The sequence below is a fragment of the Agromyces agglutinans genome, from assembly GCF_009647605.1.
Lineage (GTDB): Bacteria > Actinomycetota > Actinomycetes > Actinomycetales > Microbacteriaceae > Agromyces > Agromyces agglutinans.
Map to the genome: position 1 here is coordinate 110,729 of NZ_WJIF01000009.1, position 47,521 is coordinate 158,249.

The 47,521-nt window shown below is 72.9% G+C and carries 40 protein-coding genes (1 of these 40 only partly in view); 11 read left to right on the forward strand and 29 right to left on the reverse strand.

Annotated elements, in window-relative coordinates:
* The 4 genes in view from GE115_RS14550 to nagA are tightly spaced (each overlapping or abutting the next) and all read left to right on the forward strand, a layout consistent with a single transcriptional unit that may run on beyond the window.
* On the forward strand, window positions 1–616 hold the 3' portion of the coding sequence (locus GE115_RS14550) for a 1-phosphofructokinase family hexose kinase (RefSeq protein WP_312855207.1). It extends 344 nt beyond the left edge of the window; the window shows 616 of its 960 coding nt (coding positions 345–960); its start codon lies off the left edge, out of view; its stop codon occupies window positions 614–616.
* Entirely contained in the window at window positions 613–1,467 is an 855-nt protein-coding gene (locus GE115_RS14555) for a class II fructose-bisphosphate aldolase (RefSeq protein ID WP_153685499.1), read from the forward strand. The genes GE115_RS14550 and GE115_RS14555 overlap by 4 nt, the downstream gene beginning before the upstream one ends.
* On the forward strand, window positions 1,464–2,249 hold the full coding sequence (locus GE115_RS14560) for a DeoR/GlpR family DNA-binding transcription regulator (RefSeq protein ID WP_153685500.1): 786 nt from the start codon (window positions 1,464–1,466) through the stop codon (window positions 2,247–2,249). Before GE115_RS14555 ends, GE115_RS14560 begins: the two co-directional genes overlap by 4 nt.
* Window positions 2,250–3,401 (forward strand): N-acetylglucosamine-6-phosphate deacetylase, encoded by a 1,152-nt coding sequence (gene nagA / locus GE115_RS14565; RefSeq protein WP_312855208.1) that lies wholly within the window; start codon window positions 2,250–2,252, stop codon window positions 3,399–3,401.
* 428 nt (window positions 3,402–3,829) lie between these two features.
* Here the strand turns inward: nagA and GE115_RS14570 are convergent, their stop codons facing one another.
* Window positions 3,830–5,038: an MFS transporter gene (locus GE115_RS14570; protein WP_153685501.1), complete on the reverse strand. Its 1,209-nt coding sequence runs from the start codon at window positions 5,036–5,038 to the stop codon at window positions 3,830–3,832.
* A gap of 142 nt (window positions 5,039–5,180) precedes the next feature.
* Here GE115_RS14570 and purU point away from each other — a divergent pair, with 142 nt between their 5' ends.
* The gene (gene purU, locus GE115_RS14575) at window positions 5,181–6,053 is read left to right on the forward strand and encodes a formyltetrahydrofolate deformylase (RefSeq protein ID WP_153685502.1); all 873 of its coding nucleotides are present in this window, start codon (window positions 5,181–5,183) and stop codon (window positions 6,051–6,053) included.
* 37 nt (window positions 6,054–6,090) lie between these two features.
* Complete coding sequence (locus GE115_RS14580) at window positions 6,091–6,456, forward strand: YrdB family protein (protein WP_312855209.1); 366 nt, start codon at window positions 6,091–6,093, stop codon at window positions 6,454–6,456.
* 212 nt (window positions 6,457–6,668) lie between these two features.
* Here GE115_RS14580 and GE115_RS14585 read toward each other — a convergent pair whose 3' ends face one another.
* Entirely contained in the window at window positions 6,669–7,775 is a 1,107-nt protein-coding gene (locus GE115_RS14585; RefSeq protein ID WP_172979944.1) for a VirB8 family type IV secretion system protein, read from the reverse strand.
* Window positions 7,776–7,863: 88 nt separating this feature from the next.
* Between GE115_RS14585 and GE115_RS14590 the strand changes: the two genes are divergently transcribed.
* Entirely contained in the window at window positions 7,864–8,454 is a 591-nt protein-coding gene (locus GE115_RS14590; protein WP_172979946.1) for a TetR/AcrR family transcriptional regulator, read from the forward strand.
* Between the two features lie 96 nt (window positions 8,455–8,550).
* Here GE115_RS14590 and GE115_RS14595 read toward each other — a convergent pair whose 3' ends face one another.
* The 8 genes from GE115_RS14595 to GE115_RS14630 all read right to left on the reverse strand — a co-directional run bounded on the left by GE115_RS14595 (window position 8,551) and on the right by GE115_RS14630 (window position 18,029).
* Entirely contained in the window at window positions 8,551–9,336 is a 786-nt protein-coding gene (locus GE115_RS14595) for a glucosamine-6-phosphate deaminase (RefSeq protein WP_153685505.1), read from the reverse strand.
* Window positions 9,321–10,247: an ROK family protein gene (locus tag GE115_RS14600; RefSeq protein WP_172979931.1), complete on the reverse strand. Its 927-nt coding sequence runs from the start codon at window positions 10,245–10,247 to the stop codon at window positions 9,321–9,323. Before GE115_RS14600 ends, GE115_RS14595 begins: the two co-directional genes overlap by 16 nt.
* Window positions 10,244–11,848: a glycoside hydrolase family 3 protein gene (locus GE115_RS14605; protein WP_153685506.1), complete on the reverse strand. Its 1,605-nt coding sequence runs from the start codon at window positions 11,846–11,848 to the stop codon at window positions 10,244–10,246. The genes GE115_RS14600 and GE115_RS14605 overlap by 4 nt, the downstream gene beginning before the upstream one ends.
* Window positions 11,845–12,774, reverse strand: coding sequence for a carbohydrate ABC transporter permease (locus tag GE115_RS14610; protein ID WP_376765721.1), 930 nt, complete (start codon window positions 12,772–12,774; stop codon window positions 11,845–11,847). The genes GE115_RS14605 and GE115_RS14610 overlap by 4 nt, the downstream gene beginning before the upstream one ends.
* Window positions 12,771–13,772, reverse strand: a complete 1,002-nt coding sequence (locus tag GE115_RS14615; protein ID WP_153685507.1) for a carbohydrate ABC transporter permease — start codon at window positions 13,770–13,772, stop codon at window positions 12,771–12,773. The genes GE115_RS14610 and GE115_RS14615 overlap by 4 nt, the downstream gene beginning before the upstream one ends.
* Before the next feature lie 162 nt (window positions 13,773–13,934).
* Entirely contained in the window at window positions 13,935–15,200 is a 1,266-nt protein-coding gene (locus GE115_RS14620; protein ID WP_153685508.1) for an extracellular solute-binding protein, read from the reverse strand.
* A 72-nt stretch (window positions 15,201–15,272) separates the two neighbouring features.
* Window positions 15,273–16,526: an ROK family transcriptional regulator gene (locus GE115_RS14625; protein ID WP_312855210.1), complete on the reverse strand. Its 1,254-nt coding sequence runs from the start codon at window positions 16,524–16,526 to the stop codon at window positions 15,273–15,275.
* A gap of 285 nt (window positions 16,527–16,811) precedes the next feature.
* A complete protein-coding gene (locus tag GE115_RS14630; protein ID WP_153685509.1) occupies window positions 16,812–18,029 on the reverse strand; it encodes an NADP-dependent isocitrate dehydrogenase in 1,218 nt (405 codons plus the stop codon).
* Between the two features lie 174 nt (window positions 18,030–18,203).
* Between GE115_RS14630 and GE115_RS14635 the strand changes: the two genes are divergently transcribed.
* Window positions 18,204–18,656 carry a GNAT family N-acetyltransferase gene (locus tag GE115_RS14635; protein WP_153685510.1) on the forward strand — a complete coding sequence of 151 codons (453 nt, stop codon included), beginning with the start codon at window positions 18,204–18,206 and terminating at the stop codon, window positions 18,654–18,656.
* Between the two features lie 73 nt (window positions 18,657–18,729).
* Complete coding sequence (locus GE115_RS14640; protein WP_153685511.1) at window positions 18,730–19,041, forward strand: MGMT family protein; 312 nt, start codon at window positions 18,730–18,732, stop codon at window positions 19,039–19,041.
* A gap of 30 nt (window positions 19,042–19,071) precedes the next feature.
* Here GE115_RS14640 and GE115_RS14645 read toward each other — a convergent pair whose 3' ends face one another.
* Both GE115_RS14645 and GE115_RS14650 read right to left on the reverse strand, forming a co-directional pair.
* Window positions 19,072–20,859 (reverse strand): sensor histidine kinase, encoded by a 1,788-nt coding sequence (locus tag GE115_RS14645; RefSeq protein ID WP_246190818.1) that lies wholly within the window; start codon window positions 20,857–20,859, stop codon window positions 19,072–19,074.
* A 16-nt stretch (window positions 20,860–20,875) separates the two neighbouring features.
* Window positions 20,876–21,544: a response regulator transcription factor gene (locus GE115_RS14650; protein WP_153685513.1), complete on the reverse strand. Its 669-nt coding sequence runs from the start codon at window positions 21,542–21,544 to the stop codon at window positions 20,876–20,878.
* A gap of 191 nt (window positions 21,545–21,735) precedes the next feature.
* Here GE115_RS14650 and GE115_RS14655 point away from each other — a divergent pair, with 191 nt between their 5' ends.
* The gene (locus tag GE115_RS14655; RefSeq protein ID WP_172979947.1) at window positions 21,736–25,389 is read left to right on the forward strand and encodes a DUF3376 domain-containing protein; all 3,654 of its coding nucleotides are present in this window, start codon (window positions 21,736–21,738) and stop codon (window positions 25,387–25,389) included.
* Here the strand turns inward: GE115_RS14655 and GE115_RS14660 are convergent.
* The 14 genes from GE115_RS14660 to GE115_RS14725 form a co-directional block, all read right to left on the reverse strand.
* Complete coding sequence (locus GE115_RS14660; RefSeq protein ID WP_153685515.1) at window positions 25,386–27,191, reverse strand: ABC transporter ATP-binding protein; 1,806 nt, start codon at window positions 27,189–27,191, stop codon at window positions 25,386–25,388. The genes GE115_RS14655 and GE115_RS14660 overlap by 4 nt on opposite strands.
* Complete coding sequence (locus tag GE115_RS14665) at window positions 27,188–28,987, reverse strand: ABC transporter ATP-binding protein (protein ID WP_153685548.1); 1,800 nt, start codon at window positions 28,985–28,987, stop codon at window positions 27,188–27,190. Before GE115_RS14665 ends, GE115_RS14660 begins: the two co-directional genes overlap by 4 nt.
* 461 nt (window positions 28,988–29,448) lie before the next feature.
* Window positions 29,449–30,705 (reverse strand): dimethylargininase, encoded by a 1,257-nt coding sequence (gene ddaH, locus GE115_RS19130; RefSeq protein WP_153685516.1) that lies wholly within the window; start codon window positions 30,703–30,705, stop codon window positions 29,449–29,451.
* 49 nt (window positions 30,706–30,754) lie between these two features.
* Window positions 30,755–31,867, reverse strand: a complete 1,113-nt coding sequence (locus tag GE115_RS14675) for a Glu/Leu/Phe/Val dehydrogenase dimerization domain-containing protein (RefSeq protein WP_153685517.1) — start codon at window positions 31,865–31,867, stop codon at window positions 30,755–30,757.
* A gap of 268 nt (window positions 31,868–32,135) precedes the next feature.
* Window positions 32,136–33,749 carry a bifunctional phosphoribosylaminoimidazolecarboxamide formyltransferase/IMP cyclohydrolase gene (gene purH / locus GE115_RS14680; RefSeq protein WP_153685518.1) on the reverse strand — a complete coding sequence of 538 codons (1,614 nt, stop codon included), beginning with the start codon at window positions 33,747–33,749 and terminating at the stop codon, window positions 32,136–32,138.
* Window positions 33,746–34,339 (reverse strand): phosphoribosylglycinamide formyltransferase, encoded by a 594-nt coding sequence (purN, locus tag GE115_RS14685; RefSeq protein ID WP_312855211.1) that lies wholly within the window; start codon window positions 34,337–34,339, stop codon window positions 33,746–33,748. The genes purH and purN overlap by 4 nt, the downstream gene beginning before the upstream one ends.
* A gap of 78 nt (window positions 34,340–34,417) precedes the next feature.
* A complete protein-coding gene (locus tag GE115_RS14690) occupies window positions 34,418–35,713 on the reverse strand; it encodes a cell division protein PerM (protein WP_153685520.1) in 1,296 nt (431 codons plus the stop codon).
* Window positions 35,714–35,790: 77 nt separating this feature from the next.
* A complete protein-coding gene (locus GE115_RS14695; RefSeq protein WP_216648846.1) occupies window positions 35,791–37,191 on the reverse strand; it encodes a hypothetical protein in 1,401 nt (466 codons plus the stop codon).
* 112 nt (window positions 37,192–37,303) lie between these two features.
* Complete coding sequence (locus tag GE115_RS14700; RefSeq protein WP_153685521.1) at window positions 37,304–37,864, reverse strand: hypothetical protein; 561 nt, start codon at window positions 37,862–37,864, stop codon at window positions 37,304–37,306.
* A gap of 80 nt (window positions 37,865–37,944) precedes the next feature.
* Window positions 37,945–38,853, reverse strand: coding sequence for a succinate--CoA ligase subunit alpha (gene sucD / locus GE115_RS14705; protein ID WP_153685522.1), 909 nt, complete (start codon window positions 38,851–38,853; stop codon window positions 37,945–37,947).
* Window positions 38,854–38,870: 17 nt separating this feature from the next.
* The gene (sucC, locus tag GE115_RS14710) at window positions 38,871–40,037 is read right to left on the reverse strand and encodes an ADP-forming succinate--CoA ligase subunit beta (RefSeq protein ID WP_312855212.1); all 1,167 of its coding nucleotides are present in this window, start codon (window positions 40,035–40,037) and stop codon (window positions 38,871–38,873) included.
* A gap of 228 nt (window positions 40,038–40,265) precedes the next feature.
* A complete protein-coding gene (locus GE115_RS14715; protein ID WP_246190810.1) occupies window positions 40,266–40,568 on the reverse strand; it encodes a helix-turn-helix transcriptional regulator in 303 nt (100 codons plus the stop codon).
* Window positions 40,565–41,404 (reverse strand): ABC transporter permease, encoded by an 840-nt coding sequence (locus tag GE115_RS14720; RefSeq protein WP_153685524.1) that lies wholly within the window; start codon window positions 41,402–41,404, stop codon window positions 40,565–40,567. The genes GE115_RS14715 and GE115_RS14720 overlap by 4 nt, the downstream gene beginning before the upstream one ends.
* Window positions 41,401–42,315 carry an ABC transporter ATP-binding protein gene (locus tag GE115_RS14725; RefSeq protein ID WP_216648847.1) on the reverse strand — a complete coding sequence of 305 codons (915 nt, stop codon included), beginning with the start codon at window positions 42,313–42,315 and terminating at the stop codon, window positions 41,401–41,403. Before GE115_RS14725 ends, GE115_RS14720 begins: the two co-directional genes overlap by 4 nt.
* Window positions 42,316–42,451: 136 nt before the next feature.
* Between GE115_RS14725 and GE115_RS14730 the strand changes: the two genes are divergently transcribed.
* Window positions 42,452–43,312: a DUF72 domain-containing protein gene (locus GE115_RS14730; RefSeq protein ID WP_153685526.1), complete on the forward strand. Its 861-nt coding sequence runs from the start codon at window positions 42,452–42,454 to the stop codon at window positions 43,310–43,312.
* Here GE115_RS14730 and GE115_RS14735 read toward each other — a convergent pair.
* Genes GE115_RS14735 through GE115_RS14745 form a run of 3 tightly spaced genes read right to left on the reverse strand, consistent with a single transcriptional unit; the run spans window position 43,275 to window position 47,358 of the window.
* Window positions 43,275–44,348 carry an FUSC family protein gene (locus tag GE115_RS14735; RefSeq protein ID WP_312855213.1) on the reverse strand — a complete coding sequence of 358 codons (1,074 nt, stop codon included), beginning with the start codon at window positions 44,346–44,348 and terminating at the stop codon, window positions 43,275–43,277. The two genes, GE115_RS14730 and GE115_RS14735, sit on opposite strands and share 38 nt — an antisense overlap.
* Complete coding sequence (locus tag GE115_RS14740; protein WP_312855214.1) at window positions 44,345–44,887, reverse strand: NUDIX domain-containing protein; 543 nt, start codon at window positions 44,885–44,887, stop codon at window positions 44,345–44,347. The genes GE115_RS14735 and GE115_RS14740 overlap by 4 nt, the downstream gene beginning before the upstream one ends.
* Complete coding sequence (locus GE115_RS14745) at window positions 44,884–47,358, reverse strand: ATP-dependent helicase (protein WP_153685527.1); 2,475 nt, start codon at window positions 47,356–47,358, stop codon at window positions 44,884–44,886. The genes GE115_RS14740 and GE115_RS14745 overlap by 4 nt, the downstream gene beginning before the upstream one ends.
* Between the last annotated feature and the right edge of the window lie 163 nt (window positions 47,359–47,521).

Here is a 47,521-nt window from a genome sequence, read left to right on the forward strand (position 1 = left end):
GCGCGACGCGCTCGTCAGCGAGGCCGAGCGCCTCGGCCTCGCCGCCGAGGTGGTCGCGATCTCGGGGAGCCTCCCGCCGGGCCTCGACGCCGACGACGTGGGGGGCCTCGTCGGCCGGCTCACGGCGGCGGGCGTCGACGTGGTGGCGGATGTCACGGGCCCGGCGTTGCTCGCCGCGGCCCGGTCGGGCGCCGCGGCGCTGAAGCCGAACCGCGACGAGCTCGTCGAGGCCACGGGTCTCGACGACCCCGTGCGCGCGGCGCGAACGCTCGTCGACCTCGGGGCGCGACTGGTCGTCGCCTCGCTCGGCGGCGACGGCCTGCTCATGGTCGCCGGCGACGGACCGGCGCTCTCGGCCCGACTCCCCTGGCGGCTCAACGGCAACGCGACCGGCGCGGGCGACGCCGCGGTCGCCGCGATCTGCGCGACGCTCGCCGAGCACCGCGCCGACCGCGCGGCCGCGGGCGCGGTCGCGGGACTCGACCACGACCTGCTGTCCGCCCTCGCCCGTCGCGCGACCGCCTGGTCGGCCTCAGCGGTGCTCATGCCGCTCGCGGGCGACCTCCACCCCGACCACCTCGCGCTCGAGCGCGAGGTCATCCTGGAGCCCAGATGACCCTCACTCCCACCGCGACGCTCCTCGCCGAGGCATCCGCCGCGTCACGCGCCGTCGGCGCGTTCAACGTGCTGCACCTCGAGACCGCCGAGGCCCTGGTCGGTGCGGCCGAGCGCACCGGCCTGGCGGTCATCCTGCAGGTCTCCGAGAACTGCGTGCGCTACCACGGGAGCCTCGAGCCCATCGCCGCGGCGACGCTCGCGGTCGCCGAGGCATCTTCGGCGCGCGTGGCCGTGCACCTCGACCACGCCGAGGATCCGGAACTCGCCCTGCGGGCGGTCGAACTCGGCTTCGGCTCGGTGATGTACGACGGCGCGAAGCTGGAGTTCGCCGACAACGTGGCCGTCACCCGGCGCGTCGTCGCGACCGCGCACGCGGCGGGCGTCGCCGTCGAGGCCGAGCTCGGGGAGGTCGGCGGCAAGGACGGTGCGCACGCGCCCGGCGTGCGCACCGACCCAGGTGAAGCCGCCCGGTTCGTCGCCGACACCGGCGTCGACGCGCTCGCGGTCGCGGTCGGCTCCTCGCACGCGATGACCGAGCGCACCGCCCTGATCGACCTCGAGCTCATCGCGCGGCTCCGCGACGCCGTGCCGGTGCCGCTCGTGCTGCACGGGTCCTCGGGCGTGTCCGACGACCTGATCGTGCGGGGCATCCGATCGGGCCTCGTCAAGGTCAACGTGTCGACGCACCTGAACGCCGCGTTCACGGGGGCGATCCGCGGCTTCCTGGCGGAGCATCCGACGACCGTAGACTCGCGGAAGGTCGTCGCCGCCGGTCGCGACGCCCTCGGCCTCGAGGCGGCACGCCTGCTCGAGCTCTTCGCCGGCACCGGAAGGGGAGCCGACGGATGAACCGCGCCGAACGCCTGAGCGCCGTGCTCGACCTGCTCGCCGACGGCGGGCAGATCGAGGTCGACCGGATCGTCGAGCAGCTCGGCGTCTCCCCCGCGACCGCCCGGCGCGACCTCGACGCGCTCGCCCAGCAGCAATTGCTGACGCGCACGCGCGGCGGAGCCGTCGCACACTCGGTCGCGTACGACCTGCCCATCCGCTACAAGCACCAGCAGAACCCCGACGCGAAGGCCGCGATCGCGCGCGCCGCGAGCGCCATCGTGCCGCGCGGCGCCGTGATCGGCCTCTGCGGCGGCACGACCGCGACCGCGATCGCCGACGAGCTGATGTCGCGCGCCGACATCATGGAGCCCGCCGCCGACCCCGGACTCACGATCGTCACGAACGCGATCAACATCGCGATGCAGCTCGCGATGCGCCCGCAGATCAAGACGGTCGTCACGGGCGGCGTCGTGCACGCCCGCTCGTACGAGCTCGTCGGGTCGTACACCGACGGCGTGCTCGGCAACATCAGCCTCGACATCGCGTTCATCGGGGCGAACGGCATCGACGCCGCCGTCGGCCCGACCTCGCACGACGAACGCGAGGCCGCCGTCAACGCGCTCATGGCCGGGCGCGCCGCGCACGCCGTGCTCGTCGTCGACGCGAGCAAGCTCGACAAGCGCGCGTTCGCCGCGATCGGCGGGCCGCGCCTGTTCCAGACGGTCATCACCGACTCGGCCGTGACGACCGACCAGCGCGCTCGCCTGGTCGACGCCGGCTACGACGTTATCGTTGCGTAGGTGAGCACCAGCACCGTCATCCACTCCGCCCGGCTCGTCTCGGGAGGCGACACCGTCAGCGACGCCTGGGTTCGCTTCGACGGCGACACCATCACCGGTCGCGGCATCGGCGACGGATGGCTCGAGCAGGGGCCGGCCGACGCCGTCGAGAGCGCCGCAGGGCGGTGGCTCGTGCCCGGGTTCATCGACCTGCACTGCCACGGCGCCGGAGGCGCGTCGTTCGAGCACGGCGCCGACGGCATCGAGACGGCGCTGGCCGTGCACACGGCGCACGGCACGACCCGCCTGGTCTGCTCGCTCGTGTCGGCCCCCGTCGAGCGGCTCGAGCGACAGCTCGCCGCGATCGCCGACGCCGCTGCCCGCGACCCGCGCGTGCTCGGGGCGCACCTCGAGGGCCCGTTCCTCGACGACGAGTTCCGGGGCGCGCACGATCCCGCGGTGCTGCGCACCGCCGACCCCGAGTCCGTCGACCGCCTTCTCGCCGCCGCGCGCGGCACGCTGCGCCAGGTCACCCTGGCGCCGGAGCATCCGGGCGCCCTCGACGCCATCGCGAAGTTCGCCGACGCCGGCGTGGCCGTGGCCGTCGGCCACACCGGCGCCGACTACGACACCGCCCTCGCCGCGTTCGAGGCGGGCGCGAGCATCCTCACGCACGCGTTCAACGGCATGCGGGGCATCCACCACCGCGCGCCCGGGCCGGTCGTCGCCGCGATGCACGCCGACCACGTGACCCTCGAGATCGTCAACGACGGCGTGCACGTGCACCCCGACGTCGTCCGGCTGGCGTTCCGCGGGGCGCCCGGACGCGTCGCGATGATCACCGACGCGATGGCCGCGACGGGCCACGCCGACGGCGACTACGTGCTCGGCTCGCTCGACGTGGTCGTCCAGGCGGGCGTCGCGCGGCTGCGCGACACGGGCTCGATCGCCGGCTCGACGCTCACGCTCGACGAGGCGCTGCGCCGGGCCGTGGTCGACAGCGGCATCGCGCTCGAGGAGGCCGTCGACGCCCTCACCGTCACGCCCGCGGCCGCGATCGGCCGCGCGGGCGACCTCGGCCGGCTCGAGCGCGGGTACGCCGCCGACGCCGTGCTGCTCTCCGACGACCTCGCGGTCGAGGCGGTCTGGGGCGCCGGGGCGCGGCTGGGCTGAGGCCGCGCGGCCGCTGCGGCGACGACCGCTACTGCGGCTGCGCCTGCTGCGACACCGGGTCGACTCCTCCGGCCGCTTCGGCCGCTCCGGCGGCGCGACCCGGATTCCGGGCCGGGCTCCGGGCGAGTGTTCCCCGTTCCGCCCGGAACCCGACCCGATCCGGTCGAGGAGCGCCCCCACGCCCGTTCGACCGACCGCCGGTCGCCCGGCACTCCAGGCGCGGTTCGGGTCCGGCGTGGAGGGTCTTCACCCTGAGAGATGGCCGGCCGGGCCGATCATGACGCCGGTTCGCGAGAAACTTCGTCGTCCCCGCCGACCGCGGCCCGAGGCATCCGCACCCGTTCGCAATGCAGGTGCGCCCGCGGCGTGTCGACCTGCTCAGGCGGCGCAGCGAGCCACGACACGCCTCCGTACATGAATGGCGAAGGTCACGGAAGGGGAAGTGGGCGCGGGCGGGCAGCCGCGCGCGTCGCGCCGAGCACGACGAGCAGCGCCGCGACGACCAGCACGACGGCGTATCCCCACGGCAGCGCGGCCACACCGAGCGTGCCGAACACCACGGAGCCGACGAGCGCTCCGCCGCCGATGCCGACGTTGAAGGCGGTGGTGTACAGGGCGCTCGCGGCATCCCGGTAGGCGGCCGGTGCCGTGCGCAGGAGGCGCGTCTGCAGCAGCGGCGGAATCGCGCCGAACGCGAGGCCCCAGACGGCGAACGCGACGACCGAGACGACCGGGCTGATCGCGAGCCCGATCACCGTGAGCGCTCCTGCGGCGACGAGCAGGGCGGTGCGCATCGCGGCCGTGGCGTTGCGCGCGATCGGCGACCCCGCGGCGATGAGGCCCGCGGCGCCCGCGAGCCCCGAGACGAACAGCAGCGGCCCGACGGCCGACGCCGGCAGCCCGATCACGTCGGTCACGAGCGGCGCGACGTACGTCGTCACGGCGTACTGGCCCAGCATCGTCACCGCGGTGACCACGCACAGCAGCACCACGGTCGCGAAGCCCGGATCGCGCGGCCGGTAGCGGGCGATGGTGGGTTCGGCGCCCGGCTCGGCGCGCGGCAGCAGCAGGCGCACGGCGACGGCGCCCGCGAGCGTCAGCGCGGCGACGGCGCCGAACGCGACCCGCCAGCCGAAGGCCTGGCCGAGCACCGTGGTCGCGGGCACGCCGGCGATCATCGCGAGCGTGCCGCCGCCGAGCACGACCGCGATCGCCCGGCCGATGTGCCGCTCGGGAACCAGTCGCGACGCGGTGGCCGCGACGATCGCCCAGAACACGCCGTGCGCGAGCCCGCCGAAGACGCGCGCGGCGATGAGCATCCAGTACTCCATCGCGAGCGCCGACAGCGCGGTCGAGACGCCGAGCACGACCAGCACGGTCACGATGAGGCCGCGTCGCGGGATGCGGCTGGTGGCCGCGACGAGCGTCGTCGACGTCAGCACCACGGTGAACGCGAAGACCGAGACGGTCAGGCCGATCAGCGCCTCGGGCACGGCCAGGCCCTCGCCCATCTCGGGGAGCAGGCCCGTGGGCAGCAGTTCGATGGTGATCGAGAGGAAGACGGCGGATGCCAGCGCGATGAGCGCGGCCCACGGCATCTCGGTGGCGCGCTCGCGCCGGGGCTCGGTGATCGACATGCGGATGTCTCTCCGACGGCGTTCCCCGCCGGCGGGTGCGTTCACCGCGGTGGGTCGACTACGCGCTCGTGTGCGCGCCCAGGGCCGTGCGGGGACCGCCGACCGTTCCGAAGTCTACCCTCCCCGCTTGTACGCTGGCTGGATGACCGATGCCCCGAACGACGGCCGTCTGCACCACTGGGTGTTCACCCTCAGTTGCGCCGACGGTCCGGGCATCGTGCACGCCGTGAGCGGGGCGATCGTCGCGGCGCGCGGCAACATCACCGAGAGCCAGCAGTTCGCCTCGGCCGACACCGGGCGCTTCTTCATGCGCGTGCAGGTCGAGTCGCCGGCCGGTCGCGACGAGGTCGAGGCGGCGCTCGCACCCGTGGTCGAGCGCTGGGAGATGACCTGGCACCTCGACGAGGTGGCCCGCCCGCTGCGCACGCTCGTGCTCGCGTCGACGGCGGGGCACTGCGTCAACGACCTGCTGTTCCGCCAGCGCGCCGGCCAGCTCCCGATCGAGATCCCGCTGGTGCTCTCGAACCACGGCACCCTCCGCGACCTCGTCGACTTCTACGGCGTGCCGTTCGAGTCGGCCGCCGTGACGGATGCCGCGTCGAAGGCCGCGTTCGAGCGGCGAGTGCTCGAAGCGGTCGACGAGCACGACATCGAGCTCGTGGTGCTGGCCCGATACATGCAGATCCTCTCGCCCGAACTGTGCGACGCCCTCGCCGGCCGCTGCATCAACATCCACCACTCGTTCCTGCCGGGGTTCAAGGGCGCGAACCCCTACCGGCAGGCCCACGCGCGCGGCGTGAAGCTCATCGGCGCGACCGCGCACTTCGTGACCAGCGACCTCGACGAGGGGCCGATCATCGAGCAGAACGTCGTACGGGTCGACCACTCGCGCGCCGTGGCCGAGCTCGTGGCGATCGGGCAGGACGAGGAGAGCCGCACCCTCAGCCAGGCCGTCAAGTGGTTCGCGGAGCGCCGGGTGCTGCTCGACGGCGCCCGTACGATCATCTTCCGCTGAACGGGGCGCTCGGGCCCCGCGGGTAGGCTTGACGGTCGTGAACGACCGCGCCCCAGAGCCCCTGCAGAAGATCGGCCCGAACGACGTCCTGCGCTTCCTGCTGGAGATCTTCGCGATCGTGACCCTGGCGATCTTCGGCTTCCTGGCGTTCCCGCTGCCGTGGCCCGGCGTCGCCATCGGCATCGGCGCGCCGCTGCTCGCGATCGTGCTGTGGGGGCTGTTCCGGTCGCCGAAGGCGGTGTTCGCCGTCGACCCGTTCGTGAAGGCGATCGTCGAGATCGCCGTGTTCTCGTCGGCGGCGATCTCCTGGTGGATCCTCGGCCAGCCCGTCGTCGCGGTGGTCTTCGCCGTCATCGCCGCGGTGAGCGGCATCATCAACGGCCGCAAGGAGCTCGCGGGCTGAGTCCTGGGCTCGGCCCGGCCCGGCGCAGCTCGGCTCGGCGCCGTGCGGCTCGGCCCGGCGCCGTGCGGCTCGGCCCGGCACCGTGCGGCTCGGCCCGGCGCCGTGCGGCCCGAATGAAGGAGATCCCAGCCGACACGCCGGCGCATGCCGGCGTGTCGCCCGGGACCTCCTACGTTCTGCGCGAGGCACCCCGCCCGACTGCCCGAGGCGCCTCAGACCGCTTCGGCGGCCTCGGCGTCGGGCTCCGCACCGCCCGCGGTGCGGAAGTGGCCGAGGACCGAGAGCAGCGCACCGCCCACCGCCCAGGCCGCGAGCACCAGCCACGGGAACGTCGTGTCGGCCGCCGGGAAGTACGACAGCTCGCGCACGAGCGTCGCCGCGGCACCCGGCGGGAACCACTGGCCGACGGCGCCCCATGGCTCCGGCAGGAACTCCATGGGCATCGCGGCGCCCGAGATCGGGTTCGCGAACAGCAGCATCACGACGGGTCCGAGGGCGATGCCCGCGCGCCCGATGAGCGCGACGAACCCCGTGATCGGGGCGGCGATCGCGGCGAGCGCGAGGGCGATCGCGCCCGCGTTCAGCCAGAAGTCGCCCTGCAGCCCGCCGAACCAGGGCCCGAGGATCGCGGCGAGGGCGAGCCCGCCGACGGCCGAGTAGATCGCGACCGCGGCGAGGCGGCGCATCGCGCCGATCACCGCGATCGAGATCGCGATGCCGCCGAGCATGCCGCCGAGCACGAGCGGGAAGAGCGCGGCCGAGAGGCCCGCGCCGCGCGGGTCGGTGTCGGCGAGCGGCACGACGTCGGTGACGACGACGTCGATGTGCGGCGGCGCGACCGGTGAACCGGCGGCCGAGGCGGCGGCCGCGGCCTGGGCGTTGACGCCCTCCTCGAGCTGTGCGGCGACGCCGCCGAGGAGCTGGCTGACGGGCAGGCTCGCCGCCGAGGAGGTGAGCACCTCGGGCTCGGGGCCGAGCACGATCGCGCCGTAGACCTCGCGGGCCTCGATCGCGTCGACGGCGGCGGCGCGGTCGTCGACCTCGGTGAAGGCGACCGCACCGGGCTGGGCCTCGTCGACGGCCTGCTCGGCTCCGGCGACGGCCTCGGCGGGGCCGGCGATCGCGACCGGCAGGTCGTGGGGTTCGGCGGTCACCGACGGCCAGGCGAACGCCAGCACGATGACCGAGACGACGGCCGCGAGGGCGAGGCCGAGCGCGACGACGCGCGCGATGGGCGTGTGCGGTGCCGGCGCTGGGGCAGGCGCGGGACCCGCGGACTCCGGCGCCGGTGCGGGGCCGGCCTTGGTGCGGCTGGACATGGGAGTCTCGCTTCCTATTCAAAACGAATGTTCGTTCTTTATAATCGTCCTGCCGCATAGGATTGTCAACGCCGAGAGGAGTCCGCCCGTGCCGAAGGTGTCCGAGGCCCACCGCAGCGCGCGCCGCGCCGAGATCGTCGACGCCGCCGCCCGAGCCTTCGCCCGAACGGGCTATCGCGGCACCTCGATGGCGTCGATCATCGAGGAGTCCGGGCTTTCGGCCGGCGCCATCTACGGCCACTTCGCCGGCAAGCAGGAGCTGTTCGTCGCGGTCGCCTCACGCGTGCTCGCCGCGCGCACGAGCGAACTCGACCAACGAGCCGCCGGGCGCCCGCCGCTCTCCCCCGGCGAGCTCATCGCGACCCTGCTCGACGGCGTCCGCCGGGAGCCGTTCAGCCACGTCATCGTGCTGCTCTGGGCCGAGGCCTTGGTCGACCCCGAGATCCATCGCCTCGTCAACGGGGTGTTCGCGCGCCTGCGTTCCACGATCACCGAGCGCCTCGAGGAATGGGCGGCGTACGCGCCCGGCCGGGTCGACGGCGACCCGCACGAGTGGGCGGCGCGGGCCGCGCCGGTCGTGCTGGGCCTCGCCCCGGGCTTCCTCGTGCAGCGCACGGTCGCCGACGACTTCGACGAGGACGCCTACCTCCGCGAGGTCGTCGGGCTCCTCCCCCGCTGACGCGTCGCCGCCGGCACGACCCCGTTCATGCGACGAGCGGATGCCCCATCCGGGACATCCGCTCGGTTCACGCCGTGCCGGCGCGCGGTGGCTGCGTCAGATGCGCTGCCAGGCGGGCTTGTTCGCCCAGGCGTGACGGTAGTAGTCGACGTTCTCGAGCCGGGATGCCGCCGCCTCGTCGACCACCACGGTCGCGTGCGGGTGCAGCTGGATCGCCGAGCCCGGCTGGCTCGCCGAGACCGGCCCCTCGACGGCGGCGGCCACGGCCGGGGCCTTGGCCTCGCCGAAGGCGAGGAGCACGAGGTGCCGGGCGCGCAGGATCGTGCCGATGCCCTGCGTGATGCAGTGCATGGGCACGTCGTCGGGCGAGTCGAAGAACCGGGCGTTGTCGGCGCGGGTCGGTGCCGTGAGCGTCTTCACGCGCGTGAGCGAGGCGAGCGACGAGCCCGGCTCGTTGAACCCGATGTGGCCCGTGCGCCCGATGCCGAGGATCTGCAGGTCGACGCCGCCGGCCGCGGTGATCGCGGCCTCGTAGTCGCGGCCCGCGTGCTCGATGCCGGTCGGGTCGCCGTTGGGCACCCGCACGAGCTCGGGCGTGAGGCCGAGCGGCTCGACCACCTCGCGCGTGATGACCGCGCGGTAGCTTTCGGGGTGCCCGGCCGGCAGACCGACGTACTCGTCGAGCGCGAAGCCGCGGACGCCGCGCACGTCGATACGCCGCTCGCCGATGCGCTCGGCCAGCGCGCGGTACGTCGCGAGCGGGGTCGATCCGGTCGCGAGCCCGAGCACGGCGTCGGGCTTGCCCGTGATGAGGGCGACGATGGCGTCGGCGATCAGCCCGCCCGCCTCCTGCTCGTCGCGGACGATCACGATCTCTGCCATAGGTCCTCTCCTACCAGGGCGGCTCCCACGGCCGCGGCCGGGAATCCGTCGGGGACGACCTGCAGGCGACGCGACAGGCCGAGCGATGCGAGGAACGCCGAGTCGGCGGACCACTCATCGAGGATACGGCGTGCGCCGTCGACCAGGTCGGCGCCGAGCGCGGCGAGCCCGCCGCCGATCACGACGTCGTCGACATCGGTCGTGAGCACGAGCAGCCGCACCGCGGCGGCGACGCCGGTCAGGAACCGCTCGCGCACCGCGACCGCGCGCTCGTCGCCGGCCGCTGCGCGGTCGAAGACCTCGCGAGCGGGCAGTGGATGCTCCGTCGGCCAGAGCCGCGCGAGCGCCGACCCAGAGGCGCTGGTCTCGAGGCATCCGCGCTGGCCGCAGCCGCAGCGCTCGCCCGAGGGGTCGACGGGGATGTGCCCGATCTCGCCGGCGACGCCGTGGCCGCCGCGCAGGAGCCGACCGTCGAGCACGATGCCCGCGGCGAGCCCCGTGCCGAGGTTCAGGTACGCCATCGAGTGCGCCCGGATGCCGTCGGCGACGCCGAGGAGGTGATGGGCCCCGAGGGCTGCGGCCTTCACGTCGTTCTCGACGCGCACGTCGACGCCGAGCCGGTCGGCGAGGCGCGGGCCCAGGTCGAGGCCCTCGAGTCCGAGGTTGACCGCGTGCGCCACGCGGCCGGTGCGCCCGTCGACGGCGCCGGGGATGCCGATGCCGATGGAACGGAAGGCGGCGGCGTCGACCCCGGCCAGTTCGCTCATGCGCGCGACGGTGCGCAGCGCGGTGGCCACGACCTCGTCGGCGCCGAACCCGGTCGGCATGCGCACCTGGTCGCTGAGCTCGCCGTCCTCGCCGATCGCGACGGCGGCGGTCTTGGTGCCGCCGATGTCGATGCCGAGCCTCACCGCACCACCGCCGGATCGCGCGCGAGCGCGGCGGCGACGACCTCGATGACGGCTTCCCCGACGAGTCGCGAGGCGCCGAACGTGGCGATGTCGGCGAGCTGCCGGTCGTCGGCCGGCCAGCCCAGGTCGATCGAGACGACATCGCCGCGTACGGCGCGCAGCGCCAGCACCGCATCGCGCGCGAAGCCGTGGCGGTGCAGGTCCTTGCCGATCACGAGGACCGGTCCGGGCAGGTCGGCGGGCGACTCGATCGCTTCGCCCTCGGCGAGCGGCACGAGCCGCGCGCGCGAGAGCCACGAGGGCTCGGCCGCTTCGGCCTCGGCGGCGAACGGACCCCACGGGGCGACGCCGATGGCGATGTTCGCGACCGTGTCGATGCGCACGACCGTGCCGACGCGGTCGGCTCCGGCCAGGGGCGCCAGGGCGCCGTCCTGCACGTCGAAGGCGCCGATGACCTCCTCGAGCGATACGGAGGGCCGCACGCCCGGCGCCGCAGCGCCGGGGAGCGAGGCATCAACCGTCGAGGCATCCGCCGACGACCCATCCGTCGACGAGGCATCCGCCGACGAGGCATCCGCCGTCGACGCCTCCACCGTCGAGCCGTCGGCGAGCGCTCGCACGCGGGCCGCCGCCTCGGCGACGCGCTCGGCCGGCAGCCGGCCGGCGTCGATCGCCTCCGTCACGGCGTCGACGATGGACTCGACCGTCTCGGGCGCCACGTCGGAGCCGATGCAGAGCAGGTCGCACCCGGCGACGAGGGCGAGCACGGCAGCCTCGGGGATGCCGCGCTCGCCGCTCGCCCCGTGCATGTCGAGGGCGTCGGTGACGATGACGCCCTCGAACCCCAACTCCCCGCGGAGCAGGCCGTGCAGGATGCGCGGGGAGAAGGTGGCCGGAAGCTCCGCATCGATCTGCGAGAGCACGATGTGACTGGTCATGACGGTCGCGGTGCCCGCGGCGACCGCCGCGCGGAACGGCACCAGCTCACGCTCGCGCAGCACCTCGAGCGGCACGTCCACGACGGGCAGGTCGAGGTGCGAGTCCACCGAGGTGTCGCCGTGACCCGGGAAGTGCTTGGCGCTCGCGGCCACGCCGGTCGACTGCACGCCGCGCACCCACGCGGCCGTGTGCCGGGCCGCGAGCAGCGGATCGGCGCCGAAGCTGCGCACGCCGATGACCGGATTGCGCGGATCGGAGTTGACGTCGGCGTCGGGCGCGAAGGTCAGCGTCACGCCCGCGGCCCGCAGCGCCTCGCCGACCTCGCGCGCGACCCGCTCGGTCGCCGCGACGTCGTCGAGCCGCCCGAGCACCGCGTTGCCCGGGAACGGCGCGCCGCGGTCGTAGTAGAGGCGCGTGACGTCGCCGCCCTCCTCGTCGATCGCGACGACCGACGAGGGGCCCGCGGACCGCAGCGTCGCCGTGAGCTGCGCGAGCTGCGTCGGCGACACCACGTTCGAGCCGAACAGGCATACGCCGCCGAGGCCCTCGGCGAGCAGGTCGAGCACCCAGTTCGGTGCGTCCGGGCCGTCGAAGGCCGGGAGCAACGTCGTGAGGATGTCCCGCCGCAGGGATCCCGCGGCGGTGAGGTGGCGCTCGGTCATCCCTTGACCGCTCCGCTCACGAGACCGCTCGTCATGCGCCCCTGGACGATGAGGAAGAACACGATCACCGGGATCGCCATGAGGGTGGACCCCGCCATGATCGCGGCCCAGTTCGTCGTGCCGTTCGCGACCAGGAAGGTGCGCAGCCACACCGGCAGCGTCATCATCTCGGGCCGCGCGTTCAGCACGAGCGCCATCAGGAACTCGTTCCAGGCCTGGATGAAGCCGAACACGCCCGTCGCCACGAGGCCTGGGGCCAGCAGCGGGAACGTCACCCGCCAGAACGCGCCGGCCCTCGAGCAGCCGTCGATCATCGCGGCCTCCTCGAGTTCGATCGGCACGCCGTTGACGAAGCCGCGCAGGGTCCAGATGGTGAACGGCAGCACGGCCGCGACGTACACGATCGTGAGGCCCGCGATGGTGTTCAGCAGGTGCCACCCGTCGATGACCCGGAAGACCGAGACGATCATCGCCTCGCCCGGGATCATCTGGATGGTGAGGATCGCGATGATGAACGCACGACGGCTCTTGAACCGGAATCGCGTCACCGCGACCGAGGCCAGGAACGCGAACACGAGCGCGATGACGACCGTGAGGATCGTGATGATCAGCGAGTTCGCCGCGGCCGGCAGGAACGGCGTGCGTCCGGGATCGAACAGCACCGTCTCGTAGTTGCGCAGCGTGAAGTTGTCGGGCCAGAAATGCACCTCGGACCCGCGGATGTCGTTGTTGGGCTGCAGCGACGTGTTCAGCATCCAGTACACGGGGAAGACGAACACGAAGAAGAGCACGACCGCGATGGCGCTGTACACGACCGTGCCGATGCGGCGACGGCCACCGCCGGTGCGCCGGGCGGCATCGCGACCCGTTGCCCCCGTGGTCACCGCGCGCGTCGTGTCGGCGGCCGGGATGATGGTGGCGCTCACTGCTCGTCCTCCTTGATGAGGTGGCGGATGTAGAAGACCGAGATCGACATCATGATGAGCGCGAAGATCATCGCGAGCGCGCCGCCGATGCCGAACTCGCCTCCGGCGATGGAGACCTGGTAGATGTACACGCCGAGCGTGTTGGTCTCGGCGCGGATGCCGCCGATGTCCTGCAGCGCGAAGATCTGGGTGAAGACCTTCATGTCCCAGATGATCTGGAGGATGGCGACGACCAGGAAGATCGGCTTGAGGTACGGGAAGACGATCAGCCGGAAGCGTGCGAACGCGCCGGCGCCGTCGAGCTGGGCGGCCTCGAGCACCTCGTCGGGCACCTGGGTGAGCCCGGCGTAGAGCGTGAACGCCACGAACGGCACCGCACCCCACACGATGATCACGGCCGCGACCGCGAAGAAGCTCAGGGGCTCGATCAGCCACGGGTGCTTGAAGAACTCCTCGAGGCCGAAGAAGTTCACGAGGACGTGGTTGATGACGCCGTAGTCGGTGTCGAACATCCAGCCCCAGACGATGGTCGCCGTGAGCGCGGGCATCGCCCACGCGAGCAGCAGGCCGACCGAGAGGAGCATCCGGAACGCCTTGGGCAGGCGTGCCATCATGAGCGCGATCAGGGTGCCGAGGAGCATCGTCAGCGCGACGCAGACGGCCGCGAAGACGATCGTGCGGGCCAGCACCTCGTAGAACACGGGGTCGGTGAGCACGTCGGTGTAGTTCTGGAACCACACCCACTCGGGAGCCGCGCCGAAGACCTGGGCCCGGCCGTACTCCTGGAAGGACGTGATGATGAGCTGGATCAGCGGCCAGCCGACGATGGCGGCCAGCACGGCACTCGCGGGGATGAGGAGCGCGTAGGGCGTGAAGCCGCCGGCGCGGCGACGCCGCTTCGAGCGGTCACCGCCACCGCGCGAGGGCTCCGGGGCGACGATGCGTTCGCCCTCGATGGCGCTCGGCAGGGCGTCGGGCCCGCGATCGACCGTGGTCATGGTGCAAGTCTCCTGGGTTCGAGGGGTCCGGCCGGTGCGAGGCCCCGGCCGAAGGTGCGGGCGGCCGCCGTGTGTGGAGCGGCGACCGCCCGGCTCTGGGGCACGGGTGCGGCGGCGGGAAGGGGGGCGCCGCCGCACCCGGGAGCCGGATCGGGGATCCGACTAGCCGTTGAGGATGTCCTCGATCTGGGTGTCCGCCTCCTCGGCGAGCGCCTGCACGTCGCCGCCCTGGGCGATGTTCACGAACAGGTCCTCGAGGATGCGGGCGGCCTCGACGTCGGCCCACTTGGGCGACGCGGGCGTGAGGCGCGCGTTGCCGGCGGCCTCGGCGGTCGCCTGCGCGACCTCGTCGGTGCCGAGCGTGTCGGCCAGCGACAGCTTGGCCGGCACGAGGCCGTTCTCGCCGTAGATGGTCTGGAACTCGTCGGAGAGGATGATCTCCAGCGCCGAGAGCGCGAGCTCCGGGTGCTTCGACTTGGCCGCGATGCCGATGTTCGAGCCGCCGGCCATGACCTGCGCCGCGCCGCCGTCAGCGCCCGGGAGGGCGTAGACGCCGAGGTTGGCCTCCTGGTCGGGGCAGCCGGGCGCCTCGGCGTCGGCCGGGGCGAGGATCGACCACTTCACCCAGCTGGGTGCCGACAGCTGCAGCGTGGTGCCGTCGCAGAAGCCGACCTCGGGGCCGGTCTCGTTCGCGTCCTTCGGGGCGACCGAGGCCTTGGTCATGGCCTCCTGCACCTGCGTGAGGCCGGCGACCGACTCGGGCGAGCTGAGCTGGGCGTCCCACTCCTCGCCGTCGGGAACGGCGATCTCGCCGCCGTTCTCCCAGATGAAGGGCAGGGCGTTGCGCCAGTCCTGGCCGGGCCACCAGATGCCGGACTTGCCGGGGTTCGCGGCGGCGAGCGCCTCGCCGGTCGCGACGTACTCGTCGAGCGTGGTGGGCACGCTCGCGCCGATGCCGGCGAAGGCGTCCTTCTTGTAGAACACGAGGCGCGAGCCCGAGTACAGCGGGGCGGCGTAGAACTTGTCGTCGTACGTGCCCGCCTCGACGAAGCCGGGCAGCAGGTCGTCGCCGCCGAGGTCCTCGTAGTGCTCGGTGAGGTCGAGGAACGCGCCGGCCGAGGTGAATGCCGCGGCCTGCGTGTTGCCGATCTCGACCACGTCGGGGCTGTCGGAGCCCGAGAGGCTCGTGGTGAGGCGGTCGACGAGGCCCTCCCAGGCCTGCTCCTCGATGACGAGGGTCGAACCGGGGTTCTCCTCCTCGAACGTGGTCTTCAGGTACTCGCGAGCTTCATCGGGCGTGTCGGAGCCGACGAGCCAGACGCGGATCTCCGCGCCCTCCGACGAGGCGTCGTCGCCTCCGGAGGTGGCACAGCCGGCGAGGGTGAGAGCGGCCACGGCGCCGAGCGCCAGGATGCCGAGTTTCCTCATTGCGTTGCTTCCTTTCATGGGGTGAAGGCGACAGCGGGGCAGCTGACACCCGAGTGGTGCGAGGGCGGGGGCCTAGGAGACTCCCAATTGTCCGGAGAGGACCATGACGGCGGCGCCGCGCAGGACGATGTCCGGCCCGAGCGTCGTCATCCGCAGTCGGAGATCGCGGTGCTGGTCCGCGATCGTCCTCTGCCGGAGCGTGTCGACGGCCGCGTCGTGGAACGCGCCGTCGAGCAGGTCGGCGGGGCCGCTGAGCACGACCTCCGCCAGGTTCAGGGCGCCCACGACGGGCGCGAGCACGATCGCGAGCCGGCGGCCCGCCTCGCGCAGCACGTCGTCGCGAGCGGATGCCTCGCCGCCGTCGGCCTCGATGGCCTCGAGCTGCTCGGCGAGGCGGGGCACGGCGACCCAGGCCTCGAGGCATCCGTGCTTGCCGCACGCGCAGCGCGGACCGTCGTCGGTGCCGACGACGACGTGGCCGATCTCGCCCGCGGCGAAGTCGGAGCCGACGACGGGCCGGCCGCCGACGATGAGACCGGCGCCGACGCCGTGGCCGATCTTGACGAGCAGGAGGTCGCGGCCCTCGCCGGCGCCGTGCTCGGCGAGCACGCCGACGTTCGCGTCGTTGGCGACCAGCACGGGTGCGCCGAGTGCGCCGGCGACGCGGGCCTGGAGCGGTTCGCTCGTCCAGCCGAGGTTCGGGGCCGAGCGCACGACGCCGGCCGGGTCGACGACACCGGGCGTGCCGATGCCGATGCCGAGCAGGGGCACCGTCGCGAGTTCGGTCAGGCGACGTGCGAGCCCGATGACGAGCTCGGTGGCCGCGTCGCCCGTGGCGCCGGCGAGTTCGACGTCGGCGCGGGCGACGATGCCGCCGTCGAGGTCGATCACCGCGCCGCGCAGCCGGTCGTGCTCGGAGAGGTCGAGGCCGACGATCTGGAACGCGCCGCGGTCGATGTCGATGAGGGTCGCGGGCTTGCCCGGGCGGGCGTCTTCGCGGGGGCCGAGTTCGACGACGAGGCCCTCGGCGATCAGCTCGGCGACGAGGTCGGACACGGTGACGCGGGTGAGCCCGGTCTCTCGCGCGAGGTCGGCGCGGCTGCGCAGGCCGTGCGAGTAGAGCGTCTGCAGCACGAGGGTGCGGTTGTGGCCGCGGGCGTGCTCGGGCAGCACCTTGCCGGTCTGGCGCAGCGCGCGACCGCGGGCGCTGAGGCCGCCGCCGAACGGCGAGGTGAGCAGCTCGGAGGCCTCGACCCTGGCCGGCGGCGTCGCCGCGGCGGGGTCGGACGACGGGATCGTCGTCGGGGATGCTTCCATAGCCGTCACGTTTGTTAGTAAAGCTTACGAACAAACATGCGGCAAGAGTTCGACCGGATTTTCCCGGGTCGTTACGGATTCGTGATCAGGGTGGGCTCCGCGCCAGTTGGCGGGGGACGCGCCATGACCAGTGGCGCGCAGGCCAGCAAATGGCGCAGCGGCGAGCACGGGACGACGAAGGGCCGGATGCTCCCCGCGCCACTCCACGTACCGCTGCGCGGTGCGTGGAGCCTCGGGCGCGTGGGCCCAGGCATCCGGCCCTTCGTGTACGCGCGCGACCAGGTCGCGAGCGGGCTACGCCCCGAGGCGCGCCTTGAGGTTCGCGTCGATCGAGTCGAGGAACTCCTCGGTCGTCTGGTACGGCTGGTCGGGGCCGACGAGGAGCGCGAGGTCCTTCGTCATCGCGCCCGACTCGACGGTCTTGATGACGACGTCCTCGAGCGTGAGGGCGAAGTCGATCAGCTCCTGGTTGCCGTCGAGCTTGCCGCGGTGCGCGAGGCCGCGCGTCCAGGCGTAGATCGAGGCGATCGGGTTGGTCGAGGTGGGCTTGCCCTGCTGGTGCTGGCGGAAATGGCGCGTGACCGTGCCGTGCGCCGCCTCGGCCTCGACGACCTTGCCGTCGGGCGTCGCGAGGACGCTCGTCATGAGGCCGAGCGAGCCGAAGCCCTGCGCCACGGTGTCGGACTGGACGTCGCCGTCGTAGTTCTTGCACGCCCAGACGTACCCGCCCTCCCACTTGAGGCTGGCGGCGACCATGTCGTCGATGAGGCGGTGCTCGTAGGTGAGGCCCGCGGCGTCGAACTGCTCCTTGAACTCGGTGTCGAAGACCTCCTGGAACAGGTCCTTGAAGCGGCCGTCGTAGGCCTTGAGGATCGTGTTCTTCGTCGAGAGGTACACCGGGTAGTTGCGCGAGAGGCCGTAGTTCAGCGAGGCGCGCGCGAAGTCCTTGATGGACTCGTCGAGGTTGTACATGCCCATCGCGACGCCCGAGCCGGGCGACTGGAAGACCTCGAACGACTGCGGCTCGGAGCCGTCCTTCGGGGTGAAGGTCATCGTGAGGGTGCCCTCGCCCTCGAACTTGAAGTCGGTGGCGCGGTACTGGTCGCCGAACGCGTGGCGGCCGACGATGATCGGCTTGTTCCAGCCGGGCACGAGGCGCGGGATGTTCGAGATGATGATCGGCTCGCGGAAGATGACGCCGCCGAGGATGTTGCGGATCGTGCCGTTCGGCGAACGCCACATCTTCTTCAGGCCGAACTCCTCGACACGCGCCTCGTCGGGCGTGATGGTGGCGCACTTCACGCCGACGCCGTGCTTCTGGATCGCGTGGGCCGCATCGATCGTGATCTGGTCGTCGGTCTCGTCGCGCTTCTGGATCGAGAGGTCGTAGTACTCGAGGTTCACGTCGAGGTACGGGTGGATGAGCTGGTCCTTGATGGCCTGCCAGATGATGCGCGTCATCTCGTCGCCGTCGAGCTCGACGACGGTGCCTTCAACCTTGATCTTGGACAAGACGGTTCTCCTTGGTTCTCTTCGGGAAGCTGAGGAAGTCTCGGGGCGGTGCGGGCACGCCGCCGAACAGCTTACCGCGTCGTCCGGATATCTCGACATCGAGACAAAATCGTCGCCGGATCCGCGCCACGCGCGGCTATCGCCGTGTCCCCCGTCCGGGTTAGCCTTGCTTGCATGGCTGAGCTGCGACTCGAAGAACTGTCCGCATCGAACATCGTCGCGGCGAACCAGCTGTCGCTGAAGCCCGGGCAGGAGCAGTTCATCGCGCCGGTCACCTACTCGGCCGAGTCCTCGGTCGTGAACCCCGCGACCGCGTGGCAGCGCGTGGCCCTGCTCGACGACCGGGTCGTCGGGTTCATCCACGGCAACTTCGACCCCGAGAACGAGCACGAGTTCTTCCGGGCCTGCATCTGGCGCATCAACGTCGACGCCGAGGTGCAGGGCAAGGGCGTCGGGCGCTTCCTCGCCACGTCGCTCGCCGAAGAGGCCAAGCGCCGCGGCGTCGACCGCATCACCGTGCTCTGGGAGCCCGACGAGGAGGGCCCCGGCGCGTTCTTCCACCGCATCGGGTTCCACGAGATCGGCGAGTCGCCCTACGGCGATGTCATCGGCGCGCTCGAGCTCTGACCGCGGGCGAGCCGGACGTGGCGGCGACGTGGCGGCAGGCAGACGGGCGGCGGGCAGACGGGCCGGCGGGCGGATGACGCCTGCCGAGGGCTTCGTGGCGGCCGTGCTCGCCGTCGTCGATGACATCCCGCCCGGGCAGGTCGCAACCTACGGCGACGTCGCCGCCCTGCTCGGCTCGCGCGGCGCGCGGGCCGTGGGGCAGGTGATGGCGCGGTACGGCTCCGACGTGGCGTGGTGGCGCGTGGTGCGCGCGGGCGGGCGACCCCCGGCGGGGCACGCCGTTCGGGCGCGCGGTCACTACGAGCGCGAGGGCACCCCGCTGCGGCCGGCCGACGACGACGACGGCTACCGCATCGATCTCGCGGCGTGCCGCTGGCGGCCGTAGCACGGTGGTCGAGTCGGCGCTCCGGCGCCGCTACTCCCCCGCCGCCGCCGCCGTCGGGATGCGAATGGTCACGGTCGTGCCCGCCCCGAGCGGACTCTCGAGCTCGAGCCGCCCGCCCACGGCGTCGATGCGGTCGTCGATGCCGAGCATGCCGCTGCCGCCGTCGAGCGACGCCCCGCCGACGCCGTTGTCGCGCACGACCAGCTCGAGCTCGTGGTCGTGCAGGTGCGCTCGCACCCAGGCCCTGGTGCCGCCCGAGTGCTTGGCGACGTTCGCGAGCAGCTCGGCGATCGCGAAGTACGCGGTGGACTCGATGATCTCGGGCAGGCGGCCCTCGGCCTGCACGTCGACCGCGACCGGCACCGGGCACCGGCCGGCCAGCTCGGGCACGGCGAGCGCGAGCCCGCCGGCCGAGAGCAGGCTCGGATGGATGCCGTGCGCGAGTTCCCGGAGCTCGCGCAGACCCTTCGTGAGGTCGTCGATCGCGGCCTCGAGGTCGGTGAGCAGCTCGGGATCGCCGAGCTCGCCCGCGCGATCGGCCGCGAGGCGCAGGCTCATCCCGAGCGAGACCAGTCGCTGCTGGGCGCCGTCGTGCAGGTCGCGCTCGATGCGGCGCCGGGCGTCGACGCCCGCCTCGACGATACGCTGGCGCGACTGGCGCACCTGTTCGAGGGTGCGCTCGATCTCGGAGCGCAGCCGCCCGTTGTCGACCGACAGCCGCAGTGCGCTCGAGACGCCGTCGAGCAGGCGCATGTTGTCGGTGAGCACCCGGTCGTGCCGGATGAGCGCGATCGGCACGCCGAGGGGCGACGCGACGGGGAGGATGCTCTGGCTTCCGCGAGGGTCCACGTGCGGGCCGATGGGCACCCCGGCCGCGTCGAAGTACCCGCCGCGCTCCTCGTCCCACCAGTACACGCGCACGGACGCGTCGCGGAGGGTCCGCGCGAGCGACTCCGCCCAGAGACCGCGGTCGGCGCCCTCGCGCGTGATGCGCATGAGGTCGGCGACGCGCGCGCGCATGTTGCGGGTGTGCGAGATGCCCGCGACGAAGCTGACGGGCACCGATGCGATGGCGATGAGCGAGATGGTCTCGAGCACCTCCCCCGACGTCGACTGCGCGGCGTAGCTGGCGGCCTGCGCGGCGAGCGTCGTCGCCCAGGCCAGCAGCGCCAGCGGCATCAGGAACGCGACGGTGCGCGCGGGCACGCTGCCGCGCACCCACTGCACGAGCAGCCGCCCGGCGATGAGCAGCGCGAGCAGGCCGCCGATCACGCGGTACGCGATGTCCAGCGTCGAGAAGAGCATCGGGATCTCGGCGACCTGGTACGGGTTCGGCACGCAGTCGCACGTCTCGGGTCCCGGCGTGCCGAACAGCAGCACGGTCACGAGGTTCACGAGCGACGCGACGAGCGCGATGGCCGCGATCCACCGCTCGAACCCGCCGTGCAGCCATCCACGCGGATAGATGAGCACGAGCACGCCCGTCACGACGGCCCAGCCGAGGTCGACGCCGCGAACGATCGGCCACAGCCAGCCGAGGTCGCCGATGACGTGGTAGATCGACTGCGGGATCCAGAGCACGACGACCGCGATCATGAGGCGCGAGGGGATGCGCGTGGGCCCGATCCGCCACGCGACGCCGGCGCACGCGGCGAACACGAGCGGCACCGCCGCGTGCAGCGTCGTGTACGAGATCTCGTCGCGCTCGGCCTCGGGCGTCGCGAGGAATCCGGAGATCTCCATTGTGAGGCTCAGGGCGACCGCCGCGACGATGACGGCGGTCCGCAGGGCGATCCGGCGCTTGCGGCCGGGCGCCATCACGACGGGCTCCCGGTCACCTCGCGCCGAGCAGGGTCAGCACGGCGAGCACACGGCGGTGGTGCTCGGGCGACTCCTCGAGGTCGAGCTTCTGCAGGATTGACCGCACGTGCGTCTCGACGGTCTTGAGGCCGAGGAACAGCGTCTGGGCGATGCCGCCGTTGGAGTAGCCCTGCGCCATGAGCTCGAGCACCGACCGCTCGCGTTCGGTGAGCCGGTCCAGCGGGTCGTCGGCACGCGTGCGCGCCACGAGCTGTTCGACGACCTCGGGGTCGACGACGGAGCCGCCGGCGGCGACCGATTCGACGGCCCGCACGAGGGTCTGCGGCTCGGAGACGCGCTCCTTCAGCAGGTAGCCGGTGCCGCTGCCGGCACCCATGACGCGCAGCGCGTACTCGGGCGTCGCGTACATCGAGAGCAGCAGCACGCCGATGTCGGTGCCCGATGCGCGCAGGGTCTCGAGCGCGACGATGCCCTCGTCGCGGAAGCTCGGCGGCATGCGGATGTCGAGCACGGCCACGTCGATGCCGCCGCCGGCGACCACCTCGAGCAACTCGTCGCCGGTGCCCACCGAGGCCACGACCTCGATGCCGCCGCCCTCGAGCACCTTCTGGATCCCCTCGCGCAGCAGCAGCGCATCGTCGGCCACCGCCACGCGCAACGGGGTCGTCTCCGTCTCCTGCATCGCTCCTCCGGCCTTCCGTGCGTGCGCGATCCCCCCGGTCGTCTCCCCCGCTCCGGCGAGCGTATCGCGTCACGGGCCGCGCCGACGGCACCAGTTCAGGGGACACCCCGATGCGAAACGGACGACGCCGTGCCACGCTGGTCACGCCGGCGGCACGTGCCCGCTGCCCGCATACCCGAGGGAGGCCACGGATGCCCCACGCCGATGATCCGCGCAGCGATCGCCCGATCGCCGTCAGGCCGGTCGGCCCCGGCGTGCGGCTGGCCGACCTCGAGCGCGACGGTGCGCGGCCGGCATCCGGCCGCACCCTGCGGATCGCGCTCGCGATGCGCGGCGGCGTGAGCCTCGCCGTCTGGATCGGCGGCGTCGCCGCCGAACTCGATCTCCTGCGACGCATCCGCCTGTACGAGATCGACGGGCGCACGACCGCCGTGCTCCTGCACCCGGGCGAAGCACCGCCGGGCGAGGCCGTGCAGGCGCGCGCCGGCGCGTACGCCCACCGGCTGCACGCGGCCGGGTACGACCGCGTCGAGGTCGACCTGCTGGCGGGCGCGAGCGCGGGCGGGCTCAACGCCGTGGTGTACTCGGTGGCCCAGCGGGCCGGCACGACGCTCGACGACCTGTTGCACACCTGGGGCACCGTGGGCGGATTCTGGGGGCTGCTGCACGGCCCGGGCGTCTGGGCGCCGCGCGCGCTCATGCGCGGCGAGGGGTACTTCCGGCCGAGCGTGCGCGACGCGCTCGTGAAGCTCTACGGCTCGACCGACGGGCATCCCGACCTCGTGCCCGACTACGTCTCGGTCGACCTGTCGACGACGATCATCGACGCCGCCGACCAGCTCGAGGAGGACACGGTCGACGGCCGCGGCCACTTCCACTTCGTGGGCAGCGACCGGCACCATCTCGACAACCTCGTGCCGCGCCGCGGCGCGCTCGACTATCCCGAGAAGGCGGCCGACGACCTCGCCCAGCTCGACCAGCTGGCCCTCGCCGCACGCTCGACGTCGTCGCTCGCGGGCGGGTTCGAGCCGGCCGAGATCCGCTCGACCGAGTGGCCGGCGATGGGCGACCTGGCCGATCCCGACGACCCCGGCCACCTGCCCGACGCCGCGGAACGTCGAGCGGCAGAGGCCTCGGCGCGGTCGGTCGCCGAGCGCGCCGACCTGCGCTTCGCGTTCGCGGCGCACCGGGCCCGCCCGGCCGAGCCGTTCCGGGTCATCGACGGCGCCGTGTTCGACAACGTGCCGATCGACCGGGCGCTGCGCTCTGCGAAGCTGCGCGCGAGCGATCGCCTCGCCGATCGGATGCTGGTCTTCCTCGACCCCGAGCCCGATCCGGCGATGGGCGGGCCGGCGCCCTGGGATCCCGACGCGACGCGGTTCTTCAGCGCCGTCGGTGCGATGTTCTCGAAGAGCATGCGCCGAGAGTCCGTCGCGCGCGAGGCATCCGAACTGGCGCGCTTCAACGGCCAGCGCTCGATCGAGGCGACACGTCGGCTGGCGGGGGCCGGTCTCGTCGCGTCGGCGAGCAGCGAGCCGAGCGCGGTCGCCGACCGCGACGCCGCGTACGTGCGCGCGCTCGGCGGCGTGGTCGCCGAGCACCTCGCCGAGGTGCTCGCCCAGCCGTCGCTGTGGCAGCTGCATTCGGCCGGGCGGCGCCGTCGCCGGTACACGCCCGTCGACCGCTCGGCGCTCGCGGCCCTCGACGAGGCCGCGAACGCACGGTTCGCGCGACTCGCCGCCGAGCGACCGGATGCCGCGCTGGCGTCGCCGCCGGCGCTCGCCGACGCCGCGGCGTGCGTGCTCGCGTGGGCGCGCGAGATCGAGTCGGTGCCCGAGCGGCCCGGTTCGCGCCGGGCACGCGAACTCGTCGCCGTGCGCCGCGAGGCCTATGCGGCGCTGCACGATGCCGACGGCTCGGTCGACCGGGTCACCGAGGGCGTGTTGATGCACGTGCTCCGCACGTGCGCGCCGAACCGACGACCGGATGCCGCCGACCTCGACGCCTGGCTCGAGACCTGGCTCGCGGGCTGCGAGGCCGTCGACACCGCCGCGAACTGGCGCGCCCTCGACGCGTGCGTCGCGGAGCTCACGGAGCTGACCCGTTCGCTCGAGCCGGAGATCGCGGCGCACGACCACGCGATCGCCGAGCGGTGGCGCCGCTCGCCCTGGCGCGCGATCGGCCTCGCCGGTCCGCGACGGGCCGTCGAGCTCGCGCCGCTGGCCTATCCCATCGGCATTCCCGCGTCGCTCTCGAAGGTGGACTACTGGGCCATCGGCGTCGACGAGCGCCCGGCGGCCCAGGGCGGCTTCAGCGAACTGCTCGCCGACCGCTTCCTCACCCGCGTGCAGGTCGCCTTGCGCACGCCGCGCCGGAGCGTGGACGAGGTGGTCGCCGACCTGAACGCCCCCGATCCCGACCCGATCGACCGCCAGACGAAGCTCGCCGGGTACGGCTTCGGCAACTTCCTCGGCTTCCTCGCCAAGGGCTGGCGGGTCAACGACTGGTGGTGGGGACGGCTCGACGGTGCCGCAGGCCTCGTGCGGCTGCTCGACTCGCGGGCTCCCGGCGGCGACGACGGCGCCCACGACGCCGCCGCGCTCCACGACGGCGCCCACGACGCCGCCTCGCTCGACGCCGATGTACGCCTCGTGCAGGACGCGGTGCTCGCCGAGAGCGACGAGGGCGAGTACCACGAGCACGAACTCTCGCTGCTGACGCCCGCCGATGAGGCGCCGGGCGAACCCCCGCGCGCCCGAGTGCGCGCCGGGACCGACACGCTGTGGAACCTCGTGCCCGGCTACCGCTTCGCGCTCGCCTCGCGGGCCATCCGCCTCATCGACCGCGCGGCGGCGCCGGCCAACCGCATCCTCGCGGGCGCGGTGCAGGCGCTGCTCGTGTTCCTGCGGCCGGCCCTCGTCGCGGTGCCCGCGATCGCCGACCCACCGCGGCTCGCGCTGGTCGCGGGCCTCACCGCGGGCACGGCCTGGCTCCTCACGTGGACGGCGTTCACGCCGACGACCGGCAGCGTCGTGACCGCGGCCGTCGTCGTCGCGGCGGTCGGCGGCGGGCTCGCCGCCGGGGTGATCCGCTCGCGCATCCGCTGGCGACGCGTGCGCGACGGCATCGCCGACGTCGACCGGCGCGCCGACGTCGAGGCAGCCCGGCGTTCGTCGGTGCCCGGCATGCTGAAGTATGCGCTCGTCGCGGCGTGCAGCCTCGTTCCGCTCGCGATCGCGATCGCGTGGGCGAACGTCCTGATGGGCCTGCTGTGCCTCGGCGTGAGCGCGGCGCTCACGAGCGTCGCCGTCCGCGCCGCGAGCGGCGCGCGGCCGACCACGGTCACGGCCCGCCTCGTGCGCACGAACCTGATGGTCGCGGCGTTCGTCGTGCTCGGCGGCCTGCTGCCCGTGGTGCAGGCGTTCGTCGCCTCGAACCCGTCGGCACCCGGCTGGGCGCAGGCGCTGCTCGAGCCGCCGCTGCCGCGCGACCTCCCGGTGCTCGCCGTGGGCGCCGCCCTCGTCACGATCGCGCTGACGGCCGACTGGCTGCCGATGCGCTTCGCCGCCCCCGCACGGGCGAGTTCGCGCTGGGTCTCCTGGCTCACGGTGACGGTCATCGCCGTCGCCGGCGCGTGGCTCGTCGCCTGGGTCGTCGAATCGATGATGTCGGCCATCGGCCTGACCTGGCTCCAGGCGACGAGCACGGCGGTCGCGGTGTTCATCGTGGCGTGGGCGAACGGCGTGTGGTGGCTGCCCGAGTTCCGCCGCGACGAGCTGCCCCGCGACGACCGCGTCGAGCGGCGGACTCCCCGGCGCGTGACCGGAGAGTCCGGCCGCTCCTAGACCAGCGAGTCCCGCCAGGCCGCGTGCAGCGCGGCGAAGCGGCCGGTGCCGCCGATCAGGTCGTCGGGTGTGCCGTCCTCGACGATCCGGCCGTGCTCCATCACGAGCACCCGGTCGGCGATCGAGACCGTCGACAGCCGGTGCGCGATGATCACCGCGGTGCGGTCGGCGAGCAGCTTGGTCAGCCCCTCCTGCACGAGCCGCTCGCTCGGGATGTCGAGCGAGCTCGTCGCCTCGTCGAGGATCAGCACCGCCGGGTTCGCGAGGAAGGCGCGCGCGAACGAGATGAGCTGCCGCTGGCCGGCGCTGACCCGCCCGCCGCGCTTGTTCACGTCGGTGTCGTAGCCGTTGGGCAGCGACTCGATGAACTCGTGCGCCCCGACGGCCTTCGCCGCGCGCACGATCTCGTCGAACGGGGCATCCGGCCGGCCCAGCGCGATGTTGTCGGCGACGGTCCCCGAGAACAGGTACGCCTCCTGGGTCACCATCACGATCGCACGCCGCAGGTCCTTCGGGTGCAGGTCGCGCAGGTCGACGCCGTCGAGCGTCACCGCGCCGTCGGACGGGTCGTAGAACCGTGCGATCAGCTTCGCGAGCGTCGACTTGCCGGCACCGGTCGAGCCCACGAGGGCGACCGTCTGCCCGGCGGGCAGGTCGAGGTCGAACCGCGGCAGGATGACCCGGTCGGCGGTGTACGCGAACTCGACGCCGTCGAAACGCACGTGGCCGTCGGCCGTCCAGAGGTCGACCGGCTGCACCGGGTCGGGAACGCTCGGCTCCTCCTCGAGCACGCCCGAGATCTTCTCCAGCGCACTCGAGGCCGACTGGTACCCGTTGTAGAACATCGCCATGTCCTCCATCGGGTCGAAGAACCGCTTCGTGTACATGACGGCGGCCAGCAGCACGCCCACCCCGAGCGCCCCGTCGACGACGCGGAAGGCCCCGAGCAGCAGCACGACCGCGACGGCCGTGTTGCCGATGAGCGCGAGACCCGGGTTGAACACGGCGAACAGGCGCAGCACACCCGCGTTCACGTCGCGGTAGTCCTCGACGAGGTCGCCGAACACCCGCTCGTTGCGACGCTCCTTGCGGAACGCCTGCACGGCGCGGATGCCGGTCATGGTCTCCACGAACTGCACGATCAGCTTCGCGCTCGCGACGCGCGAACGACGGAACAGGGCCTGCGAGCGCACCTGGAACCAGCGGGTCAGGATGCCCAGCGGTACGAGCGCGACGAGCAGCACGAGCGCCGACGGCGGATCGAAGATGATCAGCGCACCGGCCATGAACACCATGTACGTGACCCCGCGCACGAGCAGCGTCAGCCCCTCGTCCAGCAGCTCGCGGATCGCGTCGAGGTCGCTGGTCTGCCGCGAGATGATGCGACCCGACGTGTACGACTCGTGGAACTCGAGGCTCAGCTTCTGCGTGTGCAGGAACACCCGGGTGCGCAGGTCGATCAGCACCGCCTGGCTGATCCTCGCCGACGAGCGGATGTAGATCGAGATCAGGAAGGCGCCGGCCAGTCCGCTCAGCAGGTACGCGAGCCCCGCGAACGCGACCGGGAACCAGTCCTGTGCGAGCAACGCGGGGATGCCGCTGTCGATGCCGTAGGCGATGAGCGCGGGCCCGGCCGCCTGCGCGGCGGAGGACACCACGACGGCGAGCGCCGTGAGCCAGAGCCTCGCCTTCAGCGGGCGCAGCAGCGAGCCGAGCAGTCGCAGCGACCGCGTGCGGATCTGCTTGGACTCGGCCTTCGTGTACCGGGTGCGTTCCTCACCCTGGACGCCGTAGACGCTCATGAGGCCACCTCCTCCTGGGTTCCGTCGAGCACGGGCTCGGCGGATGCCCCGTCGTCGTGCGGTCGGGGTTCGTGCGGGTCGGCGGCCTCGCGGTCGCGCCGTTCCTCCTCGAGGCTGGAGAGCACGAACCGGTAGTGCTCGCTCTCGCGCATGAGCTCCGAGTGGGTGCCGACCCGGGTGATCCGCCCGTCTTCGAGCAACGCCACGCGATCGGCGAGCGCGACCGTGGACGGCCGGTGCGCCACGATGAGGGCCGTCGTCGTCGCGAGCACCTGGCGGAGCTCGGCCTCGACGCGCTCCTCGGTGGCGACGTCGAGCGCCGACAGCGGGTCGTCGAGCACGAGCACGGCAGGTGCCGCCGCGACCGCGCGCGCGAGCGCGAGCCGCTGGCGCTGGCCGCCCGAGAGGCTCATGCCCTCCTCGCCGACCGTCGTGTCGACGCCGTCGGGCAGGTCGTACGCGAACCCGGCCTGCGCGATGCGCAGCGCCTCCTCGAGCACGCGCTGCGCCTCTGCGCGGGTCCCGGGGTCGTCGCCCGCGAGCTCGGGCCGGCCGAGCAGCACGTTCTCGCGCACCGACGCCGAGAACAGGGTCGCGTCCTCGAACGCCATCGCGATGTGGCGGCGCAGCTCCTCGCGCGTGAGCGCGCGGACATCCACGCCGTCGAGCGTCACCGAGCCGCCGGTCACGTCGTAGAGGCGCGTCGCGAGGGCGGTCATCGTGGTCTTGCCCGATCCGGTGAGCCCGACCAGCGCCATCGTCTCGCCCGGCTCGAGTACGAGGTCGACGCCGTCGAGCAGGTCGCCGAAGCGGTCCGGCGAGTCCTGGTACCGGAAGTGCACGTCGTTGAAGGCCAGCTCGCCCCGCGGACGCTCGACGGAGACCGGCCGCTCGGGGTCGCCGACCCGGTTCGGCTCGTCCATGATGTCGAAGAAGCGGTCGGTCGCGGTGCGCGCGTCGAGTGCGAATGCGAGCAGGAAGCCCACCGACTCGATCGGCCACGCCACCGCGGCGGCGGTCGCGAAGAACGCCACGACCTGGCCGACCGACAGCTGGCCGTTCGCGGCGAGCCAGACGGCCACGACGAGGCAGAGCGCGGTCGCCACGGCGGGGACCACCATGATCCACACCCAGATGTTCGCGTCGAGGCGGGCCTTCTCGATCTCGGTGCTGCGCAGTCGCTCGGCGCGCGCACGGAACGTGCCCAGCGCGTGCTTGCCCCGGCCGAACGCCTTCAGCACGCGGATGCCGTGCACCGACTCCTCGACCGCGGTCGCGAGGTCGCCCGACTGGTCCTGGCTCAAACGCGTCATCTCCGAGTAGCGGCCCTCGAACCGGTAGCCCGCCCACCAGAGCGGCAGCGAGCAGACCAGGAAGATGAGCCCCAGCAGCCAGTTCATCGAGATGAGCACGGCCGCGCCGACCACGATCACGATGACGTTCACCACGAGCAGCACGAAGCCGAAGCTCAGCCACCGGCGGATGAGGCCGAGGTCGCTCACCGCGCGCGAGAGCAGCTGGCCGCTCGGCCAGCGGTCGTGGAAGCTGACCGGGAGGTCCTGCAGCTTCGCGTAGAGCGCGTTGCGCATGCGCGCTTCGACCCGGGTGCCCGGGCCGATCACGAGGATGCGCCGGACCGCGTACAGCACGGCCTCGAGCACGCCGAGGCCGAAGACGAGGAGCGTCAGCGGCCAGATCGCCGAGGCGTCGCCGTCGGCCAGCGGGCCGTCGACGATCTGCTCGAGCACCTGCGGGATGACGAGCGCGATGAGCATGGCGCTGAGCGAGGCCACCATGCTCGCGATGAACGCCGGCAGCGCCCGGCCCACGTAGGGGCGCAGGCGCCAGAGCGCGCGAACCGTGCCGAGCCGCACCGGGTTCTCCGATGCGGGCGTCGATGGCTGGTGTTCAGGGGTGGACAAGCCGATTCCTTCCGGATGGCGGCACCGCGCGCGGACGTGTCGTCGCGGTCGGCGGTGAATGGGTGATGGGCGGCAGGCTGCCGCGATCGCGGGATCCGCGAGAAAGCGAGGCACCGGCTCGGCCGGTGCGGGCGACGCCCCGGGCTAGTGCCGGGAGCGACGGGTCGACGGGGACGTGGCGCGGACAGCGCCCTCGACCGCGGCGGGGGCGGCGAAGATGTCGTCTGTCTGCATGGGATCCTCCTACGTCGGCGTCGTCGTCTCGAACGTGCCGTCGGCACGGACACGACGACAGCCTTGCAGACTATACCGGCTCGGAGACCGGCCGCAAGAGCTCAGCGCACGCGAACCGAGAGGCAGGTGACGCAGCCCTCGAGCTTCTCGAATTCGGAGATGTCGACCGTGACGACCCGGTAGCCGAAGCCGGCCAGCATCGCCGCCGTCTTCGGCGCGGCCGCCGACATGAGCAGCGTCTCGTCGGAGAGCGCCACGACGGCGACGCCCTCGGGCTCAGGGACCGCGAGGAACCTGGTGAACAGCGCGGGCTCGTCGACGAGGTCGGGATGACCGATCACGGTGCCGTCGGGCAGCGCGGTTGCCGAGCTCTTCAGGTGCAGTGCCCGCGTGACCGGCACCGCGACCACCGTGAACCCGTGCGGTGCGAGGATCGCGCGGAGCTGCCGGATGCCCTCGGCGTTGGTACGGCTCGACGCACCGACGTAGACGAGGTCGCCGACCTTCAGCACGTCGCCGCCGTCGAGCGTGCCCGGCTGCTGGATGCGGGCGATCGTGATGCCCGGCACGCCGGCGATCGCGCGCTCGACGGCCTCGACCTCGGCGCGCCGCGACTCGGCGCCGGGGCTCGTGAGCACCGCGAGGTCGCCGAACATGACCACGGCGTCCTCGACGAACACCGAGTCGGCGAGGTCGGGGGCCGCGTCTACCTCGATGGTCTCCCACCCCTCGGCGACGAGCGCGGCGCAGTAGTTGTCCCACTGGTCATCGGCGAGCGCCTGGTCGATCGGCACCCGATCGAGGTGGGTCAGCTCGCCCTCGGCGAGGTTCGACGCGGGGATGCGCACGAGCGCGAGCCGGCGCGGCGCGCGCGAGGGCACGAAGCCGAGGACGCCCCGCTGCACGACCGGCGCGAGGAACACCTCGGCGAGCGTGACGGTGATGATGAAGACGAGGTTGAGGCTCACGAGCGAGCCGAGCACGAACAGGAACAGGTCGGGCGCGAAACCCCGGCCGCCCACCAGCACGGTCCACGACGTGCCGAGCAGCGCCGCGAGCACCGCCGACGCGAAGCCCGCGAGCAGCCCGAGGAACCAACGACGGGTGGCGCCGACCGCGTTCGCGACCGACAGCAGTGCCCAGGCGATCACCGCGGACGCGAAGAAGTGTCCGGCGACCTGGCCGAACACGTCGGGCGACTGCCCGTTGCCGACGAAGAGCGCGAGCGTCGCGACCGCGAACCCCGTGAACGCGACCGCGGCGGCCGACAGCATGGCTGCCCCGGCGCGACGGCCCGGTGAGGTCGCCGGACGGAAGCGGGCGCGTGCGGGCTGGGCGGATGGCGCGGGGGACGTCATCCGCCCAGCCTATCGGCGCGGGAAGGAACGGAGGCCGGACGGGCCCGGCTCAGCCGCGCGCCGCGGCCAGCCGCGCGTTCGCGAGGCGCTCGGCGGCCGCGAGCGTCGTCTCGCCCGAGGCATCCGCCTCGCGGAGCACGCGCCCGACGGTGTCGCCGATCGCCGCGATGCGCTCGGCGCGCTCGGCGGCCCCGACGCCGGGCGTCGAGGCGAGGTCGAGGTAGACGACGCCGCCGGCGTTCACGACGAAGTCGGGCGCCCACGCGATGCCGCGCTGCCGCAGCAGGTCGGCCACGTCGCGCGAGGCGAGCTGGTTGTTCGCCGCACCGACGACCGCCCGCACGCGCAGGCGACGCACGACCTCGGGCGTGAGCACGCCGCCGAGCCCGCACGGGGCGAAGACGTCGGCCTCGACGAGCGCCGCCTCCGCGGGCTCGACCCACTCGGCGCCGAGCTCCTCGGCGAGGGCGCGCTTGTCGTCGGCGACGTCGGTGACGGTCAGGCGGGCGCCCTCGGCGGCGAGCTGCCGCGCGAGCCGGCCGCCGACCTGGCCGAGTCCGGCGATGACGACGTGGCGACCGGCGACCTCGCGCCTGCCCGTGACGTGCTCGAGCGTCGCGAGGAGTCCCGCGTGCACGCCCGCGGCGGTCGCGTCGGCCGGTTCGCCGACGCCGCCCTGCTCGGGCGGGAGTCCGCACACGTGCGCGGTGCGCTCGGCGACGACGGCCATGAGCTCGGCGCTCGTGCCCACGTCTTCAGCGGTCATGTAGGCGCCGCCGAGTGCCTCGACGGCGTCGCCGAGGTCGAGCATCGCTGCCCGGCGCAGCGCGTCGTCGACCTCGACGCCCGTCGGCACGTGGATGACGGCCTTGCCGCCACCGCGGGCGAGGCCGGCCGCGGCGTTCTTCATCGTCATCGCCTCGGACAGGCGGAGGGCGTCGGCGAGGGCATCCGTCCAGTGCTCGTACTGCCAGAGCCGGGCTCCGCCGAGTGCCTGGCCGAGCACGGTCGAGTGGACCGCCACGACGACGGTCAGGCCCGAGCGGCGGCCGCGGCTCACGAGCACGCGCTCGTGGCCGGGTGCGTCGAGTGGGAGGGGCACGGTGGTCGCCGGCTGGGCGGCGGGAGTGTGCGGGGTTGCGGTCGGGTGCGTGATCGACATCGATCGACTCCTGGTTCTCCGCCGGGTCGGCGGAACGTGGTTCGCGCGCCTCGTGAGCGCCTCACCACAAGGGTAACGCCGGCGACCGATGCATCCCACCCGACCCATCGCCGCCGCAATTCAGGAGGATCCGGCCAGCGGGCGGCGCGTCGTGCCGCGACACGCCGAACCCGCGCGAGAAATTCCTGAACCGCGAATCGGCAGGCGGCCGAGAGCGCGAACGGATGCTCCGGGCGCGTGCCCGGGGCATCCGTTCGATTCGGCCGACTCAGTGGAAGAAGTGGCGCTCTCCGGTGAAGTACATCGTGACGCCGGCCGCCGCGGCGGCCGCGATCACCTCGTCGTCGCGGATGGAGCCGCCGGGCTGCACGATCGCGCGGACGCCGCCGTCGATGAGGATCTGCGGGCCGTCGGCGAACGGGAAGAACGCGTCGGATGCCGCGACCGAGCCGGCCGCGCGCTCCCCCGCGCGCTCGAGCGCGAGCCGGCACGAGTCCACGCGGTTCACCTGGCCCATGCCCACGCCGACGGATGCCCCGCCCGACGCCAGCAGGATGGCGTTCGACTTGACCGACCGGCACGCGGTCCACGCGAACGCGAGGTCGGCGAGGGTCGCCTCGTCGGCGGCTTCGCCGGCCACGAGCGTCCAGTCGGCGGGAGCGGCGAAGTGGTGGTCGGCCTGCTGGAGCAGGAGGCCCCCCGAGACCTGGCGGAGTTCGACCGCGGTCGGTCGGAAGCCCTCGGGCAGCGCGAGCAGCCGCAGGTTCTTCTTCGCCGTGAGCAGCTCCAGCGCCTCGGGCTCGAACCCGGGCGCGACGAGCACCTCGGTGAAGATGCCGGCGACCGTCTCGGCCATGGCGCGGGTGACCACGCGGTTCGCGGCGATCACGCCGCCGTAGGCCGACACCGGGTCGCACTCGTGCGCGCGCCGGTGCGCGTCGGCGATGGCGTCGACCGCGTCGGATGCCGCCACCGCGATGCCGCACGGGTTCGCGTGCTTGATGATCGCGACGGCGGGCTCGTCGAAGTCGAAGGCCGCGCGCACGGCCGCGTCGGCGTCGACGTAGTTGTTGTACGACATCTCCTTGCCGTGCAGCTGCGCCGCCTGCGCGATGCCTGGCGCCGGCGCGCCCTGCGCGGCGTACAGCGCGCCGCGCTGGTGCGAGTTCTCGCCGTAGCGGAGGTCGGCGTCCTTCGCCCACGAGCCGCCCACCCACGCCGGGAACGGCGAGACGTCGGCCGGCTGGTCGGGCGCGACGACCGAACCCATCCACGAGGCCACGGCGATGTCGTACGACGCGGTGTGCCTGAAGGCCTCGCGCGCGAGCTCGCGCCGCTGCGCGAGCGTGGTGCCGCCGCCCGCCACGGCCCGCGCGATCTCGTCGTAGCGGTCGGGCGACACGACGACGGCCACGTTCGCGTGGTTCTTCGCGGACGCGCGCACCATCGCGGGCCCGCCGATGTCGATCTGCTCGACCACGGCGTCGGGACCGGCGCCCGAGGCGACCGTCTCGGCGAACGGGTAGAGGTTGACCACCACGAGCTCGAACGGCTGGATGCGCAGCTCGGCGAGCTGGCGCTCGTGGTCTTCGAGGCGCAGGTCGGCGAGCAGGCCCGAGTGCACGCCCGGGTGCAGGGTGCGCACGCGCCCGTCGAGGTGCTCGGGGTAGCCGGTCACCTCGGCGACCTGGGTCACCGGGAGGCCGGCCGCGGCGATGGCGGCACCCGTCCCTCCGGTCGAGACGATCTCGACCCCGGCGTCGACGAGGGCGGTCGCGAGCTCGACGAGGCCTCGCTTGTCGCTCACGGCGACGAGCGCGCGGCGCACGCGCACCTGGTCGCGCTCCCGGTACGAGCTGGGGTCGTGCGTGGCTCCGCTCATGATGCGGCGAGCTCCTTCAGGTCGAGGTCGGCGGTGGCGATGTCGCGGACGGCCTGGATGAGCAGGCGCCGTTCGACGGGCTTGATGCGATCGTGCAGCGTGGACTCGGTGTCACCGGGCAGCACGGGCACGCGCTCCTGCGCGATGATCGGGCCGCCGTCGACCGAGTCGTCGACCACGATGAGGCTGGCCCCGGTCTGCGTGACGCCCGCCGCGATGGCGTCGCGAACACCGTGAGCGCCGGGGAACTCGGGGAGGTAGGCCGGGTGCGTGTTGAGCAGGAACGGCGAGAACGCCGCCACGACCGACGCGGGCACCAGCCGCATGAGGCCCGACAGCACGACCAGGTCGGGCTCCCAGCGGCGGATCTCCTCGATCAGCGCCTCGCCCCACGCGTCGCGCGACTCGTACGCGGTGAACGGCACGGAGAAGGTCGGGATGCCGTACTCCTCGCCGAGCACGAGGCCGTCGGCGTCGCGGTCGGCGCCGATCGCGACGACCCTCGCCGGATACTCCGGATCCGCAGCGGCTTCGAGGAGCGCGCGGAGGTTCGAACCGCCGCCCGAGATCAGCACGACGAGCTTGAGCACCATCCGAGCCTACCCGTTCGACCGACCCGCCTTCTCGGCCGCAGCGCGTGCGCACGAACGCACCCCGCGGTCGCACGCTCAGCCGCGGTACGCGGGCTCCGGCCGGTCGAACTCGTCGAACGCCGACCGCTCGTCGGCGAACCGACCGCCGCGCGGCTTCGCACGCGCCGTGAACGCCCCCGCGATCGAGCCGAGGAACACGGTCAGCGCGGCCATCGCCGCGACCGGCAGCGGTTCGGGGCCCACGACGGCGAGCCGGCCCGGGCCCACGGCCCCGCCCGACCACCATGCGAGCAGGCCGAGCACGACGCCCGCGACGAGGCCGGCCGCGGCCGACACCGCGACGGGCATCCACCACGCGTGCGCGGTGCGGCCGGGCGTGCGGAGGAACCACGGCCACGCGACCGTGGCGCCCGCGAACCCGAGGACGAGCGGCACGATGAGCCACACGATGCCGAGCGCCGCTCCTTCGGCGGGCAGGATGCCGGCGAGTGGGAGCCCGGGCACCGGGCCGAGCAGCGTGCCCGTCGGCGAGAGCGAGGAGCCCGCGCCGAGCGCGAACCCCGGGCCGAGCAACCAGGACGCGGCCCACACGACCACGTTGGGCAGCAGCGCGAGCTCGGCGATCGCGATCGCGATCCCGCCGTCGGCACCGGCGCCGAGCGCCTGGGAGAGGCCCACGATCGTCGCGTAGTCGACCGCGATCAGCACCGTGACGAGGACCGCCGCGACGGCGAGGATGCCGAACGCCGAACCGGCGCCGATGCGCACCGCGGCGAGCGCGGCAGCGAGCGGCGCCTCCGGGAGGTCGCGCCAGCGTGCGAGCAGCGTGCCCGGCGAGGCATCCGGTCGGGCGGATGCCTCGGCACGAAGCAGCTCGTATGCGGCGCCGATCACCGCACCGAGGCCGACGACGACGGCGGGCAGCACGAACCCCTGCCAGACCGAGGGGCGGGCCGCGGGATCGGCGGCCAGGATCGCGAGCGTCCCGCCGATGCCGGCGGCGACGGCCATGGCGGCGAGGCATCCGGTCACGGCGTGCCCCGTCGCGGCCGCACGCCGGCCGATGCGACGAGCGAACAGGATCGTGACGAGCCCGAACCCGAGGACGGCGATGGTGATCGGGAACGGCTCACCGGCGCCCGGCAGTCCGATTCGATCGGCGGTCACCGGATCGAGCTGCGCCACGAGGTCGACCCCGTGGCCGAGCAGCCAGACATCGGCCGCGGCCCGCAGGAAGACGGCGAGGTCGACCGTGAGCCCGAAGTGCACCGACCACAGCAGCATCATCGGCAGGACCGCGATGCCGAGGCCGATGAGTGCCGCGACCGCGGCCTCGAGTGCGGCCAGCAGGGCACAGGTCAGGCGAGTCATTGCTCCGCGAGCCTATCGGGCGCGGCGCCCCTCCCGCGGGTGACGTGCGGGCGTGCCCGATCCCGACGGAAGCGGACTCATCGCTCCGCGGAGACCACGGCCTCTTCGTCGGCTGCCGCCTGCTTCGCCTCGGCCTCCGCTTCGACGACCTCCTCGGCGGGCGGGCGACGCAGCAGCTCCACGAGCACGATCGCGAGGATCGCGATGAGGACCGTGGCGACGACGCGTCCGGTCGTGATCGGGCGGATCAGCAGCACCACGAGCGTCGCGACGATCGCGATCGCGGCGTACAGGGCCGTGCGCCAGCGATCCAGCCACACGCCGAACGATCCGGTCGTGACGCCGTAGTTCTCACCCTGGCCGCGGATCGCGGCGAAGCCCGCCGTGGAGAACCCGCGAAGGCTCCGGGCGGGGCGGCTCGGGCCCGCCCACCAGGCGATCACCGCGGCGAGGATGCCGAGCACCAGCGCGGCGACGATCGTCGACCGGAGGAAGTCGATGATCTGGTCGTACAGCACGTCGGCGGCGTCGAGCGGCATGATCGACGGGCTCACCGTCGCGACGAAGAACAGGTGCCCGACACCGACACCCGCCGCCATCAGCGCCATGACGAGGGCGAAGCCACCCGCCGTCCACACGACGGCATTCGCGCGGTGCCGGGCGATCAGCACGCCCGTGACGAGCAGCGCGACCACGATCCACGGCAGCCACAGCCCGACCGCGACGGCGAGCGCGTAGATCGTCTGCACGAGCGTGAACGCGTTCGACTCGGCGATCACGACGCTGCGGTCGATCTCGGGGATGGCCTGCGCGAAGCCGACGCCGTTCTCGATCAGCCGCTGCTTCACCTCGGCGATGATCGGGCCGAGCTGGATGCTCAGCTGCCCGCCCGCGCCGATCTCCAGCGCCGCGTCGGGTTGCCCCTGGATGGCCGCGATCGCCTGCCGGTGCGTGACGCGCAGCGCGTTCGCCCACGTGTCGGCGAACGCGTCGGAGCTGATGACCCGCTCGACGACCTGCGCGACGAGCGACTGCAGCCCCTGGGTCGCCGGCGCCTCGAGCAGGCCCAGCGCATCCTCCGCACGCGGCGGCAGGTCGAGCGCGCGCAACCCGTCGAACAGGTCGGCTGTGAGCGCCGGGATGTCGACCTGGGCCTCGATCGCCGCCGTGACCTCGTCGGTCAGGTACGCCTGCACGGCCGGCTCCTCGGCCAGCGGCGCGAACGTCGAGACGAAGCGGTCGGTGTCGACGAGCTGCCACCTCGCCCAGCTCGTGAGCACGGCGACCGGCGTCAGCACGAGCGCCACGACGATGACCACCGCGGAGAGCACCGAGCGACCGCGGCCCTTCCGGCGTGATTTCCCGGGGACCTCGGAGGCGACGCCGGGCGCCGACGTCGCGCGGCTCGCCCGGAGCGACGCGTTCTCGGCCTCGAGTTCCGCGATGCGCGCCTCCAGCGCGGCGTTCGATCCGTCCACCGATATCCCCCCTCGACTCACCCCTACCGCGACCCTAGCGTCGCAGCCGCCCGCGGCGCTGCATTCCGCATCGGATCCGCCCCGCGCGCGGCGCTCCGACGCGCGGCTCGCGTCAATGCACGAGGACCTTCAGCAGGATCATCACGAGGCCGAAGCCCGCGGTCGCGAGCGCGCCGAGCGCGCGGAACGGCCAGGCGGCACCGCGCCGCGCGAAGGCGATCCAGCCGAGCACCGCGAGCACGACCACGCCCGACCAGAGCGCCGTCCAGACCGCCGCCACGTCGTCGATGACGCGCGTGGCGCCGGCCAGCAGGATGAGCGAGGGGATCATCGCCGAGGCCAGCAGCCCCCAGGAGCGGTGCAGCGCGATCCGGAACGCCTCGCCGATGCCGACGACCTCGCCGTCGGCGAAGCCGTGGTGGGCCACCGTGCCGGCGTACACGTGCGCCGCCCAGAACACGATCACGGTCACGAGCACGGTCCAGAACACCTGCCACGAGCTCGACGCATGGCTCGCGCTCACGATGATCATCCCCGCGACCAGGATGACGCCGTACACCGACTCCTCGGTCGTGAAGCTGGCCCGCACGATCCGGTCCATCGCGCGACCGCCGGCGGATGCATCCGCCTGCGGCGCACCCGCCGCGCGGGAGGCATCCGTTCCACCGCTCACGTCACCAGCGTACTGCCGCGCCCGGCGACGCCGACGGCCCCGCAGGCGATCGCCTGCGGGGCCGTCGTCGAGTGCGGGTGCTACGCCGAGAGCGCGGCGTAGACCTCGCGGAGGAGGTTCGCGGTCTCGGACGGCGTCTTGCCGACCTTGACCCCGGCGGCCTCGAGGGCCTCCTTCTTGGCCTGCGCGGTGCCTGCCGAGCCCGACACGATCGCGCCGGCGTGACCCATGGTCTTGCCCTCGGGAGCCGTGAACCCGGCCACGTAGCCGACGACCGGCTTCGTGACGTTGGCCTTGATGAAGTCGGCCGCGCGCTCCTCGGCGTCGCCGCCGATCTCGCCGATCATGACGATCGCCTCGGTCTCGGGGTCGGCCTCGAACGCGGCGAGCGCGTCGATGTGCGTGGTGCCGATGATCGGGTCGCCGCCGATGCCGATGGCGGTCGAGAAGCCGAGGTCGCGCAGCTCGTACATCATCTGGTAGGTCAGGGTGCCCGACTTCGAGACGAGGCCGATCGGGCCCTTGCCGGTGATGTTCGCCGGCGTGATGCCGACCAGCGCCTCGCCGGGGCTGATGATGCCGGGGCAGTTCGGCCCGATGATGCGGGTCGCGCCGCCCTTCTCCTTGGCGTAGGCCCAGAACTCGGCCGAGTCCTGCACGGGCACGCCCTCGGTGATGATCACGAGGAGCGGGATCTCGGCGTCGATCGCCTCGATCACGGCGTCCTTCGTGAACGCGGGCGGCACGAACGCGATCGAGACATCCGCACCAGTCTGCTCCATCGCCTCGGCGACCGTGCCGAACACGGGCAGCTCGACCGCGTTGCCTTCGGCGTCGGTGTGCAGCACCGTGGTGCCGGCCTTGCGGGCGTTCACGCCGCCCACGACCTGGGTGCCCGCCGCGAGCATGCGCGCGGTGTGCTTGGAGCCCTCGCCGCCGGTGATGCCCTGGACGATGACCTTGGAGTCCTTGTTGAGGAAGATCGTCATTGCTCTGCAGTCCTTCTCTACGCGGCGTTCGCCAGCTCGGCGGCCTTGTCGGCGCCCTGGTCCATGTTCTCGGCGAGGGTGACGAGCGGGTGCGCGGCCTCCTCGAGGATGCGGCGGCCTTCGACCACGTTGTTGCCGTCGAGGCGCACGACGAGCGGCTTGTTCGCGGCCGAGCCGAGCTCGGCGAGCGCGCCGACGATGCCCTTGGCGACCTGGTCGCACGCCGTGATCCCGCCGAAGACGTTCACGAACACGCTCTTGACCTGCGGGTCGCCGAGGATGATGCCGAGGCCGTTGGCCATGACCTCGGCCGAGGCGCCGCCGCCGATGTCGAGGAAGTTGGCGGGCTTGACGCCGCCGTGGTTCTCGCCCGCGTAGGCGACGACGTCGAGGGTCGACATGACCAGGCCCGCGCCGTTGCCGATGATGCCGACCTCGCCGTCGAGCTTGACGTAGTTGAGGTCGAGGGCCTTGGCCTGCGCCTCGAGCGGGTCGGCCGCGGCCTTGTCCTCGAGGAGGGCGTGGCCCGCGTGGCGGAACTCGGCGTTCTCGTCGAGCGTGACCTTGCCGTCGAGGGCGATGACGTTGCCGTCGTCGTCGAGGATCAGCGGGTTGACCTCGACGAGCGTCGCGTCTTCGCCCTTGTAGACCTCGTAGAGCTTCACGAAGACCTCGGCGACCTTGTCGACGAGGTCGGCCGGGAAGTTCGCCGCGACGGCGATCTCGCGGGCCTTCGCCGCGTCGATGCCGACGGTCGGGTCGACCTCGATGCGCGCGAGCGCTTCGGGCTTCTCGACGGCCAGCTGCTCGATCTCCATGCCGCCCTCGACGCTCGTGAGCGAGAGGTAGGAGCGGTTGGCGCGGTCGAGCAGGACCGAGAAGTAGAACTCCTGCGCGATGCGGGCGCCCGCGGCGACCATCACGCGCTTGACGACGTGCCCCTTGATGTCGAGGCCCAGGATGGCGCGAGCGGCCTCCTCCGCCTCGTCGGGCGTCTTGGCGACCTTGACGCCGCCGGCCTTGCCGCGGCCGCCCGTCTTGACCTGCGCCTTGACGACGACGACGCCGCCCAGCTTCTCGGCGGCGGCACGGACCTCTTCGGGGGTGTCGGCGACGATGCCGGCGAGCACCGGCACGCCGTACTGTTCGAAGAGGTCTCGGGCCTGGTACTCGTAAAGATCCACGCTCTGCTTCCAATCGGTCCGCGCGGGTCTCGCGCAGGGATGGTGGGGTGTGAGGACCCGGCCCCGAACTCTCTCGATGTCGAGATATCGGCACGGGCCGTCTGCCATGCTACCCCTCCGGAATGGCGCGGCCGAACTCGCGGAGCCTCGGGCGCTGTCGGCCGGGCGTTCGCGATGCGCGCCGCGTCGCCCCGAGCGGGTAAGCGCTTGCCTGATCGGATACCCCGTTCAGCCGCCCTGCGGCCCGATCCGCGGGAACTCGTCGAGCGAGAACACGAACTCGAGGGGCACCTCGAAGAACCGCGCGATGCGGAGGGCGAGGTGCAGGCTGGGATTGAACTCACCCCGCTCGAGGTATCCGACGGTCTGGTAGTGCACGCCGATCGCCTCGGCGAACTCGCGCCGCGAGATCCGCCGCTCGGCGCGGAGCATCGCGACGCGGTTGTGCACGAGGTCGCCGCGGCCGGCGCCCGGGGGCGCGTCCCGCGCGTCGGCCGCGCGCCCTCCCGGTTCGCCGGGGGCCGGCATCATGCGCGCTGCAGCGCCGCCTGGCGGCGCGCCTCGATGCCCGACGCCGTCTCGCGTCGAGCGACCCGGCGCAGCAGGCGCGGCGCGAGCACCAGGCCCACGACCGCCCAGGCCGCGACGATCGCGAACGCGAGCCCCACGTGCCATCCGCCCCAGATCTCGACGACGCCGAACTCGTCGGGCAGGAACGCCGACCGCATCGCGTGGCCGATCCAGTACAGCGGCAGCACGAGCCCGATCGGCTGCACCCAGGCCGGCAGCGTCGAGAGGGGCTGGAACAGCCCGGACACCAGCGCGACCGCCCCGACGACGAGGAAGCCCCAGCCGCCGACGGCGCGCGGGTTGCGGAACACCGTGCCGACGACGAAGCCGAACGGCGTGAGCGCGACCGTGCCGAGTGCCAGCATCGCGAGCACCTGGAGGACTCCGAGTGCATCGAGGCCGAGGTCGCCGCCGAGGATGATCGCGGCGATGACCAGAGTCGGCAGCACGGTGCAGGCGATCTCGGCGAGCGTGCGCGTGGTGACCCCGACGGCGTAGACCCGCAGGCCCGACGGCAGCGACCGGGCTCGCATGAGCGTGCCGTCCTCGCGCTCGGTGACGATCACGGTCGCGAGGCCGTAGGTCGCGATGAACAGCAGCTGGATGGTGAGCACGCTCGGCACGACGTACCAGCCGAGCGGCGCCCCGGGCGCGAACTCGGCGTCGCGGTTCAGCCACAGCACCACGGCGACGATCACGAGGCCGATGATGATGAACAGCACGTCTCCGGGGGTTCGCAGCGAGATGCCGAACTCGGTGAGGCCCCGGCGGATGCCGGCGCGCAGCGCGGTGGTCATGACGCCTCCTGGTCGATCGGGTGACGGTCGCCCGCGGCCTCGTGCCTGGCGACCATCGAGAGGTAGGTCTCCTCGAGCGTCTGCGAGCGCACCTGCAGCTCGGTGACCTGCACGCCCGGGCGGGCGAGCAGGTCGCGCACGAACGGCACCGGATCGGCCGCGCTGTGCACCTGCCGCGAGCCGCCCTCGCGCCACGAGATCTCGCTGACCCCGGCGACGGATCGGGCGAGGTCGGTGGCACTGCCGTCGGCCACGATGCGCCCGCCGTCGAGGATCAGGATGCGCGACGCGATCTTCTCGGCCTCGGCGAGGTCGTGCGTCGTGAGCAGCACGGTCGTGTCGTCGAAGTCGCTCAGCCGGTTGATGAGCTCATGGAACTCGTGGCGCGCCACCGGGTCGAACCCGGTCGTCGGCTCGTCGAGGAAGAGCAGCTCGGGCCGGCCCACGAGCCCGATCGCGACATCGAGGCGCCGTCGCTGGCCACCCGAGAGCGAGCGGACCAGCGCCCCGCGGTGCTCCGCCAGTCCGACGAGGTCGAGCAGCTCGGCGAGGTCGTACGGGCCTCGGCGACCCTCGGCGGTGAACGGCCGGTACAGCTCGGCGAACTGCTCGAGCAGCGGCCCGACCCGCCACCGCGCGTGGTCGCGCCAGGACTGCAGCACCACGCCGACCCGCGCACGCCAGGCGTCGCCGGCGTGCGCCGGATCCTCGCCGAGCACGGCGACGGTGCCCGCGGTCGGCCGCCGGAAGCCCTCGAGGATCTCGATCGTGGTCGTCTTGCCGGCCCCGTTCGGGCCGAGCAGCGCCACGACCTCGCCCCGGTCGATGCGCACGTCGATGCCGTCGAGTACGTCGCGGGTGCCGTAGCGCATCCGCAGGCCCCGCACGTCGACGACGGGTTGGGTGGTCATGCCCGCTCCGATCATGTTTCGACTATCCAGTGTAGCAGACATGCTACATTCCGTCGTCGGTCAACGCTACCCCCGAGCAGCGACGATCGCGTCCGGGGGTTGATCTCGCCGGCAGGACGCCTGCGAGACTTGGCGCATGACGGATGCCTCGTCCCCCGGCCCGTCGCGCGCGCTGGTGGGCATCTCCGGGTGGGTGTACCCGCGCTGGCGCGGCGCCTTCTACCCGAAGGGCCTACGCCAGGCCGACGAGCTCGCGTACGCCGCCGAACGCCTGACCTCGATCGAGGTCAACGGGTCCTTCTACGCGCTCCAGAAGCCCGCGAACTGGGTGCGCTGGCGCGACACGGTGCCGGGCGACTTCGTGTTCGCGGTGAAGGCACCGCGCTTCATCACGCACCTCAAGCGCCTGCGCGGCATCGAGGCGCCCCTCGCCAACTTCCTCGCGAGCGGCGTGCTCGCCCTCGACGCGAAGCTCGGTCCCGTGCTCTGGCAGCTGCCGCCGAACCTCGCGTTCGATGGCGGTCTGCTCGACGACTTCCTCCGGATGCTCCCGCGCACGCGCGCCGACGCCGCGCGCCTGGCCCGCGGCCACGACGAGCGGCTCGACGGGCGCGCGTGGTTCGACGTCTCCCCCGGCGACGACCGCCCGCTCCGCCACGCGGTCGAGGTGCGGCATCCGAGTTTCGAGACGGATGCCTGGACCGATCTGCTCGGAGCGCACGGCGTCGCGTCGGTCACGGCCGACACGGCAGGCCGGTTCCCGCGCCTCGACGTCGTCACCGCCGACTTCGCGTACGCGCGGCTGCACGGCGACACCGAGCTGTACGCCTCGGGCTACGACGATGAGGCGCTCGACCGCTGGGCCGGCTGGATGCGCGGGCACCTCGCGGCGGGCCGCGACGCCTACGCCTACTTCGACAACGACCTGAAGGTGCGCGCACCCGTCGATGCGATGGCGCTCATCTCCCGGCTCGCGCCCCGCGACGAGCGTCGATAGCGCGGCCTGCGAGCACGGCGAGGATGCCGACCGCGCAGCCGAGCGCGGTCTCGACGAGCCGGTCGACGAGGAGGCCGCCGACCGCCACCGGCTGGGCGAGGTGCGCGACGACGAGGGCGAGCGGGGTCACGAAGACCAGCGCCGCACCGTAGTGGCGTCCGATGAGCACCTCGGCGCCGAACTGCGCGACGGCGACGACGATGACGAGCACCCAGGCCGCGGGATCGGGCCAGAGGATCAGGGCCGTCACACCGACGCCCACGGCGGTGCCGAGCACACGGTGCCACGCCCGCGACAGCGAGTGCGCGGCACCCGCCGGCGGGATCACGGCGCAGACGCTGACCACCGCCCAGTACGGATGCCCTAGCCCCGACGCCAGGGCGATGCCGCCGGCGAGCAGCGCGCCGACGACGTGCAGGGCGATCACGGTCCAGACGGCCGGGTCGCGCACGGCGGACCATCGGACGGGTGCCGGTGGTCGCAGCGGCTTGAACCGGGCGGAGCCCACGCGGCGCAGCAGCCGACCCGAGAGGCTGAGCGCCCACGCGAATGCGGCTGAGCCGATCGCGATGCCCAGTCGCACGCCGACCTCGGCCGTCGGCGTCGGCACCGCCGCACAGACGAGGACGGCGAACACGAAGAACAGCGGCGTCGGCGGCGCGAGGCGCGCCACGTTGACGGCGAGCACTCCGCCCACCAGCACGACGACGAGCATCAGCGCGGTGATCGCCGTGGCCGCTGAGGCCTCGGCCGAGGCCGCCGAGCCGACGCCGACCGCGCCTCCGCCGCTCCCGCGGGCCGCGACCGCCGCCGCGATGCCCAGCGCCACGCTCGCCACGAGCCCGACCGTCGCGACCGTCACGGTCCGCAGTCGCCCCCGATACGCCTCACCCCGCCCGAAGATCGCGGTCATACCGCCGAACGCGGCATACGGGGTCCACTCGGGGCGCCCGATCGACAGCAGGATCGCGAGCGGCACCACCGCGGCGAGCGCCGCGCGCAGCGCGACCTCGACGTCGAGCGAACGGACGTTCACGCGAGCCGGCCGAGCTCCATCGCCGCGTAGCAGAGGGCGGCGACCGTCTCGCCGTCGGTGATCTCGCCCGCGCGCATCATGCGCACGACCTCGGGCCACGGCACCGCCCGCACGTCGCTGATGCCCTCTTCGGCCTGCGAGTGCCCGGCCGAGCCCGCGGGCGCGAGGCCCGTGGCGAGGAAGACGACCTCGGGCGCGCGGCAGATGCCGTTGAGGGCGTTCATGCGGCCGATCTCGCGCCACTGCGCAGCCTCATAGCCGGTCTCCTCGAGCAGTTCCCGTCGGGCCGCCTCGAGCGGGTCCTCGCCGTCGGTGCCGCCGGCGGGCACCTCGACCGACGGTCCGACCGTGTGCCGGTCGACGGTCACGAGCAGCACCTCGTCGGCCTCGGTCACCGCGACCACGAACACCGCGGTGTGGCGCACCTCGAGCACGCCGTAGATGCCCGCTGCGCCGTCGGGGCGCTCCACCTCGTCTTCGACGACGCGGATCCATGGGTTCGCGTACACCTCGCGCGTGGCGCGGATCGGCCAGCTCACAGCTTCTCGATCGGGGCGATCTTGATGAGCAGCTTCTTCGCCCCCGCGGTGTCGAAGCTCACGTGCGCGATGCGCTTGGTGCCCTCGCCGGTCACCTGGCTGACCCGGCCCTCGCCGAAGTCGGCGTGCCGGATGCGGTCGCCGGGCTCGAGGGTCAGGTCGCCGTTGTCGCGCACCGTGCCGGTGACCCGGTTCGCCCACTCCGTCTTGGCGCCCGCGTTCTTCGTGACGCTGAACCGCTCGAGGTCGCGACCGCGCGTGCCCCAGGCACCGCCGGATGCCCCGCCGCCCTGGCCGCGCCGGGCGTTGAGTGCGCGCGGCTGCGTGCCCCCGCGGCTCGTCGCCATGCCGGGCGACTGCTTCCAGTCGATGAGTCCCTCGGGGATCTCCTGCAGGTACCGGCTCGGCATCGCGACCGCGACCTCGCCGAACTGGGCCCGGCTCATCGCGAGCGAGAGGTAGAGGCGCTTGCGCGCCCGGGTGATGCCGACGTAGAAGAGCCGTCGCTCCTCGGCGGGGCCGCCGGGCTCGGTGGCCGACATCTGGTGCGGGAGCAGGCCCTCTTCGAGCCCCGTGAGGAAGACCGCGTGGTACTCGAGGCCCTTCGCGGTGTGCAGCGTCATGAGCGAGACCGTGCCCGACGCGTCGTCGAGTTCGTCGGCCGCGGCGACGAGCGACACCTGGGTGAGGAAGTCGACGAGGGTCGCTTGCGGGTTCTCGCGGTCGAAGTCGCGGGTCTGCGCGACGAGCTCCTCGACGTTCTCGGCCCGCGTCTCGTCTTGGGGGTCGCGGCTGTTGCGCAGGGCGTCGAGCAGCCCCGACCGCTCCATGAGGAACACGAGCACGTCGGAGACCTTCGAAGCGCCCTCGTTCGTGCCCGCCTCGATGCCCGCCTGCGACGGCACGAGCATCGCGGCGGCCTCATCGAGCACGTCGGCGAGCGCGTTGATCGCTCCCGTCACCTTCGGGCCGAGCCCGAGCTCGCCGGCCGAGCGCATCGCCTGGCGGAAGGTCAGCTCGTTCTGCTCGGCGAAGGTCGCGATCGCCGTCTCGGTCGCGGGCCCGATACCGCGTTTGGGCGTGTTCAGGATGCGCCGGAGGGCGAGCTCGTCGAGCGGGTTCGCGACCGCGATGAGGTAGGCCATCGCGTCCTTGATCTCGGCGCGCTCGTAGAACTTGGTTCCGCCGACCACGCGGTACGGCACGGCCGAGCGCACGAAGATCTCCTCCAGCGCGCGCGTCTGCGCGTTGGTGCGGTAGAACACGGCGATGTCTCGGTAGGCCGTGCCGGCCCGGTGCAGCGCCTCGATCTCGTCGACCACGAACTGCGCCTCGTCGTGCGCCGTGTACCCCGTGTACCCGACGATCTGGTCGCCGTCGCCGTCGGCGGTCCAGAGCTTCTTGTCCTTGCGGTCGAAGTTGTTCGAGATGACCGCGTTCGCCGCGGAGAGGATGTTCTGCGTCGACCGGTAGTTCTGCTCGAGCAGGACGACGCTCGCACCCGGGAAGTCGCGCTCGAACTCGACGATGTTGCGGATGTCGGCGCCGCGGAACGCGTAGATCGACTGGTCGGAGTCGCCGACCACGGTGAGCGAGGCGCCCGGGATCTCGCCGCGCTCGTCGACGAGGCCGCGCACCAGCACGCCGTGGGCGTCGAGCTCGTCGACGATGGCGCGCTCGACCGGCCTCGTGAGCTCGCGGATCAGCGCGTACTGGGCGTGGTTCGTGTCCTGGTACTCGTCGACCAGCAGGTGCCGGAAGCGGCGCTGGTAGAGCGCCGCCACCTTCGGGAACGCGCGGAACAGGTACACGGTCTCGGCGATCAGGTCGTCGAAGTCGAGTGCGGATGCCTCGCGGAGCCGCCGGGTGTACTGCCGGAAGATCTCGAGGAACATGACCTCTTGCGGGTCGTTGAGGTTCGCGTTGCGCGCGTACGACTCGACGTCGGCGAGCTCGTTCTTCAGCTTCGAGATCTTCGCCTGGGCGCTGGCCGGCGTGAACCCCATGGTGTCGGCGTCGAGCTGCTTGATGATGCGCTTGAGCACCGTGCGGGTGTCGGCCGAGTCGTAGATCGTGAACGTCGAGCTCAGCCCGATCGACTCGGCCTCGCGACGCAGGATGCGAACGCACGCGGAGTGGAACGTCGAGATCCACATGCCGGATGCCCCTTCGCCGAGCAGCGCCTCGACGCGTTCGCGCATCTCGGCGGCCGCCTTGTTGGTGAAGGTGATCGCGAGGATCTGGCTGGGCCACGCCTCACGGCGCTGGATCAGGCTCGCGATGCGGTGGGTGAGCACGCGGGTCTTGCCGGAGCCGGCGCCGGCGACGATGAGCAGCGCCGGGCCGCGGTACTCGACCGCTTCGAGCTGCTGCGGGTTCAGGCCCGCCGTGAGCGGGTCGTCGGCGGTGTCGGCTCGGTGGGGCGCCTCGCGCCAGCCGGCCGGTTCGTCGGGGTCGAGGATGAGGGTCATGTCCCTCCAAGTGTAGGCGGCGGGTCCGACAGCGACCGGCTCGAGCCCGCCAGCCGGCGGCTACGCCGGCGGCTGGACCGGCGGCGCCTGCGGCGGTACGGGCGGAGCCGCAGGCGGTGCGGCCGGGGCCGGTGCGGCGACCGGCGGCGCGGGCTGCGCGGCC

Coding starts and splice junctions, on each gene's coding strand:
- GE115_RS14635 (WP_153685510.1), top strand. CDS start 18,204: ATGGCTGAGCTGCGACTCGAAGAACTGTCCGCATCGAACATCGTCGCG.
- GE115_RS14555 (WP_153685499.1), top strand. CDS start 613: ATGACCCTCACTCCCACCGCGACGCTCCTCGCCGAGGCATCCGCCGCG.
- GE115_RS14665 (WP_153685548.1), bottom strand. CDS start 28,987: ATGGTGGCCTCGCTCAGCGCCATGCTCATCGCGCTCGTCATCCCGCAG.
- GE115_RS14620 (WP_153685508.1), bottom strand. CDS start 15,200: ATGAGGAAACTCGGCATCCTGGCGCTCGGCGCCGTGGCCGCTCTCACC.
- GE115_RS14745 (WP_153685527.1), bottom strand. CDS start 47,358: ATGACCCTCATCCTCGACCCCGACGAACCGGCCGGCTGGCGCGAGGCG.
- GE115_RS14675 (WP_153685517.1), bottom strand. CDS start 31,867: ATGTCGATCACGCACCCGACCGCAACCCCGCACACTCCCGCCGCCCAG.
- GE115_RS14640 (WP_153685511.1), top strand. CDS start 18,730: ATGACGCCTGCCGAGGGCTTCGTGGCGGCCGTGCTCGCCGTCGTCGAT.
- GE115_RS14595 (WP_153685505.1), bottom strand. CDS start 9,336: ATGGCAGAGATCGTGATCGTCCGCGACGAGCAGGAGGCGGGCGGGCTG.
- GE115_RS14690 (WP_153685520.1), bottom strand. CDS start 35,713: ATGACTCGCCTGACCTGTGCCCTGCTGGCCGCACTCGAGGCCGCGGTC.
- GE115_RS14560 (WP_153685500.1), top strand. CDS start 1,464: ATGAACCGCGCCGAACGCCTGAGCGCCGTGCTCGACCTGCTCGCCGAC.
- GE115_RS14645 (WP_246190818.1), bottom strand. CDS start 20,859: ATGGCGCCCGGCCGCAAGCGCCGGATCGCCCTGCGGACCGCCGTCATC.
- sucD (WP_153685522.1), bottom strand. CDS start 38,853: ATGACGATCTTCCTCAACAAGGACTCCAAGGTCATCGTCCAGGGCATC.
- ddaH (WP_153685516.1), bottom strand. CDS start 30,705: ATGACGTCCCCCGCGCCATCCGCCCAGCCCGCACGCGCCCGCTTCCGT.
- GE115_RS14650 (WP_153685513.1), bottom strand. CDS start 21,544: ATGCAGGAGACGGAGACGACCCCGTTGCGCGTGGCGGTGGCCGACGAT.
- GE115_RS14660 (WP_153685515.1), bottom strand. CDS start 27,191: ATGAGCGTCTACGGCGTCCAGGGTGAGGAACGCACCCGGTACACGAAG.
- GE115_RS14725 (WP_216648847.1), bottom strand. CDS start 42,315: ATGACCACCCAACCCGTCGTCGACGTGCGGGGCCTGCGGATGCGCTAC.
- GE115_RS14655 (WP_172979947.1), top strand. CDS start 21,736: ATGCCCCACGCCGATGATCCGCGCAGCGATCGCCCGATCGCCGTCAGG.
- GE115_RS14720 (WP_153685524.1), bottom strand. CDS start 41,404: ATGACCACCGCGCTGCGCGCCGGCATCCGCCGGGGCCTCACCGAGTTC.
- purU (WP_153685502.1), top strand. CDS start 5,181: ATGACCGATGCCCCGAACGACGGCCGTCTGCACCACTGGGTGTTCACC.
- GE115_RS14715 (WP_246190810.1), bottom strand. CDS start 40,568: ATGATGCCGGCCCCCGGCGAACCGGGAGGGCGCGCGGCCGACGCGCGG.
- GE115_RS14605 (WP_153685506.1), bottom strand. CDS start 11,848: ATGACCGAGCGCCACCTCACCGCCGCGGGATCCCTGCGGCGGGACATC.
- GE115_RS14615 (WP_153685507.1), bottom strand. CDS start 13,772: ATGACCACGGTCGATCGCGGGCCCGACGCCCTGCCGAGCGCCATCGAG.
- GE115_RS14585 (WP_172979944.1), bottom strand. CDS start 7,775: ATGTCCAGCCGCACCAAGGCCGGCCCCGCACCGGCGCCGGAGTCCGCG.
- GE115_RS14730 (WP_153685526.1), top strand. CDS start 42,452: ATGACGGATGCCTCGTCCCCCGGCCCGTCGCGCGCGCTGGTGGGCATC.
- GE115_RS14570 (WP_153685501.1), bottom strand. CDS start 5,038: ATGTCGATCACCGAGCCCCGGCGCGAGCGCGCCACCGAGATGCCGTGG.
- purH (WP_153685518.1), bottom strand. CDS start 33,749: ATGAGCGGAGCCACGCACGACCCCAGCTCGTACCGGGAGCGCGACCAG.